The 55,204-nt window shown below is 59.4% G+C and carries 57 protein-coding genes and 4 tRNA genes (1 of these 61 cut by a window edge); 49 read left to right on the forward strand and 12 right to left on the reverse strand.

Going from position 1 to position 55,204, the window contains the following annotated elements; genetic code table 11:
- Position 1: 1 nt before the first annotated feature.
- From AC1RJ3_RS26800 to AC1RJ3_RS26815, 4 genes are all read left to right on the forward strand, one after another.
- A tRNA-Glu gene (locus AC1RJ3_RS26800) sits at positions 2–77 on the forward strand.
- A gap of 2 nt (positions 78–79) precedes the next feature.
- Positions 80–155 (forward strand) — tRNA-Gly (locus tag AC1RJ3_RS26805).
- A 104-nt stretch (positions 156–259) separates the two neighbouring features.
- Positions 260–335: transfer RNA gene (locus AC1RJ3_RS26810), tRNA-Glu, on the forward strand.
- 2 nt (positions 336–337) lie between these two features.
- A tRNA-Gly gene (locus AC1RJ3_RS26815) sits at positions 338–413 on the forward strand.
- A 59-nt stretch (positions 414–472) separates the two neighbouring features.
- Here the strand turns inward: AC1RJ3_RS26815 and AC1RJ3_RS26820 are convergent.
- Complete coding sequence (locus AC1RJ3_RS26820; protein ID WP_493081449.1) at positions 473–1,339, reverse strand: helix-turn-helix transcriptional regulator; 867 nt, start codon at positions 1,337–1,339, stop codon at positions 473–475.
- A gap of 432 nt (positions 1,340–1,771) precedes the next feature.
- Between AC1RJ3_RS26820 and AC1RJ3_RS26825 the strand changes: the two genes are divergently transcribed.
- From AC1RJ3_RS26825 to AC1RJ3_RS26880, 12 genes are all read left to right on the forward strand, one after another.
- Positions 1,772–1,963, forward strand: coding sequence for a Flp family type IVb pilin (locus AC1RJ3_RS26825; protein WP_347927598.1), 192 nt, complete (start codon positions 1,772–1,774; stop codon positions 1,961–1,963).
- Positions 1,964–2,122: 159 nt separating this feature from the next.
- Complete coding sequence (locus tag AC1RJ3_RS26830) at positions 2,123–2,317, forward strand: Flp family type IVb pilin (protein WP_347927596.1); 195 nt, start codon at positions 2,123–2,125, stop codon at positions 2,315–2,317.
- A gap of 26 nt (positions 2,318–2,343) precedes the next feature.
- Positions 2,344–2,874 carry an A24 family peptidase gene (locus tag AC1RJ3_RS26835; protein ID WP_347927595.1) on the forward strand — a complete coding sequence of 177 codons (531 nt, stop codon included), beginning with the start codon at positions 2,344–2,346 and terminating at the stop codon, positions 2,872–2,874.
- 2 nt (positions 2,875–2,876) lie between these two features.
- Positions 2,877–4,208 (forward strand): DUF8689 domain-containing protein, encoded by a 1,332-nt coding sequence (locus tag AC1RJ3_RS26840; protein WP_347927593.1) that lies wholly within the window; start codon positions 2,877–2,879, stop codon positions 4,206–4,208.
- Positions 4,209–4,223: 15 nt separating this feature from the next.
- The gene (cpaB, locus tag AC1RJ3_RS26845; protein ID WP_054593385.1) at positions 4,224–5,045 is read left to right on the forward strand and encodes a Flp pilus assembly protein CpaB; all 822 of its coding nucleotides are present in this window, start codon (positions 4,224–4,226) and stop codon (positions 5,043–5,045) included.
- 67 nt (positions 5,046–5,112) lie between these two features.
- On the forward strand, positions 5,113–6,459 hold the full coding sequence (locus AC1RJ3_RS26850) for a pilus assembly protein TadG-related protein (RefSeq protein WP_103317743.1): 1,347 nt from the start codon (positions 5,113–5,115) through the stop codon (positions 6,457–6,459).
- An 8-nt stretch (positions 6,460–6,467) separates the two neighbouring features.
- Positions 6,468–6,947 (forward strand): TadE/TadG family type IV pilus assembly protein, encoded by a 480-nt coding sequence (locus tag AC1RJ3_RS26855; RefSeq protein ID WP_493081452.1) that lies wholly within the window; start codon positions 6,468–6,470, stop codon positions 6,945–6,947.
- Positions 6,947–7,441 carry a TadE/TadG family type IV pilus assembly protein gene (locus AC1RJ3_RS26860; protein ID WP_493081454.1) on the forward strand — a complete coding sequence of 165 codons (495 nt, stop codon included), beginning with the start codon at positions 6,947–6,949 and terminating at the stop codon, positions 7,439–7,441. Before AC1RJ3_RS26855 ends, AC1RJ3_RS26860 begins: the two co-directional genes overlap by 1 nt.
- Positions 7,435–8,655 carry an AAA family ATPase gene (locus tag AC1RJ3_RS26865; RefSeq protein ID WP_493081456.1) on the forward strand — a complete coding sequence of 407 codons (1,221 nt, stop codon included), beginning with the start codon at positions 7,435–7,437 and terminating at the stop codon, positions 8,653–8,655. Before AC1RJ3_RS26860 ends, AC1RJ3_RS26865 begins: the two co-directional genes overlap by 7 nt.
- A gap of 3 nt (positions 8,656–8,658) precedes the next feature.
- Positions 8,659–10,101 carry a TadA family conjugal transfer-associated ATPase gene (locus AC1RJ3_RS26870; protein WP_493081458.1) on the forward strand — a complete coding sequence of 481 codons (1,443 nt, stop codon included), beginning with the start codon at positions 8,659–8,661 and terminating at the stop codon, positions 10,099–10,101.
- Positions 10,098–11,084, forward strand: coding sequence for a type II secretion system F family protein (locus AC1RJ3_RS26875; RefSeq protein ID WP_493081460.1), 987 nt, complete (start codon positions 10,098–10,100; stop codon positions 11,082–11,084). Before AC1RJ3_RS26870 ends, AC1RJ3_RS26875 begins: the two co-directional genes overlap by 4 nt.
- A 29-nt stretch (positions 11,085–11,113) precedes the next feature.
- Positions 11,114–12,076 (forward strand): type II secretion system F family protein, encoded by a 963-nt coding sequence (locus AC1RJ3_RS26880; RefSeq protein WP_493081462.1) that lies wholly within the window; start codon positions 11,114–11,116, stop codon positions 12,074–12,076.
- Positions 12,077–12,271: 195 nt separating this feature from the next.
- Here AC1RJ3_RS26880 and AC1RJ3_RS26885 read toward each other — a convergent pair whose 3' ends face one another.
- The 3 genes from AC1RJ3_RS26885 to AC1RJ3_RS26895 are packed head-to-tail and all read right to left on the reverse strand — an operon-like array spanning position 12,272 to position 14,551.
- Entirely contained in the window at positions 12,272–12,544 is a 273-nt protein-coding gene (locus tag AC1RJ3_RS26885) for a DUF3613 domain-containing protein (RefSeq protein ID WP_054593378.1), read from the reverse strand.
- Between the two features lie 19 nt (positions 12,545–12,563).
- Entirely contained in the window at positions 12,564–13,274 is a 711-nt protein-coding gene (locus AC1RJ3_RS26890; protein ID WP_347927580.1) for a tetratricopeptide repeat protein, read from the reverse strand.
- 35 nt (positions 13,275–13,309) lie between these two features.
- Positions 13,310–14,551 (reverse strand): type II and III secretion system protein family protein, encoded by a 1,242-nt coding sequence (locus AC1RJ3_RS26895; RefSeq protein ID WP_054593376.1) that lies wholly within the window; start codon positions 14,549–14,551, stop codon positions 13,310–13,312.
- Between the two features lie 975 nt (positions 14,552–15,526).
- Between AC1RJ3_RS26895 and AC1RJ3_RS26900 the strand changes: the two genes are divergently transcribed.
- The 4 genes from AC1RJ3_RS26900 to AC1RJ3_RS26915 all read left to right on the forward strand — a co-directional run bounded on the left by AC1RJ3_RS26900 (position 15,527) and on the right by AC1RJ3_RS26915 (position 18,667).
- Entirely contained in the window at positions 15,527–16,306 is a 780-nt protein-coding gene (locus AC1RJ3_RS26900) for a transporter substrate-binding domain-containing protein (RefSeq protein WP_054593375.1), read from the forward strand.
- A 57-nt stretch (positions 16,307–16,363) separates the two neighbouring features.
- The gene (locus tag AC1RJ3_RS26905; RefSeq protein WP_054593374.1) at positions 16,364–17,092 is read left to right on the forward strand and encodes an ABC transporter permease; all 729 of its coding nucleotides are present in this window, start codon (positions 16,364–16,366) and stop codon (positions 17,090–17,092) included.
- Entirely contained in the window at positions 17,089–17,799 is a 711-nt protein-coding gene (locus tag AC1RJ3_RS26910; RefSeq protein WP_054593373.1) for an ABC transporter permease, read from the forward strand. The genes AC1RJ3_RS26905 and AC1RJ3_RS26910 overlap by 4 nt, the downstream gene beginning before the upstream one ends.
- A 103-nt stretch (positions 17,800–17,902) precedes the next feature.
- Positions 17,903–18,667, forward strand: coding sequence for an ABC transporter ATP-binding protein (locus tag AC1RJ3_RS26915; RefSeq protein WP_019689330.1), 765 nt, complete (start codon positions 17,903–17,905; stop codon positions 18,665–18,667).
- Positions 18,668–18,855: 188 nt separating this feature from the next.
- Here AC1RJ3_RS26915 and AC1RJ3_RS26920 read toward each other — a convergent pair whose 3' ends face one another.
- Together AC1RJ3_RS26920 and AC1RJ3_RS26925 are read right to left on the reverse strand one after the other, a co-directional pair.
- On the reverse strand, positions 18,856–19,233 hold the full coding sequence (locus AC1RJ3_RS26920; RefSeq protein WP_347927577.1) for a DUF6124 family protein: 378 nt from the start codon (positions 19,231–19,233) through the stop codon (positions 18,856–18,858).
- Between the two features lie 95 nt (positions 19,234–19,328).
- Entirely contained in the window at positions 19,329–19,955 is a 627-nt protein-coding gene (locus AC1RJ3_RS26925) for an alanyl-tRNA editing protein (RefSeq protein WP_493081466.1), read from the reverse strand.
- 90 nt (positions 19,956–20,045) lie between these two features.
- On the opposite strand from AC1RJ3_RS26925, the gene AC1RJ3_RS26930 reads away from it, so the two are divergent.
- A complete protein-coding gene (locus AC1RJ3_RS26930) occupies positions 20,046–21,044 on the forward strand; it encodes a LysR family transcriptional regulator (RefSeq protein WP_493081468.1) in 999 nt (332 codons plus the stop codon).
- Between the two features lie 98 nt (positions 21,045–21,142).
- Here the strand turns inward: AC1RJ3_RS26930 and AC1RJ3_RS26935 are convergent, their stop codons facing one another.
- Both AC1RJ3_RS26935 and AC1RJ3_RS26940 read right to left on the reverse strand, forming a co-directional pair.
- The gene (locus AC1RJ3_RS26935; RefSeq protein ID WP_054593369.1) at positions 21,143–21,541 is read right to left on the reverse strand and encodes a PA2817 family protein; all 399 of its coding nucleotides are present in this window, start codon (positions 21,539–21,541) and stop codon (positions 21,143–21,145) included.
- A gap of 95 nt (positions 21,542–21,636) precedes the next feature.
- Positions 21,637–24,084, reverse strand: a complete 2,448-nt coding sequence (locus tag AC1RJ3_RS26940) for an acyl-CoA dehydrogenase (protein WP_054593368.1) — start codon at positions 24,082–24,084, stop codon at positions 21,637–21,639.
- A 249-nt stretch (positions 24,085–24,333) separates the two neighbouring features.
- Between AC1RJ3_RS26940 and AC1RJ3_RS26945 the strand changes: the two genes are divergently transcribed.
- The 4 genes from AC1RJ3_RS26945 (at position 24,334) to AC1RJ3_RS26960 (ending at position 27,504) form a co-directional block, all read left to right on the forward strand.
- Complete coding sequence (locus AC1RJ3_RS26945; RefSeq protein ID WP_347927569.1) at positions 24,334–24,993, forward strand: transglutaminase-like domain-containing protein; 660 nt, start codon at positions 24,334–24,336, stop codon at positions 24,991–24,993.
- A 45-nt stretch (positions 24,994–25,038) separates the two neighbouring features.
- Positions 25,039–25,662, forward strand: coding sequence for a glutathione S-transferase family protein (locus AC1RJ3_RS26950; RefSeq protein ID WP_493081471.1), 624 nt, complete (start codon positions 25,039–25,041; stop codon positions 25,660–25,662).
- Positions 25,663–25,795: 133 nt separating this feature from the next.
- Positions 25,796–26,728 (forward strand): ABC transporter ATP-binding protein, encoded by a 933-nt coding sequence (locus AC1RJ3_RS26955; RefSeq protein ID WP_054593365.1) that lies wholly within the window; start codon positions 25,796–25,798, stop codon positions 26,726–26,728.
- The gene (locus AC1RJ3_RS26960) at positions 26,725–27,504 is read left to right on the forward strand and encodes an ABC transporter permease (RefSeq protein WP_019689336.1); all 780 of its coding nucleotides are present in this window, start codon (positions 26,725–26,727) and stop codon (positions 27,502–27,504) included. The genes AC1RJ3_RS26955 and AC1RJ3_RS26960 overlap by 4 nt, the downstream gene beginning before the upstream one ends.
- A gap of 327 nt (positions 27,505–27,831) precedes the next feature.
- On the opposite strand, the gene AC1RJ3_RS26965 is transcribed toward AC1RJ3_RS26960, so the two are convergent.
- Positions 27,832–28,206: a DUF6124 family protein gene (locus AC1RJ3_RS26965; protein ID WP_145015513.1), complete on the reverse strand. Its 375-nt coding sequence runs from the start codon at positions 28,204–28,206 to the stop codon at positions 27,832–27,834.
- 494 nt (positions 28,207–28,700) lie between these two features.
- Complete coding sequence (locus AC1RJ3_RS26970; protein ID WP_347927564.1) at positions 28,701–29,216, reverse strand: DUF2062 domain-containing protein; 516 nt, start codon at positions 29,214–29,216, stop codon at positions 28,701–28,703.
- Between the two features lie 135 nt (positions 29,217–29,351).
- Here AC1RJ3_RS26970 and AC1RJ3_RS26975 point away from each other — a divergent pair, with 135 nt between their 5' ends.
- From AC1RJ3_RS26975 to AC1RJ3_RS27025, 11 genes are all read left to right on the forward strand, one after another.
- On the forward strand, positions 29,352–31,586 hold the full coding sequence (locus AC1RJ3_RS26975; protein ID WP_493081474.1) for a DNA internalization-related competence protein ComEC/Rec2: 2,235 nt from the start codon (positions 29,352–29,354) through the stop codon (positions 31,584–31,586).
- 110 nt (positions 31,587–31,696) lie between these two features.
- Positions 31,697–32,332, forward strand: a complete 636-nt coding sequence (locus tag AC1RJ3_RS26980; RefSeq protein WP_019689340.1) for a MotA/TolQ/ExbB proton channel family protein — start codon at positions 31,697–31,699, stop codon at positions 32,330–32,332.
- Complete coding sequence (locus AC1RJ3_RS26985; RefSeq protein WP_019689341.1) at positions 32,329–32,757, forward strand: ExbD/TolR family protein; 429 nt, start codon at positions 32,329–32,331, stop codon at positions 32,755–32,757. Before AC1RJ3_RS26980 ends, AC1RJ3_RS26985 begins: the two co-directional genes overlap by 4 nt.
- Entirely contained in the window at positions 32,757–33,767 is a 1,011-nt protein-coding gene (gene lpxK / locus AC1RJ3_RS26990; RefSeq protein WP_019689342.1) for a tetraacyldisaccharide 4'-kinase, read from the forward strand. Before AC1RJ3_RS26985 ends, lpxK begins: the two co-directional genes overlap by 1 nt.
- 24 nt (positions 33,768–33,791) lie before the next feature.
- The gene (locus tag AC1RJ3_RS26995) at positions 33,792–33,977 is read left to right on the forward strand and encodes a Trm112 family protein (protein ID WP_019689343.1); all 186 of its coding nucleotides are present in this window, start codon (positions 33,792–33,794) and stop codon (positions 33,975–33,977) included.
- Positions 33,974–34,738 carry a 3-deoxy-manno-octulosonate cytidylyltransferase gene (kdsB, locus tag AC1RJ3_RS27000; protein ID WP_493081478.1) on the forward strand — a complete coding sequence of 255 codons (765 nt, stop codon included), beginning with the start codon at positions 33,974–33,976 and terminating at the stop codon, positions 34,736–34,738. The genes AC1RJ3_RS26995 and kdsB overlap by 4 nt, the downstream gene beginning before the upstream one ends.
- Entirely contained in the window at positions 34,738–35,202 is a 465-nt protein-coding gene (locus AC1RJ3_RS27005; protein WP_019689345.1) for a low molecular weight protein-tyrosine-phosphatase, read from the forward strand. Before kdsB ends, AC1RJ3_RS27005 begins: the two co-directional genes overlap by 1 nt.
- Positions 35,199–36,218, forward strand: a complete 1,020-nt coding sequence (gene murB, locus AC1RJ3_RS27010; RefSeq protein WP_493081480.1) for a UDP-N-acetylmuramate dehydrogenase — start codon at positions 35,199–35,201, stop codon at positions 36,216–36,218. The genes AC1RJ3_RS27005 and murB overlap by 4 nt, the downstream gene beginning before the upstream one ends.
- A gap of 136 nt (positions 36,219–36,354) precedes the next feature.
- Positions 36,355–36,825, forward strand: a complete 471-nt coding sequence (locus AC1RJ3_RS27015) for a (2Fe-2S)-binding protein (RefSeq protein ID WP_054593356.1) — start codon at positions 36,355–36,357, stop codon at positions 36,823–36,825.
- Complete coding sequence (locus tag AC1RJ3_RS27020) at positions 36,822–39,137, forward strand: xanthine dehydrogenase family protein molybdopterin-binding subunit (protein ID WP_493081482.1); 2,316 nt, start codon at positions 36,822–36,824, stop codon at positions 39,135–39,137. Before AC1RJ3_RS27015 ends, AC1RJ3_RS27020 begins: the two co-directional genes overlap by 4 nt.
- Positions 39,137–39,742 (forward strand): nucleotidyltransferase family protein, encoded by a 606-nt coding sequence (locus AC1RJ3_RS27025; RefSeq protein WP_493081484.1) that lies wholly within the window; start codon positions 39,137–39,139, stop codon positions 39,740–39,742. Before AC1RJ3_RS27020 ends, AC1RJ3_RS27025 begins: the two co-directional genes overlap by 1 nt.
- Before the next feature lie 198 nt (positions 39,743–39,940).
- Here AC1RJ3_RS27025 and rne read toward each other — a convergent pair whose 3' ends face one another.
- On the reverse strand, positions 39,941–43,129 hold the full coding sequence (rne, locus tag AC1RJ3_RS27030; RefSeq protein WP_493081486.1) for a ribonuclease E: 3,189 nt from the start codon (positions 43,127–43,129) through the stop codon (positions 39,941–39,943).
- A gap of 740 nt (positions 43,130–43,869) precedes the next feature.
- Between rne and rluC the strand changes: the two genes are divergently transcribed.
- Genes rluC through AC1RJ3_RS27045 form a run of 3 tightly spaced genes read left to right on the forward strand, consistent with a single transcriptional unit; the run spans position 43,870 to position 46,492 of the window.
- Positions 43,870–44,829 (forward strand): 23S rRNA pseudouridine(955/2504/2580) synthase RluC, encoded by a 960-nt coding sequence (gene rluC, locus AC1RJ3_RS27035; protein ID WP_054593352.1) that lies wholly within the window; start codon positions 43,870–43,872, stop codon positions 44,827–44,829.
- Complete coding sequence (locus AC1RJ3_RS27040; RefSeq protein ID WP_054593351.1) at positions 44,819–45,481, forward strand: HAD-IA family hydrolase; 663 nt, start codon at positions 44,819–44,821, stop codon at positions 45,479–45,481. The genes rluC and AC1RJ3_RS27040 overlap by 11 nt, the downstream gene beginning before the upstream one ends.
- Positions 45,482–45,502: 21 nt before the next feature.
- Positions 45,503–46,492 carry a S49 family peptidase gene (locus tag AC1RJ3_RS27045; RefSeq protein WP_347927549.1) on the forward strand — a complete coding sequence of 330 codons (990 nt, stop codon included), beginning with the start codon at positions 45,503–45,505 and terminating at the stop codon, positions 46,490–46,492.
- A gap of 60 nt (positions 46,493–46,552) precedes the next feature.
- Here AC1RJ3_RS27045 and AC1RJ3_RS27050 read toward each other — a convergent pair whose 3' ends face one another.
- A complete protein-coding gene (locus AC1RJ3_RS27050; protein WP_493081489.1) occupies positions 46,553–47,131 on the reverse strand; it encodes a Maf family protein in 579 nt (192 codons plus the stop codon).
- Positions 47,132–47,236: 105 nt separating this feature from the next.
- Here AC1RJ3_RS27050 and AC1RJ3_RS27055 point away from each other — a divergent pair, with 105 nt between their 5' ends.
- From AC1RJ3_RS27055 to tmk, 10 genes are all read left to right on the forward strand, one after another.
- The gene (locus AC1RJ3_RS27055) at positions 47,237–47,764 is read left to right on the forward strand and encodes a YceD family protein (RefSeq protein WP_008152342.1); all 528 of its coding nucleotides are present in this window, start codon (positions 47,237–47,239) and stop codon (positions 47,762–47,764) included.
- Positions 47,765–47,777: 13 nt separating this feature from the next.
- A complete protein-coding gene (gene rpmF / locus AC1RJ3_RS27060; RefSeq protein ID WP_003179396.1) occupies positions 47,778–47,960 on the forward strand; it encodes a 50S ribosomal protein L32 in 183 nt (60 codons plus the stop codon).
- A gap of 3 nt (positions 47,961–47,963) precedes the next feature.
- Positions 47,964–48,974 carry a phosphate acyltransferase PlsX gene (gene plsX, locus AC1RJ3_RS27065; RefSeq protein ID WP_081013687.1) on the forward strand — a complete coding sequence of 337 codons (1,011 nt, stop codon included), beginning with the start codon at positions 47,964–47,966 and terminating at the stop codon, positions 48,972–48,974.
- Positions 48,975–49,100: 126 nt separating this feature from the next.
- A complete protein-coding gene (fabD, locus tag AC1RJ3_RS27070; protein WP_054593347.1) occupies positions 49,101–50,039 on the forward strand; it encodes an ACP S-malonyltransferase in 939 nt (312 codons plus the stop codon).
- Positions 50,040–50,056: 17 nt separating this feature from the next.
- Entirely contained in the window at positions 50,057–50,797 is a 741-nt protein-coding gene (gene fabG / locus AC1RJ3_RS27075) for a 3-oxoacyl-ACP reductase FabG (protein WP_493081492.1), read from the forward strand.
- 197 nt (positions 50,798–50,994) lie between these two features.
- Positions 50,995–51,231, forward strand: a complete 237-nt coding sequence (gene acpP, locus AC1RJ3_RS27080; RefSeq protein WP_003175607.1) for an acyl carrier protein — start codon at positions 50,995–50,997, stop codon at positions 51,229–51,231.
- Between the two features lie 110 nt (positions 51,232–51,341).
- On the forward strand, positions 51,342–52,586 hold the full coding sequence (gene fabF / locus AC1RJ3_RS27085; protein ID WP_493081494.1) for a beta-ketoacyl-ACP synthase II: 1,245 nt from the start codon (positions 51,342–51,344) through the stop codon (positions 52,584–52,586).
- Positions 52,586–53,401 carry an aminodeoxychorismate lyase gene (gene pabC / locus AC1RJ3_RS27090; protein ID WP_493081562.1) on the forward strand — a complete coding sequence of 272 codons (816 nt, stop codon included), beginning with the start codon at positions 52,586–52,588 and terminating at the stop codon, positions 53,399–53,401. The genes fabF and pabC overlap by 1 nt, the downstream gene beginning before the upstream one ends.
- Positions 53,402–53,404: 3 nt before the next feature.
- Positions 53,405–54,595, forward strand: coding sequence for an endolytic transglycosylase MltG (gene mltG / locus AC1RJ3_RS27095; protein WP_054593343.1), 1,191 nt, complete (start codon positions 53,405–53,407; stop codon positions 54,593–54,595).
- A 19-nt stretch (positions 54,596–54,614) separates the two neighbouring features.
- Positions 54,615–55,204, forward strand: the 5' portion of a protein-coding gene (gene tmk / locus AC1RJ3_RS27100; protein ID WP_054593342.1) for a dTMP kinase. Its footprint extends 43 nt past the window's final position; the window shows 590 of its 633 coding nt (coding positions 1–590); the start codon lies at positions 54,615–54,617; its stop codon lies beyond the right edge, outside the window.

The raw sequence follows: 55,204 nt of genomic DNA on the forward strand, positions 1-55,204 counted from the left end.
TGTCCCCTTCGTCTAGTGGCCTAGGACACCGCCCTTTCACGGCGGTAACAGGGGTTCGAGTCCCCTAGGGGACGCCAATGCGGGAATAGCTCAGTTGGTAGAGCACGACCTTGCCAAGGTCGGGGTCGCGAGTTCGAGTCTCGTTTCCCGCTCCAATTTTAAATGGCTTTGCTTTCGGGCAGGGCTGAGTGAAACCAGAACCAAGTCTTCGGATGCGGGTCTGGACACCGAAACACACACCATGTGTTCCGGGTAGCGTGTCCCCTTCGTCTAGTGGCCTAGGACACCGCCCTTTCACGGCGGTAACAGGGGTTCGAGTCCCCTAGGGGACGCCATTGCGGGAATAGCTCAGTTGGTAGAGCACGACCTTGCCAAGGTCGGGGTCGCGAGTTCGAGTCTCGTTTCCCGCTCCATATTTAACGAAAACGCCGCTCATTGAGCGGCGTTTTTGTGTGCGCGTTATAAAAATATCTCAGCCTCCCAGGCTATGGATCAGGTTATCCAGCACTTCAGCGGTTGTTTCATCCAGCTCTGCAACCACCGACGCTCTAAGCTGCTGGTGCGCCAAGCGATATTCGCTGGGTGTGCAGTTGGCGAAATGCTTGAAGGCACGAGCGAAGTAGGAAGGGTCCTTGAAACCGGCTTCATAGCCGATGCTGGTGATAGGCATCTGGCTGTTGCCGAGCAATTCCTTCGCAAAACTCATGCGTTTGTTCAGGATGTAATCCATGAAGCCGAGTCCGTAGGCTTCCTTGAACAGGCGGCTGAAGCGAAAGGTGGTCATGCCGCAGCGTTTGGCCACATCCCGCTGATCGATGTTGTCCCGAAAGTGCTGATCGATGTACAGCAGCACATTGCTCAACGCCTGGTGTTTTTGGTGTTCCGGCGTCATCCGGATACTGCCCGGAAGGGTCGGGGAGTGGTCGATCTGCATCGTCTTGCGTTGGTCGCGAACATTGCGGCGTAGCTCGTGCAACTGAACGACAGCCGTCAGGTAGCGATTCTTTTCGGCGGCGGAAAGGGGCAGCACCATGTATTCCCAGACACACGAACGCATCGCCCATACGGCCAGCTCTTCTGAGTGCTGCACGGTGAACATGGTGATCGGAATGGCCGGTGCGGTGCGTTTTATCTCCAGCAGCATCCTCAGGCCGGGTGTGTCGGGGCGATCAAAATGGATGCAGATCATATCGGCCTGCATCCCGCTGGAAAATGCCGAGCTTTTCGCCAGTTTGCAGTCGCAGGCGTGCTCGAACTGCGCCATGAGTTCCGGGGTGGACCGATCGTGGGTCCGATCGAACCAGAGTAGTGATGGTTTCCTGATCACGTTTGACGTCATGTGTTTAGCTCTGGCTTCTGAGGTTCTTCGTGCCTCTATCCGCTGAGTAGTATTGTCAATGTGATATCGCTTTGCAGACTAAATCCTGATAAGAAAACCCGAATTTAGTTCTATGCGCTCTATGGTTTGCCTGTCAGTCAGTGTCGGGCGGTTATTTATTGGCGTGTTGGTGGCGGATTTGCGATCAACCGTTCGTCGCTTGTGAATCAAGGGTAATGGCCTTTGCCCGCCGTTCCTTGTTTAGAGCCTTTCCTTTCCCTTCTTTTTCTTCTGCGGACACCCACTACCCGCTAGTTGGCGGTGCCCGCAAAAAAGTCCTAGCGATGCGCAAAATCCTCCTAACCCCCTTGGGGATGCCCTGACTAAGGTAGCTACAAGCAGTGCAAAAGGTGCTGCTCCCCGGAAGAACAACATTCGAGTGAGGTGGGCAAAATGACTCTGCAAACTATCAAGGCTTCGGTACTGAAGTTCGCCAAAGATGAAGACGGTCTGACCATTGTGGAATACGCAGTGGCCGGTGGGCTGATTACGGTGGCTGTCGCCGCAATGTTCGTGAAGCTTGGGGGCGCGGTGAATACCCAAATTACAGCGCTGTGCGCTGCGGTCAAAGGTGGTGCCTGCTAATAGTAGGCAATTCCCGTTGGGTGACATGGCGATGCCCATGGAGCAGGCGGTTGCTTCTATCTTGCTGATGAGGCTGCCGGATAACTTTCTTGATGGGCTTCGCGTTGTCTCTACCAAAGTATGTTCTGAGCGGTTTGGCCGCTGGAGTGGGAGAGCAAAATGACTCTGCAAACAATAAGAACTTCGGTACACAAGTTCGCCAAAGATGAAGATGGCCTGACCATTGTGGAATACGCGGTGGCGGGCGGGTTGATTACAGTCGCTGTTGCTGTCGCGTTCACACTGCTTGGCGGCAACGTGAATGCCAAGATCACGACACTATGCCAAATCGTTAATAACAACACAGCATGCTGACGATTACCCCTGGTAGGGAGAAGCCCATGTCCACGGAAATGCTGGTTTCGACTGTTTTGCTGATAGGACTGCTGGGCGTGGCGGTGGTGAGCGATCTGCTCCGCCACCGCATTCCCAACCTGTTGATCCTGTTAGGTCTTGCACTGGGATTGGCCGGTCAGATTTATTCAGGGGGAGTCAGCGGATTGGGAGGCGGCCTGTTGGGCATCCTGATCTGTTTTGCACTGTTTCTGCCCATGTATGCCTCGGGTGGCATGGCCGCCGGTGACGTCAAGTTGATGGCCATGGTCGGCAGTTTTCTACCGTTCCATTACGCGTTGTGGGCTGCTTTATTCAGCCTGATCGCCGGTGGCGTGTGCGGTTTCCTGATAGTGCTGGTTCGCGGTCAATTATTACAGACCCTGGGGCGCTATTGGCTGATTTTGAGGGCGCAGTCTTATCTGGCGCCGACTTCAGACGAGGTGGCCAGCAAGCCTTTCCCTTATTCGATTGCCATTTTGCTTGGCACTTTAAACGCCGTTTACTGGCAACTCTTTGCCAGTGGGTTGGGAGGTTAGTCATGCACGTCATTGCCGAGAGTGATGCCTGCCACAATGAGCGAGAAGCGGTGCAGCGTCTGGCTCCCCAACCTTGCACTATCAGCGAGACGGGGCTGACGGACAGTTTTCTCGGCGAGTTGGTGTGCAAGCATTTGTACGACGCCGGTGTGCTGGACATGTCGCGGCTGGTAGAACGCCTGGCACTGACCGGCGCTGTAATGGAGGAGATCCTGGCGTTTCTGCGCAAAGATGGTCGTGTCGAAGTGCTTGGGCAGATGGGCGCGCAATCGGGAGGTGGCTCGCTACGCTATGGCTTGACTGACCGTGGACGCAGTGCCGCCCGCGATGCCCTGTCGCGTAGCGGTTATATCGGCGCGGCACCGTTCCCGGTGAGTGCCTACCGTTCCCTGCTAAAGCTGCAGACCATTCACCATGGACGCATCGGTGCGCACGATATGCGCACGGCACTTAATGGTGTGGTGCTCACGGAGGGGATGCTCGATCAACTGGGCGTGGCGCTGAACTCCGGGCGAGCGATCATGATTTATGGCCCTGCCGGGACTGGCAAGACCTATGTCAGCAGTCGGCTGATTCGCCTGTTCGCCGAGGCCATCTGGGTACCCCATGCCATTGCGATCAATGAGTCGGTGATCGAGATCTATGACCCGCAGGTACACCAGCGGCTGGATGATGGCAGTCCACAGAACAATCTGATGCTCAACGAAGGGATCGACCGTCGGCTGCTGTGCTGCAAACGCCCGATCGTCATTACCGGCGGTGAGTTGAGCATGGAACAGCTGGACATCCGGTATGACCCCTTTACCCGTCAGTACCAGGCCGCCTTGCAGCTCAAGGCCAGCAATGGCCTGTTCATCATCGACGACATGGGGCGCCAGCGCATGCCGCCCGCCGAGCTGCTGAATCGCTGGATCGTCCCGATGGAAGAGAAACGCGACTTCCTCAACCTGGGCGGCGGGCGGCATTGCGAGTTGCCGTTCGATCTGATTCTGGTGTTTTCCACCAACCTCAATCCCCTGGAGTTGGCCGATGAGGCCTTCCTCCGCCGGATTGGCTACAAGCTGCAATTCGGTTACCTGAAGCCCGAAGAGTACGAACGGATCTGGCAGCAGGAGTCCGAGCGTCTGGGCATTCGTCATGACCCGCTGCTGGTGCGCTTTGCACTACAGAAACTTTACGCCATCGAAGGCATGCCGTTGGTGCCTTGCCATCCCCGCGATCTCCTGAACATGGCGCTCGATCGCCAGCGTTACCTGGGCGGTTCCGGGCCACTGTCGCCGCAGGAGCTTGAATGGGCGTGGAGCAACTACTTCGTCCAGCTCGACTTTCTTTGAGTAGGAGATACAGACATGAGCTCTCGTACTGCAACGCTGATTGGTATTTCGTTGGTCATGGGCCTCGGCGCCGCATGGATGGCCAACTCCTGGTTGAGCGCACGGCTCAATGCAAGCCCCGATGATCATCTTCGAAGCGTGGTAGTCGCCACGGTCGAGATTCCGTTCGGGCAGATGGTCGAGGCCCAGCAGGTCACGACCGTGCGCATGCCCATGGATACGATCCCGGACGATGCTTTCGACTCCAGCGACAAGGCGGTGGGCAAGATCGCCACGTTCGACATCCTGCGCGGCGACATCGTGCGGGGGGCGCGCCTCAGTGAACACTTGGGTGGCAGCACCCTGGCCTCTTTGATTGCTCCCGACAAACGCGCCATTTCGGTACGGGTGGATGATGTGGTCGGGGTCGGCGGGTTCCTGTTGCCGGGTAACCGGGTCGATGTGCTGGCAACCAAGCAAACCAACGGCAGTAACAACAACGCCGTGTCGCGGACCATCCTCGAAAACTTGCGTGTGTTGGCGGTGGATCAGACCGCAGGCACCGACAAGACGCAGCCAGTGGTGGTGCGTGCCGTGACACTGGAAATGACCACCACCGAGGCGGAAGCCCTGGTCACCGCGCAGACCGAAGGGAAGTTGCAACTGGCCCTGCGCAACCCGCTGAACCTCACGAAAAAACCGACCCCCGCACCTGTAGCACCTGCTGCGCCTGTTACGCAGACCATTGCCATGGCCACCGAAACGGCGCCAAGACGCGTGGTACACCGTAGCAGCGGTAATGGCGGGGCTGTCACCGTTATTCGTGGCATCGAATCCCATGTCGTCAATGTGCGCTGACAAGGCGCAATGGGTAGCAGGGTAGTGGCGGAGCCGATTCGGGTCCGTATCGGCAAATGAGGGCTTGATCATGAATTCTCGAATTCAACGGCCGTTTCCGGTAACGCCAAGGCGCCAGCGGGGATCGGTGACCGTACTGATGGTGATCGCGTTGGCGGCGATTACCATGATGGCGGCATTGGCGCTGGATGGCAGCCACATGCTGCTGAACAAGACCCGCCTGCAAAATGCGGTGGACGCCGCCGCCCTGAGTGGCGCAAAAACCCTGAGTCAGGTCACCGGCGGTACCAGTATTGCCAGTACAACGCGCACTGCCGCACTGAATACGCTGACGCTCAATGCGAATGCCACCGGCAACACCGAGCTGGCAACGGCCATCGCCAGCAGCACGGGCACTTTCGCGGTGGTGGAACTGGCCAACAACGTTTACGGACCGTTCTCCTACCCAGGGCCGGCGGATGCCACTTACGTTCGGGTGACGGTGCCGAGCTATCGCCTGACCGGGTTTTTCTGGAGTTTCGTCCAGTCGTTGGGCACTGCCGGCCTGGGCAACAAGGCGGTGGCGGCGATGGCCACTGCCGGCCCCAGCCCCACCAGCCCCTGCGATCTCGCGCCATTGATGGTCTGTGGTGACCCGACTCAATACAACCCGAGCGCCGGGGTGTTCTGGGGCTACCACTTTGGCGATTTGCAGGATTTGAAATCGGGCGCCGGAAATACGTCCCCGATTGGCCCAGGCAACTTTCAACTGCTCGATTTTGGTTCGGGTGGCAGCACGATCAGGCAGGATCTGGCCGGAGGCGGCTCGGTGTGCCGCAGCGTCGGGCAAAATGTCACGACCCAACCGGGCAACCAGGTCGGCCCGGTGTCCCAAGGTTTGAACACCCGCTTCGGCCAGTACAGTGGAGGGCTCAGAGCCGCGGATTATCCGCCAGACCTGATCGTTAGCTACAACTCGCCGCAGATCACCTGGAACAGCTCAAGCACGCCGCCACGGGCGGAGTACCAGGGCCAGCCCGTCACATCGAACAATGGCAATCTTTCCGCCGGCGGTACGGCGCTCCTGGACTACAACGACTGGCTGGCGAGTTCCGCCGGGTGTGTTGCCGGCTCGGGCAGTGGCTGCCAGAGCGGTGGGGTCTTTGAGCGACGGATGCTGAAAATCGTGATTGGCGACTGCAGCGGGAAAAACAATGGCGCCACTTCGATTCCAGTCCTGGGTTTTGGCTGCTATTTCGTGGTGCAGCCGGCCGGCGTCGGTGGGACTGTAGCGCAGATCTTCGGGCAGTTCGTGCAGGAGTGTACAGGCGACAACGTGCCCGGCCCCAATCCTTCAGGTGATGCCGGCCCACGGATCATTCAGCTCTACAAAACCTATATCAATGGCAGCGGCACTCCGAGCACTGACTCGTAGGGGGCGTCATGAGACTTCACGCGTTGAAACAACCGCAGGGCCAGCAAGGCATGGCGTTGGTGGAATTCACCATCGTCCTGCCGTTGATGCTGCTGCTGTTGCTGGCCCTTGGCGAGTTTGGCCGCATGCTCTTTCAATACAACACCCTGTTACAGGCCAGCCGTGATGCCGGCCGTTACGTCGCCAGCCAGGCGTGGAACTCGACGCTCGGCACAGTCGCGCTAAGCAGCACGCTGCAGACCCAGACGAAAAACGTCGCGGTCTATGGCGTGCCTGCCAACACCGGGACGCCTGTGGTGTCAGGGTTGACGACCGGTAACGTCGCGGTCTCCGCCGTGGGCACCGACCATGTGCAGGTCACCATCACCTATACCTTCTGCCCGGTGATAGGAGCAGGCAATTGTACCGGCTCAATTACCGGGCTTTTTGCCAATACGATTGCGCTGAGTATTCCACTGGTCGCCACAACCGTCATGAGGGTGCTGTGATGAATCGCAAACACATGCGCGGCGTCTATGTGGTGGAGTTCGCCTTCGTCGGCTTGCTGGTGTTCGTCCTGTTGTTCGGCGTGCTGGAAATGGGCCGCCTGTACTTCACGGTCAATACCCTCGATGAGTCCGTGCGGCGCGGCGCGCGCCTGGCGGCGGTGTGCAATATCAGCGATCCGATTGTGTTGCAGCGGGCGATCTTCAATCCTGCAGGCAATACAGGTACGAGTCAGCTGATCACCAATCTGAGTACCACCAACCTGACGCTGACCTATCTGGACACAAACGGTGCGGTGGTGAGCAACCCCAGCGACACCACCAGCGCCACTGGATTCCGTGCCATCCGTTATGTCCAGGTGAGCCTGCCAGGCTACGTTTTCAATCTGTTTATTCCCGGGTTTGGCGTGCCCATTACGTTGCCCACCTTCAGGGCGACCTTGCCACGCGAAGCTCTTGGGCATCATTCCGAATCAGGGGAGGTCACTCCATGCTGAATATCAAGGAAACTCCACTAAGCACTGCGACCGGCAAACCAGGGCTGCGATTGCTGATCAGTAGCCGTGACGCCACGGCGTTGCGTGATCTGCAAAGCGTTTGCCAACGCATGCCCAGCCTGGAGGTGAGCACGCGTCTGGTGAGTAATGGGCATGTCGACCCTCTCTATGGTCTGGAGCGGATGCCCGATCTGTTGTTGGTGCGTGTCAGCCATCTGTGGCGTGAGGAGCTGGCGGCACTGTTACAGCGTCCGGCCCATGAGCGTCCGCCGCTGTTGGTGTGTGGCCTGTTGAACGAGCAGGACGCCATGCGCCTGGCGATGCAGGCCGGCGCCCGTGATGTCCTGCCGGAACCGATAGCCGAGACAGAACTGGTTTCAGCCTTGAGTCGTCTGGTCACAGAGGTCCGGGTCAACAGTGGGGTAGAAGGGAAGCTGATTGCCGTGATGGGTGCCAAGGGCGGCTCCGGCAGTACCTTGCTGGCCTGTAACCTGGCTCACCAGCTTAGCGTCAAGGGCGGCAATACCCTGCTTTTGGACATGGACCTGCAATTTGGCAGCGTGACGCATTACCTCGATGTGGCGCAGTCGCACAGCCACCTGGAGGTGTTGCAGCAGGTCGAAGACATGGACAGCGTTGCGCTACGCGGTTTTTGCAGCCACTTCAGCCCGACCTTGCATGTGCTGGGTGGGCGGGCCGGTGAGTTGTGTCTGCCGCAGGATGCCCAGCCCGAGCAACTCGATGCCCTGTTGCAGTTGGCCCGCGCCAGTTATGACTGGGTGGTGGTCGATCTGCCACGGCAAATCGACCACCTCACAGGCTCCGTGCTGGAGCAGGCAGACCGGGTATACGTCGTGGTGCAGCAGAGTGTCAGCCATCTGCGCGATGCCAGCTCGCTGACGCGGATTCTTCGCGAAGACCTGGGCGTGCGCGGGGATCAATTGCAGGTGGTGGTCAACCGCTATGACAAGGCGGCAGCGATCAGCCTCAAGGATATCGGCGAGGCGCTACGCTGCGCGAACCTGTTGAAATTACCCAACGACTTCAACCTGGTCAGCCAGAGTCAGAACTCTGGCGTGCCGTTGGGGGTGCAAGCACCGCGGGCTCCGATCAGCGTCGCCGTACGGCAGATGTCCGAGGCGTTGGTCGGTAAGCAGATGACCGGGAACAAAGGCTTGTTCAAACGTGCCTTCAACCGTTTTTTCGGGGGATAACCCATGATCAGCGACTTTCGTAACCGCTTGCGCAAACAGTCCGGTAAACCCGCCGCATCGTCGCTTGGGCAACCGGGTGACGACTTGCTGGACCCGGCAGAGGAGTTGATGGCGTGGGAACGTTCGGTTCCGGACGTTATTTACGAAACCCGAAGCCAGGTCACCCCGGTGGAGGCCGAGTGGCGGGAGAAAATCTACCAGCAGTTGCTCAAGGTCATGGACCTGTCCTTGCTCGATTCCCTTGAGCAGGCCGAGGCCACGCGGCAAATTCGCGAGATTTGCCAGCGCTTGCTGGATGAGCATTCAGCTCCCGTGAGTTCGGTCAGCCGTCAGTTGATCATCAAGCAGATCACCGATGAGGTGCTGGGCCTTGGCCCACTGGAGCCGTTACTGGCGGATCACACCGTGTCTGACATTCTGGTCAACGGCTCTGCCTCGGTGTATGTCGAACGCTTTGGCAAGCTGCAGAGGACCGATGTGCGTTTTCGTGACGATCAGCATTTGCTGAACATCATCGACCGCATCGTTTCCAGTCTGGGGCGGCGCATCGATGAGTCCTCGCCGTTGGTGGACGCCCGGCTCAAGGACGGTTCTCGGGTCAACGCAATTATTCCACCGCTGGCCATCGACGGGCCGAGCGTGTCGATCCGTCGTTTTGCGGTGGACCTGCTCAATACCGATAGCCTGATCCAGGTCGGTACCTTGACCCCGGCCATTGCTTTGCTGCTCAAGGCGATTGTTCGTGGACGTTTGAACGTATTGATCTCCGGCGGTACCGGCAGCGGCAAGACCACCATGCTCAATGTGCTGTCCAGTTTCATTCCGCAAAATGAACGAATCGTCACCATTGAAGACTCGGCCGAACTGCAACTGCAGCAGCCTCATGTGGTGCGTCTGGAAACCCGTCCTTCGAACATCGAGGGGCGTGGAGAGGTGAGCCAGCGCGAATTGGTGCGCAACAGTTTGCGGATGCGCCCCGACCGCATTGTGATCGGCGAAGTCCGTGGCGCTGAAGCGCTGGACATGCTAACGGCGATGAACACCGGCCACGACGGTTCGTTGACCACGATCCACGCCAATACCGCGCGCGATGCATTGGGGCGAATCGAGAACATGGTGTCGATGACCGGTGCGACTTTCCCGATCAAGGCCATGCGTCAGCAGATCGCCTCGGCCATTGACGTGGTGATCCAGCTGGAACGTCAGGAGGACGGCAAGCGGCGTCTGGTCAGCGTGCAGGAAATCAACGGCATGGAAGGCGAGATCATCACCATGACCGAGATTTTCTCGTTTGCACGCAGCGGCATTGGCGAACACGGTGAAGTGCTCGGCGATTATCGGCCCAGCGGCATGATCCCGGCCTTTCGCGACGTGTTGGCCAAACGTGGCATCGAGTTGCCACTGAACTTGTTCAGGCCTGAATGGATGGAGGCACGGCAGCCATGAACCATATATCCGGTGAATTCATTCTGGTCTTTCTCGGTATGGTGTTTATCGCCGTCTTCCTCCTGTCCCAGGGGGTGGTGGTGCCGGTGTTCGGTGAGGCGGGCAAGATGCGCAAGCGCATTCGCGGTCGCCTGCATGTGCTGGAGAAAGCCAACAACCTGCCCAACATGCAGACCGTGCTGCGGCAGAAATACCTGACACGCTTGTCGCCACTGGAAGCCTGGCTTGAGCAACTGCCGTTTATGGCGAGCCTGACACAGCTGATCGAGCAATCCGGGCATGAATATCGGGCCTATCGGGTGCTGTTTCTCGGGATCGCCATGGGAGTTGGTGCAGTAGCCCTGGTCTTCTTGTTCTCGTCACTCTGGTGGATGGCGTTGGCGGTGGCCTTTGCGGTGGCTTGGCTGCCGCTGCTGAAAATCCTCCGTGACCGCAACAAACGCTTTGCCGAGTTTGAGGAGGGCTTGCCGGATGCGCTGGATGCCATGTGCCGGGCCTTGCGCGCCGGGCATCCGTTCAACGAAACCCTGCGGCTGGTCGCCGAGGAGCACAAGGGGCCGGTGGCACATGAATTCGGCCTGACCTTCGCCGATATCAACTATGGCAATGATGTGCGCCGAGCCATGCTCGGCCTGTTGGAACGCATGCCGAGCATGACGGTGATGATGCTGGTGACGTCGATCCTCATCCATCGCGAAACCGGCGGCAATCTGACCGAGGTGCTCGAACGTTTGAGTCGCTTGATCCGGGGGCGCTTCCGCTTTCAGCGCAAGATCAAGACGCTGTCAGCCGAAGGGCGAATGTCCGCCTGGGTGCTGGTTTCAATTCCCTTCGTGCTGGCGGCGGCGATCCTGATCACGACTCCCAGCTACCTGCCTGTGCTGACCAATGATCCACTCGGCCACAAGCTGATCATCGGGGCTTTCTGCGCGATGTTGGTCGGGATTGTCTGGATCCGCAAAATAATCCGGATTCAGGTTTAAGCGGTATTCGCTACGAGGAGGTGCAGGTCATGGACTATTTGCTCGGGTTGTTGGGTCGGGTGACGGGTAATGAGGCGCTGGCGCGCCTGTTGTTCGTCAGTGCGATAGGGGTGAGTACGGTGCTTGCGGTCGTCACCGTGATATTACTGGTGTTGGGGCTTCAGGACCCGATGCAACGTCGCCTTGCGCTGATCAAGCGGGGGCATTACGGGAGTGCAGGGGGGCCAGACGCGCCGGGTAATCTGCAACTGTTGCTGGAGCGGGTCGGCCAGCGTTTTGGCTCTGCCGAAACGGCTAAGGCGTCCGAAACCCAGCTGTTGTTGATGCACGCGGGGTACCGCTCGTCTTCAGCAGTGCAGATGTACTGGGCGGTGCGCTTGTTGTTACCGCTGATATTGGTCGGCATTTCGCTACTGGTGTTGCCACTGATTCCTCGTGTTTCTTTGCCCCTGGGCCTATTGCTGGTGCTCATGGCAGCCGCTGTCGGTTGGCTGTTGCCAGCAATGTATGTCGGCAAGCGCAAACAGCTGCGTCAGGCCCGGCTGCGTGTCGCGTTTCCGGATGCCCTGGATCTGATGGTGGTCTGCGTGGAATCGGGGCTGGCCTTGCCTACGACCATCGAGCGGGTGGCTGAAGAGATGGCGGTCAGTCAGGTCGAACTGGCGGAGGAACTGGCGTTGGTCAATGCGCAAATCCGTGCCGGCATCACCAGTACCGAGGCGCTCAAGCAACTGGCCGTGCGTACCGGGCTGGAAGATGTGCAAGGGTTGGTCAGCCTGTTGGGGCAGAGCATCCGCTTCGGTACCAGCGTAGCCGATACCCTGCGCATCTATGCCGATGAGTTTCGCGACCGGCGTACGCAGGCAGCCGAAGAAATGGGGGCGAAGATTGGTACCAAGCTGATATTCCCACTGATCTTCTGTCTGTGGCCGAGCTTCTTCCTGGTCGCTATTGGACCGGCGTTGATCGGGGTGCTCAAAGCGTTCGGGTGAGATAAGCGAGGGGGGCTGCCAAGCAGGATGGCGGCTCCTGTCGGAGCAGAGGGTGGAGCAAATATAAAGTGGATCAGGCCCGGCGCCTGATCCACTTTTATCCTTTTATTCGTTTAACCACGCACGTTCTTGGCCCCGACGTTCTTGCCAGGTAACGCTGGACTACGCCAGAGGCTGATCGCCCACTGACGTGGCTCATTTGCCGCCGTTGCTCATGCTACCCGCTGCCTTCTGGTCAAAATGTTCAGGAATCGGGTGGGTGAAGCTATCCAGCCAACGTTGCATGGAAAGGTCACGTTCGGTGGCCGAAACGCTCTGCAGTCGAGGGGACGCCACTACGCCGCGAATCTGTAGTTGCATCCATTGTTCCGTGCCTTGTTGCGGCACCGAAGAGGGCCCAGGCTCAATAGCCCAGGCGGTCGTGGACAGGCAAGCCATGCACACTATCAACAGCCTCTTGGTATTCATTTGCGACTCCTCGTCTTGTCTACTTGATCGCATTGGCTGAGGCATTGACTACCTCTGTCATGCCTTTACCCTCGGTAGCCACCACTTTTTTGGCCGGGGCCTTGAGTCTTTCCGCGCGAGCTTGAGCATCCGAGACTTGCTTGGGGCTCAGGCTGGCGCGGTTTGCGAGTTCGGCAGCCTGCTTCCAGTTGTCCTGATAGATCAGCAGCGTCACCAAATTGAGTGCCGCCAGCGAGTCCGACGGCTTGAGTTCCATGGCGGTCATAAACTGAAAGCGTGCCTCATTGGGCCGACGCTGGTTGAGGTAGACGACCCCCAGGTCATTGCGGATTTTGTCGTCGGTAGGGGCCATCCTCATCGCACGTTCCAGGTGATCGACCGCGGCCGCATTATCATTTCTGGCCACGGCTATCTGGCCCAGACCATGCTCGCCTTCAGCGGCCAGGCATGTACCGAGCAGACTCTTGTACAACGGTTCGGCCTCGTTACGGCCCAGCAGGCGCAGTACTCGAGCCTTGCGCAGGCGAACCTGCGGCAGGTCATCAGGCAGCCCTTCCAGATTCGCCAAGCTGGCGTACAAACGGCTATCGTTGGTCATGTCGTCGGCCAGGTTCAGCGACAACTGCTGATCGGAGCTTGGGCTCGAGCAACTACTCGGTCGCGAAGACAGGCCATTGGTGGCACACCCTGCGAGCATCACCGTCGCCGCTATTGCTATGACCGCTTTCATTGAGTGTCCTCTGGTTACAACACCTTGAACCAGGCTCATTGCGAGAGCCCCATGCGGCTGTCGAAGTCACCGTTGTCGAGGAAGTACATGCGGTAGAAGTTCGGGTCGTAATTGCGCAGTTGCTCACCTGGCAATGACGGCAGTTTTGCGTTGACTGCCAACGGTTGAACCAGGTGCGGGGTGACGATCATCAGCAGCTCGCGCTCTTCACGGTTGATGCTGTTATTGCGAAAGAACGCGCCGAGAATCGGGATATCGCCCAGTCCTGGAAACTTGTTCACCTGGGAGCTGTTGCTGGTGCTGATCAGGCCGCTGATGACGAAGCTTTCGCCATCGGCCAGGGAAATGCTGGTATCGGTACGGCGCACGGTAAATGCCGGGACCACGGTGCCGGCGATCTGTATGGCCTTGGTGAAGTCCAGCTCGCTGACCTCGGGTGCCACCTTCAGGGCAATGCGTCCTTTGTCGATGATGGTCGGGGTCAGGGTCAGGCGGACACCGAATTCCTTGTACTCGATGGAGATGTTGTCGCTGCCTGAGCTGGGCACCGGGATCGGCACTTCACCACCGGCCAGGAAGCTCGCACTTTGTCCGCTGAGTGCTACAAGGCTCGGCCGCGCCAGGGTATAGGCAAAGCCACTGCCTTCCAGCGCATTGATCATCCCCAGCACATTGCCGCCGCCAAAGCCGATATTGAACGTGTCGTTATTGAGCGGGATGTTTGGCGCCAGATTACCAATGTGGCCGGGGGTTACGGTCACCCCGGGTACAGAGCCCGGCGAGCCGAACAGAAAATTGCCGCTCTTGCCGAAGATCGACGTGCTGGCCTCTTTCAACTTGGTGCGGCTGACTTCGACGAAGCGAATATCGGTCTGCACCTGGCTCGGCAACAGCGGGTCTGCAGAAGGCACCGTCGACACGCTGGTCAGCGCTGCGGTGGCCCTGCCTTTGACGAACACCATGCTTTGGCGCGGCGTGGGCGAGCAGGCGGTCCAGACCATCAGGCTGGTGGCGCCGGGCGCTACACCCGTGAGGATGAAGGAGTTGCTGCTGCTGGTTTGCACGTCGGCAACCTTCGGGTCGCCCACTGCCAGTTGCTTGATCGGGACTGGCATGCGCAACTCATCCTGAAGCCCTTGGCCGACCTCGAACACGGCGGGCAGACTGGCCAGTTGCGAGCAATTGTTCGCCGCGGCCTGAGCCGCATCCACACCAAGGCCCATCCACAACAGGCCATGGATAATTCGTTTGAAAGCGGGCACGGTACGATAGCTCATTAAGTGCATCCTCGCTGAATAGGCCATCTGCGGGCTAACCTGGTTACCCTGGATCGCATTAAGGCGCCCGGGCCGGCCCTCCACTTCACCAGACCACTAACCATTAGTGGTCCTGGCAATATTGCTGGGTGCTGCGCGCTAGCAGGTGCAATACACGGGTCTGACTGACCTGCGAGCGACCTGCGCTAAAACTGTCGTTAGTGATCCAGATACCTGGGCTCGGGACACTCGAGGTTTTTTGCCAACCTTGTTTGGTTCGCACAGGCTACCGACCGGAGCGATATGCACGGGCTCGACAGCAACAGTGGCTATAAACAGGGCTGTCAGCCGACGTGGTTCCCCCAAAAAACAACTGGCAATCAGGCCACAAAGCAGAAAAACGCCAGCCAGGATCATAGTGAGGTATCTCCTTCTGCCAATTCGCTATCTGATCGCTGAACAAAACGTGGACAACTCGAAACCGTATGATTTGCTCTTTGCTTGAAGGTAGTTCAACCGAGGCAAAGCGCCATTGTTTAGAAGAAAAACTTCTGTGCAAATGTGGGGGCGTTGCTGTTTTTCGAGTTGTGCTCTCACCCGCGAGTTGGCCCCATGACGGGGTATTTCCACACGCAATGTGCCCTTTCAAATTGTTACCGGGTGCACCAATACGACGCAAAAACGTGGCTCCGGTAACATTCACGAAAGCGGCTCGGCCACCCTCAAGATTTTTTTGATCATTGCCAAAGGCCCGTTCCAGACGCCTTCCTGTTGCTTAAAAAGTTTTCTTCAGCTGCCGTTCAGCGAGTTGGCTGGTTGATTGCATATGCTTGTATGTACAAGTAAGTGTGTGTGCATAAGAGGCACCCGAAGGTGCTGATGCACAAGATGGCTTTAAAGCACGTACTTGAGGTTCAGGTTTACAGCGTCACACGCATTCCAGTAGCAGCACCCATGCGCCACAAGCGCCCGTAGTGGTTTTAGGAATTGATAATAATGAAAAGAACATTGCTGACCCTTTCTGCTTTGACACTGTGCATGGCCGCAGGCGTAGCCACCGCCAAAGAGTACAAAGAGCTGCGTTTTGGCGTTGATCCTTCCTACGCTCCGTTCGAGTCCAAAGCGGCCGACGGCAGCCTGGTGGGCTTCGACATCGATCTGGGTAACGCGATCTGCGCCGAGCTGAAGGTCAAGTGCAAATGGGTCGAGAGCGATTTCGACGGCACGATTCCAGGCCTCAAGGCCAACAAATTCGACGGCGTAATCTCTTCCATGACCGTGACCCCGGCCCGTGAGAAAGTCATCGACTTCTCCAGCGAGCTGTTCTCCGGCCCGACTGCTCTGGTCTACAAGAAAGGCTCCAGCGTTTCTGACGTAGCCTCGCTCAAGGGTAAAAAAGTCGGCTACGAGCAAGGCACCATCCAGGAAGCCTACGCCAAGGCCGTACTGGACAAAGCCGGAGTAGAAACCAAGGCCTACGCCAACCAGGATCAGGTTTACGCGGACTTGATGTCCGGTCGCCTCGACGCCACGATCCAGGACATGCTGCAAGCCAAGCTGAGCTTTTTGAAGTCGCCGCAAGGGGCTGATTACGAGGTCAGCCAGCCGATCGACAGCGAGTTGTTGCCCGCTAAAACAGCGGTGGGTATCGCCAAAGGCAACACCGAGCTCAAGGCCCTTCTCGATAAAGGCATCAAGGCGATCCACGATGACGGCACCTACGACTCGATCCAGAAGAAACACTTCGGTGATTTGAGTCTCTACAGCGGCAAGTAAGGCCCCGGTGCCCGTCCTCGGGACGGGCGCTTTTTTATCGCGATAGGTTCCTGAATTATGTTCGAAGCACTTTTGCAGACACTCGGGCTCTCCGGATTCAGCTTGAAGGGGTTCGGCCCTCTGTTGCTGGAAGGCTCCTGGATGACCGTCAAGCTATCGATACTGTCGCTGCTGTTGAGCGTTCTGCTCGGCCTGATCGGCGCCAGTGCCAAACTGTCCAGCGTCAAACTGTTGCGGATTCCGGCCCAGCTCTACACCACGCTGATTCGCGGCGTGCCGGACCTGGTGCTGATGCTGCTGATTTTCTACAGCCTGCAAACCTGGTTGACCAGTTTCACCGAGGCGCTGGGCTGGGAATACATCGAGATCAATCCATTCGCCGCCGGGATCATCACCCTGGGTTTCATCTACGGCGCGTACTTCACCGAGACCTTTCGCGGCGCGATCCTAGCTGTGCCCCGCGGACAGATGGAAGCCGCCACGGCCTATGGCTTGAGCCGTGCCCAGCGCTTTCGCTTCGTGGTGTTCCCGCAAATGATGCGCTTCGCCCTGCCGGGCATCGGCAATAACTGGATGGTGATCCTCAAGGCCACCGCGCTGGTGTCGATCATCGGCCTGGCGGACCTGGTCAAGGCTGCTCAGGACGCCGGTAAAAGCTCCTATCAACTGTTCTTTTTTCTGGTGTTGGCGGCGCTGATCTATCTGGTGATCACCAGCGCATCGAACTATGTCCTGCGCTGGCTCGAACGGCATTACGCGGCAGGTTCCCGGGAGGCTGTACGATGATCGAATTACTGCAGGACTACTGGAAGCCCTTCCTCTATAGCGACGGTTACCACATCACTGGCCTGGCCATGACGTTGTGGCTGCTCAGCGCCTCGATCTTCATCGGTTTCCTGGTGTCGGTTCCACTGTCGATTGCCCGGGTTTCCAACAAACTTTACGTACGCTGGCCGGTGCAGTTCTACACCTACCTGTTTCGCGGTACGCCGCTGTATATCCAGTTGCTGATTTGCTACACCGGGATCTACAGCCTGGCCGCGGTCCGTGCGCAGCCGCTGCTCGATGCGTTCTTTCGCGATGCGATGAACTGCACCATCCTGGCCTTTGCCCTGAACACCTGCGCCTACACCACGGAGATTTTCGCCGGAGCGATTCGCAGCATGAACCACGGTGAAGTCGAAGCCGCCAAGGCCTACGGTCTGACGGGCTGGAAGTTGTATGCCTACGTGATCATGCCGTCGGCCCTGCGTCGCTCGTTGCCGTACTACAGCAACGAAGTGATCCTGATGCTGCACTCGACCACCGTGGCCTTCACCGCCACCGTCCCGGACATTTTGAAAGTGGCGCGGGATGCCAACTCGGCGACCTTCCTGACCTTTCAGTCGTTCGGCATTACCGCGCTGATCTACCTGTTGGTGACCTTTGCGCTGGTCGGACTGTTCCGCATTGCCGAACGTCGCTGGCTGGCTTTTCTGGGCCCGGCTCACTAGGACTTAGCGCTCTGTACGGCCACTCATCAGGCCACGGGCTTTGTCGCCGCTTGCGACGGTTACGCAGCGGCGACCCATTTTCCCTTAGAGGATGCTTGCGCACATGTACAAATTGACTGTTGAAGAACTACACAAGAGCTACGGTAGCCACGAAGTGCTCAAGGGCGTTTCCCTGAAAGCCAAAACCGGTGACGTGATCAGCCTGATCGGCGCCAGCGGCTCGGGCAAAAGCACCTTTCTGCGCTGCATCAACTTTCTCGAAACGCCCAACGACGGCGCGATGAGCCTGGACGGCAAGCAGATCCGGATGGTCAAGGATCACCATGGCATGCACGTGGCTGACGATGCCGAGCTGCAACGACTGCGCACCCGGCTGGCGATGGTGTTCCAGCACTTCAACCTGTGGGGCCACATGACCGTGCTGGAAAACATCACCATGGCCCCGCGCCGGGTGTTGGGTGTCAGCAAGAAAGACGCCGAAGATCGCGCCCGGCGTTATCTGGACAAGGTCGGCCTGCCGGCCCGCGTGGCGGATCAGTACCCGGCGTTCCTCTCGGGCGGTCAGCAGCAGCGGGTAGCGATTGCCCGCGCACTGGCGATGGAGCCGGAAGTCATGCTGTTCGACGAACCGACCTCGGCGCTGGACCCGGAACTGGTGGGCGAAGTGCTCAAAGTGATCCAGGGCCTGGCCGAAGAAGGCCGGACCATGATCATGGTGACCCACGAAATGAGCTTTGCCCGCAAAGTCTCGAACCAGGTGCTGTTCCTGCATCAGGGGCGGGTTGAGGAAGAGGGCGCGCCTGAAGACGTGCTGGGTAACCCGAAGAGCGAACGCCTGAAGCAGTTCCTCAGCGGCAACCTCAAGTAACGCCCTCCGCCCTTGTAGGAGCAAGGCTTGCCCGCGATGGGCACAATGCGGTCCACCAGATAAACCGCATTATCGTTCATCGCGGGCAAGCCATGCTCCTACAGAGGGGACGCCTCTGAGCAGGCACGATTCACATCGACAGAATCAAGCGCCCGTCGAAGAGGGCCAGGACCATCCCTCATTTAGCGTTATTTGATTAATGGAACTTCAAGCATGCCTTCGGGTAAGTCCAGATTGTCTAGCGCTCGATTGATCAACAACTCGCCCAGCACCGCCAGTTGCTGAATGGCCAACGCTACGTTGCGGCGCGAACCTTCCAGTTCCCCGGCAAGGTCGGTGGTCATGACGTTCAGGGAGGCGAGGGTTTCACTGGCATGACAGAGCAGAGATTCGGTGTCGATATTCGGGACGATGGTGAAGATGTGGCTGATTGGGGCGGGGCGGTCTGGATTACGTGGACGGGCGCTGACAAGGCGTGGAGTGCTTTTGGAACACGTGGACAGATCGACGGTGTCGGTTGGTGGAGCATCTGGGGATTCTGGAGAGTGCGAGGTGGTTTTTTTCATGTGTCAGGTCCATCCATAGAAAGTCATTGGGCCTGCGAGTGCAGGCGCCTGGCATCAGGCGATGTTGTGCAGTGGGCGCAGCATCGCCGAATGATTCAGCCCACCTCGTAGCGGACCGAAAGCGTGCCCTTCTTCTGCGAAAGGGCTGCGATAGTGACTGTGCCTAATTCCTGCAGGCGCCTTACATGGGTACCGCCGCAGCCGTAGGCGGGCAGTTCACCGAAGCCGATTTCACGCGAACCTTCGCGCAGCGTAGTCAGGCGTGGCAGATCGGTAGCGATCCACTGGGCGAGGGCTTGCTGGATCGTTTCGGCTTCCAGTTCCTGGGACGTTTCACCGGGTGTGAAGGTGACCTTGCCTTCGCCCGGCCAATGATGGGCCTTGATTGGTGTCCAGCCCTTGGTTTCGAGGAAGTGCCCGATCAAATGGCCGGCCGAATGCAGGCGGGTATTAAGTTGACGGCGTTGTTCGTCGACCTTGATTGAGGTCATGCCCGGGCCTACCGGTCGGTCGACGTAGTGCACGATACGATCCTGCTCTTGCACGACCCGCGTGACCTGGCTTTCGCCGATCCAGCCGGTATCACACGGCTGGCCACCGCCCTGGGGATGAAACAGGGTAGCGCGCAGCACCACGGCGAACTCGTTCTCGGAGGGCGTGCAATCCAGGACTTCCACATTGGCGCTGAGATCATCGCTATGGAAAAAGAGGCGATACGTCATATTCCATGCCCTTATTAAAGTTTCTATTTTTATTATATGAAGGCTGGAATTGCGTGATAATCCGTTCAAAGATCAAAGGACTGTTGCGCTGTGAGCATAAATCTACCGCTGCCGTTGCTGGGTGAAATGGCGATTTTCGTCAAGGTTGTCGAGACCGGTAGCTTCTCGGAAGCTGCTCGACAGCTGGGCTCGTCGCCTTCGGCAGTGAGTCGCAGCATCTCGCGCCTGGAGAAGGCGCTGGCCACGCGGTTGTTGCAGCGGACCACACGCAAGTTGCGTTTGAGCGACGGTGGCGAAGAGGTGTTCAAGCGCTGTCAGGAAATGGTCAGCGCCGCTCGGTCAGTGATGGAGATCAGTGGCCAGTTCACCCATGAAGCTGAAGGGCTGGTGCGGGTCAGCGTACCGAAGGCGGTGGGGCGATTCGTGGTCCATCCGCATATGCCGGAATTTCTGCGTCGTTATCCCAAAGTCGATGTAGAGCTGCTGCTTGAGGATCGTCAGGTCGATTTGATCGACGATCATGTCGACCTGGCGATCCGCATTACGGATCGCCCACCGGCCGGCCTGGTCGGCCGGCAATTATTGACCATCGATCATTTACTCTGCGCGACCCCGCAATACCTGGCTGAACACGGAACCCCGACTCATCCCCATGACTTGCTCAATCACAGCTGTATCTATCTGGGCGAAACACCGAGCGATGCACGCTGGAAGTTCAAGAAAGGTACCAAAGCAGTGACCGTCGGTGTCCGTGGCCGGTACGCCGCTAATCACACTGGCGTGCGGCTGGAGGCAGTTCTGCAGCATATCGGCATTGGCAGCTTGCCGTACTTCACGGCGCGTCATGCGCTTGAACAAGGGTTGATTGTGCAAGTCCTGCCGGACTGGACCTTTCTGGCGTCCTATCATGGCGGCGCCTGGTTGCTGCATTCACCGACGCGCTATTTGCCGCCCAAACTTCGAGTGTTTATCGATTACCTGGTGGAGTGTCTGGAGAAAGAGCCGACGCTGGGCAAACCGGGAAAATTGAGTGGTCCGGGCAAGGTCGCGGCGGCGTATGAGTTGCCGGAGAGCGATGGATTACTCTGAAGGCCCTTTCGCGAGCAAGCCACCGAGTCATTCGGCAATGCCACAAAAAAAGGCCCGCATGTTTAACCATGCGGGCCTTTTGTATTTCTGATCCGGGATCAGTGCTTGCTGTCCTGGTTCGACAGGGCCAGCAGTTGTTTTTCCTGATTCCAGTCGAACGGTTCGTCGTTCTGTTCGGCTTCGTAACGACGTTCTTCCAGTGCCTGATACAGGGCGATTTCATCATCAGGCATGTAATGCAGGCAGTCGCCGGCGAAATACCACAACAGGTCGCGAGGGACCAGGTGGGCAATTTGCGGATAACGGGTGATGACCTGACAAATAATGTCCTGGCCCAGGTATTGGCTTTCGATCGGATCGATTGGCAGCGACGCACGCAGTTCGTCGAAGCGTTCCAGGAACAAGGCATGACTTTCGTCTGGAACCTGCTCGGCTTCACCGACAGCGACCAGGATACTGCGCAGGAGGTCGAGCTGGACGAGAATTTGGTCGAGCATAACGGGAGTCCTCTAGATCAAAAGCAAAACGGGCGCCGGAGTATATAGCTCCAGCGCCCGCTTTTCATCATTGACCCGCCGGATGAGCCACCGCGTTAGCGGGTCTTGCCCTGCGCCAGTTCAAGTTGCTCCTTGGAAAAGTCATCGACGTCGATCACTTTGCGCCGCGCGGCTTCGGCCTCATGCAAGGTATGTGCTTCTGCGGCTTGCAGCACGCCGGCCTCCAGGGCGGCGTCGATGACGTGCTCCCCGGCACCCGGTTTGAACTGCCCGCTCTTGAGCGCAAAGTGCATTTTTTTCTGCAGCGGTTGGGCGGCGCTCAGCAAGTTGCAGGCATGTTGCAGGGCACCAACCGGGTCATCGACTGATTGTGGCCGGTAACATCCCCCCAGCAACTCTTCGAGCGTCGGATCGCCTTTGGCACGGCCAATGACCGCTGCCACTTCGGCACCGAGTTTGTCCGACGGCCCTTTGTGACGGCGACCGAACGGGAACACGATGACTCGCATCAGGCAACCCAGGACCTTGCTCGGGAAGTTGCTCAGCAGTTCATCCAGCGCCCGTTCCGACTGGCCGAGACTTTCTTCCATGGCCCAGGTAAACAGCGGCGCCATGTGTTCGGGGGAATCGAGGTCGTGGTAACGCTTGAGGGCGGCGGAGGCCAGGTACAAGTTGCTCAGCACATCGCCGAGTCGGGCCGACAGGCGTTCGCGACGCTTCAGTTCACCGCCCAGCAGCATCATGCTCAGGTCAGCGAGCAGGGCGAATGCCGCTGCCTGACGGTTGAGGGCGCGGAAGTAGCCCTGGCTGAGTTTGTCTCCAGGTACCTGTTCGAAATGCCCGAAGCCGAGGTTCAGTACCAACGTGCTGGCGGCGTTGCTCACGGCGAAACCGATGTGCTTGAGCAGCAGGCCGTCGAACTCCTTCAGTGCCTGGTCCTTGTCTTCACGGCCGGCGAGGGCCATTTCCTTGAGCACGAACGGATGGCAACGGATCGCGCCTTGACCAAAGATCATCAGGTTGCGCGAAAGGATGTTCGCGCCTTCCACCGTGATGAAGATCGGCGCGCCTTGCCAACTGCGCCCGAGGTAGTTGTTGGGGCCCATGATGATCGCCTTGCCACCGTGCACATCCATGGCGTGGCTGATGCATTCGCGACCGCGTTCGGTGAGGTGATACTTGAGAATCGCCGAGAGCACTGAAGGTTTCTCGCCGAGATCCACCGCGTTGGCGGTGAGCATCCGCGCGGCGTCCATCATCCAGGCGTTGCCGCCGATACGTGCCAGCGCTTCCTGAATCCCTTCGAAGGCCGACAGCGGCACGTTGAATTGCTCGCGAACCTGAGCGTATTGGCCGGTCACCAGACTGGTGAACTTGGCCGCCCCGGTGCCGACTGCCGGCAGCGAAATGGAACGCCCGACCGACAGGCAATTCATCAGCATCATCCAGCCTTTGCCGAGCATCTCCTGGCCGCCGATGAGGAAGTCCAACGGCACGAATACGTCCTTGCCGGAGTTCGGACCGTTCATGAACGCGGCGCCGAGGGGCAGGTGGCGTCGACCGATGTCCACACCGGCGGTGTCGGTCGGGATCAACGCGAGGCTGATGCCAAGGTCTTCCTCGTCACCCAGCAGATGATCCGGGTCATAGGCCTTGAACGCCAGGCCGAGCAGGGTGGCGACCGGGCCGAGGGTGATGTAGCGTTTTTCCCAGTTCAGCCGCAGACCCAGGACTTCCTGGCCTTCCCATTCACCTTTGCAGATCACCCCGGTGTCAGGCATAGCGCCCGCATCGGAGCCGGCCAGCGGGCCGGTCAACGCGAAACACGGGATGTCGTCGCCACGCGCCAGGCGGGGCAGGTAATGGTTGCGTTGTTCATCGGTGCCGTAATGCAGCAACAGTTCGGCCGGGCCGAGGGAGTTGGGCACCATCACGGTCGATGCCAGGTCGCCGCTGCGGGTGGCCAGTTTCATCGCCACTTGCGAGTGGGCGTAGGCGGAAAATCCCTTGCCGCCGAACTCCTTCGGGATGATCAGGGCAAAAAAACCATTCTGCTTGATGTGCGCCCAAGCCTCGGCCGGCAGGTCCATCGCCTGGCCGATCTGCCAGTCGCTGACCATGGCGCAGAGCTCCTCGGTCGGGCCATCGATGAACGCCTGTTCTTCTTCGCTCAACTGCGCTTTGGGATAGGACAGCAGTTTGTTCCAGTCCGGACGCCCGCTGAACAGCTCGCCATCCCACCAGACGGTGCCGGCATCGATGGCGTCGCGTTCGGTTTGCGACATTGGCGGTAGGGTTTTCTGGAACCAGTTGAACAATGGGGCACTGAAATATTTGCGCCGCAGGTCGGGCAGCAGCAGTGGCGCCGCGACGACGGCCAGCACGATCCAGAAAATCAGCAGCAGCCAGCCTCGAGCGTGGCTGAAGATTCCCATCGCCAGCAGATAGACCGCCACGATACCCAGGGCGGGCAGGGGCGCGATGCGGCGGTGAGCCAGCCAGGCAATCCCGACCACCAGAACCAGTATCCACAACAACAGCATATTCAATCCTCCGTGAAGCCAGGGTCAAAACCACCTTCAGAGCTTAGACGGCATCTGCAAAACGGGGTGGTCAGAGCGATGTGTTTGAAATCGTGGGAAACAGCGGTGAATTTCGTGAGTGATAGCGCTGGCGGACGCTGTAAAAAAGCTCCGCTGAGCGTGCGACAAGCTCTCGTATTTGGCCGAAACGTCGTTATCTCTGTGCTGGGTCTGCCGATAGACTCATGGCTTCTCCAGGAGATTGTTCTCATGCACGAGTACCTGAGCCCCGGCCGCTTCATCGATAGTGACCACCCAGCGGTGGTGGAGTTCGCTGAACGGCACCGCGGCAACAGCCGTGATCCGGTCGAGCAGGCGGTGAGCCTGTATTACGCCGTGCGTGAAGCGGTGCGCTACAACCCCTACACCTTCAGCCGTGATCCCGCGACCTTGCGTGGCAGTTATGCGCTGGCCACCGGTGAAAGCTACTGCGTGCCCAAAGCCACGTTGCTGGCCGGTTGCGCGCGGCACTGCGGGATTGCCGCGCGGATTGGTCTCGCGGATGTACGCAATCACCTGTCGACCCCGCGCTTGATCGAGTTGCTCAAGAGTGACGTGTTCGCCATGCACGGTTACACCGAGTTGTATTTGCAGGGCCGCTGGGTCAAGGCCACACCGGCGTTCAACCAGAAACTCTGTGAGCTGTTCGATGTACCGGCGCTGGAGTTCGACGGGATCAATGACAGCGTCTTCCACCCGTTCAATCGCCAGGGGCTGCAATCGATGGAGTATCTGGTCGATCACGGCCAGTTCGCCGATGTCCCCGAAGCATTCTTCTTCGAGTACCTGGAAAAACTCTACCCGCATTTGTTCGGTGAGCAGTCGCCAGCCCTGTTGGGCGACATGCAGAGCGATTTGAGTCGCGGCTGATCCGGGGCGTAGACTGCCCCGGCATTCATCCATTGAGGAGCGGTCATGCTGAAGATCTGGGGTCGGAAAAATTCGTCGAATGTCAGAAAGGCACTGTGGTGCGCCGAAGAACTCGGGCTGACCTACGAAACGCAGGATGCGGGCGGGGCTTTTGGTGTGGTCGACACACCGGAATATCGCGCGATGAACCCCAATGGCCGCATTCCGGTGATTGAAGACGACGGTTTTGTGCTGTGGGAATCCAACGCTATCGTGCGTTACCTGGCTGCCCGTCACGCAGCGGGTTCGAACTGGTTCCCGGCCGATGTGCAGGCCCGGGCGAGCGCGGAAAAGTGGATGGACTGGACCACTTCGTCGTTTGCCGAACCTTTCCGCCAGGTGTTCTGGGGCGTATTGCGCACCCAGGCCGATCAGCAGGATTGGGTCGCGATCAATGCGGCGCAGAAAACCTGCGAGCAATTGCTGTCGATGGTTGATCAGGCATTGGCGCAGAAACCGTATTTGTCCGGCGACGAGATCGGCGCGGGCGATATTCCGTTGGGCAGCTTTATCTATGCCTGGTTCGAGATGCCCATCGAGCGAGCGCCAATGCCTCATCTGCAAGCCTGGTATGCGCGACTGAAGCAACGTCCGGCTTATCAAAAAGCTGTCATGACCGCGTTGACTTAATACTGACTATCAACACACTTGACTGTACTTGTGCGGCGTCGCCAAGCACCATTGCGTTCATGCGCCGCGGTTGCATGGCTCGCCGCCCGCTCTTATTTATTCCTGACTTCCCTTCTTGGTGCGTAAATCCGATATGAGTTCTGCTCTGTCCATCCGGCAGCTAACCAAAACCTACGGCAACGGTTTCCAGGCCTTGAGTGGTATCGATCTGGATGTCGCCGAAGGTGACTTTTTCGCCTTGCTCGGCCCCAACGGTGCCGGCAAATCCACGACCATCGGCATCCTCTCGACCCTGGTGAACAAGACCAGCGGAACGGTGAATATCTTTGGCCACGACCTGGACCGCGACCCGGCGGGGCTCAAGCGCTGCATCGGCGTGGTGCCGCAGGAATTCAACTTTAACCAGTTTGAAAAGACCTTCGACATAGTCGTGACCCAGGCCGGTTACTACGGTATCCCGCCAAAAATCGCCAAGGAACGCGCTGAGCAATACCTGACTCAGCTCGGCCTGTGGGACAAGCGCGATGTGCCGTCACGCTCACTGTCGGGCGGCATGAAGCGTCGACTGATGATTGCGCGTGCGCTGGTGCATGAACCGCGCCTGCTGATCCTCGACGAACCGACTGCCGGCGTGGACATCGAACTGCGTCGCTCGATGTGGACTTTCCTCACCGAGCTGAACCAGAAAGGCATCACCATCATCCTCACCACGCATTACCTGGAAGAGGCTGAGCAGCTGTGCCGCAACATCGGCATCATCGACCACGGCACCATCGTCGAAAACACCAGCATGCGTAACCTGCTCAGCCAGCTGCATGTCGAGACGTTCCTGCTGGACCTGAAGAACGACATGACGGTGGCGCCGCAGTTGATCGGCTATCCGACTCGCCTGGTCGACAGCCACACCCTGGAAGTCCAGGTCGACAAGGCAGTCGGTATTACCGCGTTGTTCGGTCAGTTGGCCATGCAGAACATCGAAGTGCTGAGCCTGCGCAACAAAACCAATCGCCTTGAGGAGTTGTTCGTGTCTCTGGTGGAGAAAAATCTGGCGAAGGTGGCCGTATGAGTTCCGAACTGAAGCCCAACCTCGTTGCGCTCAATACCATTGTTTACCGTGAGGTCCGGCGTTTTACCCGGATCTGGCCGCAGACCCTGCTGCCGCCAGCCATCACCATGGTTCTGTACTTTGTGATCTTCGGTAATCTGATTGGCCGGCAAATCGGTGATATGGGTGGCTTCACCTATATGGAATACATCGTGCCGGGCTTGATCATGATGTCGGTGATCACCAACGCCTACGGCAACGTGGTCTCGAGCTTCTTCGGCAGCAAATTCCAGCGTTCCATCGAAGAACTGATGGTTTCACCGGTTTCGCCGCACACCATTCTGATCGGCTACACCGTGGGCGGAGTGCTGCGTGGCCTGGCGGTGGGGGTGATCGTGACGCTGCTTTCGCTGTTCTTCACTCACCTGCAAGTGCACCATTTGGGGATTACCCTGCTGGTGGTGCTGCTGACGGCAACGATCTTTTCGCTACTGGGTTTCATCAACGCGGTTTTTGCACGCAACTTCGACGATATTTCGATTATCCCGACGTTCGTGCTGACGCCGTTGACCTACCTGGGCGGGGTGTTTTATTCGATCAGCCTGCTGCCACCGTTCTGGCAGACCGTGTCGCTGGCCAACCCGGTGCTGCACATGGTCAACGCTTTCCGTTACGGCATCCTCGGCGTTTCGGACATCAAGATCAGCATCGCCATTACCTTCATGCTGGTGGCAACCGTGGTGCTGTACATCGGTTGCGCGCGGTTGCTGGTCAGCGGACGCGGGATGCGCACCTAACCTGCGGCAAACTCGATCCTTGTGGGAGCGAGCTTGCCAGCACTGCAAAAGATGGGTACTACACAAAAAACGGCCTCCCAAGTGGATAATGCTGTTCACTTAAGCCGATGTTTCAGGCACATCCGCAGTTGTGGCGAGGGAGCTTGCTCCCGCTGGGGCGCGAAGCGGCCCTGAATTGGGCCTGCTGCGCAGTCCAGCGGGAGCAAGCTCCCTCGCCACAGATACTTCTCAGGCCTCCAGACTTCCTTAAGTGAACAGCGTTGCTCCCGGGTGGAGGCCTTTTTTTATTGATCGTTCCCACGCGGGAACGATCAGCGTGTTGGCGTGCTACTGCGGTGAGTCCGGTGGATCGAGGTGATCCAGCGCCCGATTCACCGCCAACTCGGCCAGAGAAATCATCTGTTGAATCGCCAGTGCGGTATTGCGTTTGGGGCCTTCAAGTTCAAACGCCAAATCGCTGGCCATGACATTGACCGAGGCGAGGGTTTCGCAGGCGTGGGCCAGCAGGGTTTCGCTGTCGACGTCGGGGGCAATGACGAAAATACAGCCGGGACGTCGGTCGGCTAACAACTGCTTGGTCTCGGGTAGCACCAGGTAATGATCGAGCGCACGGTGCGCGGCGGCGTGGAGTTCTTTTGAATCGAGGGAGGCGTAGGGAGAAACGGGGTCGGTTTCGGGCGGATTTGGAGTTGGTTTGAACATGGTAAAGCTCCTTGGAAGTGGAGCCGCTATCTGTCGCTGCTAAACGACGGGTGGCAGCTGTACGCGGGTTAGCAGACCGGACCAAGGAGCATCCCGGCGCACCGAAGTGCCCCACGCACAGCCGCCATAATGCAGAACAACTAGCGCTAGAAAAGTGCTGGCTGATCGAGAGGCGGTACTGGCGTGCCTTGGTCCGAGCTGCTAAACCCGACCGCTGAATTGTCAGCGGTACGGAAACAATAGAGGCCACGACCAAAGCGCACAAGCCGGCGGATTCTGGCGCAGGTGTAGTCCGTGACGCAAGGCACTGTAGCCTCCGATGGGCACAGCGTAGGCAAGCTTAAACACCCTTCGTAGCAGCTGCCGAGCCCGCGAGGCTGCGTTCGAGGACAGAGTCCTCGCCAATCCTGCCCACGCGGTTTACCTGACAGAACGTGTTGCATGATTTTACGACCGCTGCGCGGCCGAACGCAGCCTCGCGGGCTCGACAGCTGCTACATCCGGCTCTGCCTGCGCCGCGTCCATTGCCGACCGACCCACCAGCGCCAGTAGGTCATGGTCAGGCAGTAGGCCAACGCGCCGAGCACCAGGCCAGTCACCACCGAGCCCAGTAGAAACGGTTGCCAAAGAGTCGACAGCTCACCGCTGATCCATTCCCAGGTCAGCTCATCCGGCAGGCTGCGGGCGGGGACATCCATCAGCCAGGCGCCGGTCTGATAGGTGCAGTAAAACACCACGGGCATGGTGATCGGGTTGGTCAGCCAGACCAGACTCACGGCGATCGGAATATTGCCGCGCAGCCAAATGGCGAGCATTGCCGCCACCAGCATTTGCAACGGAATCGGTAGAAATGCGGCGAACACGCCAATGGCCATGGCGCGCGCAACCGAATGCCGATTGAGGTGCCAGAGGTTCGGGTCGTGCAGCAGCGTGCCGAGAAAGCGTAAGGATTTGTGTTCCCGGATGCTGGTCGGGTCTGGCATGTAACGTTTGAATAAGCGCCGGGGCATAAGGCTTCTCGGTCGGTTCAAGCGGCAAGTATGCCCGGATTCTACGGAGCGCCCGTTCAGACTTTGTGACAATTAATAAATGCGGACTGTGGCAACTCGGCTAATCCAAGAGAGGGGACTCTCAAGGACAGGCTAATGCGCACAGGGATGTTGGCGCTCGCGTTGGGTCTGTTGGCCTTGCGTTTTTTACCGGTGTTGCCACCGGTCTGGTTACTGCTGTTGCTGCCCGTACTGGCATTGATGCTGTTGCCATTTCGCACGTACCCACTGGCGTTTTTTCTGTTCGGTTTCAGCTGGGCGTGTGCCAGTGCGCACTGGGCCTTGGCGGATCGTTTGGCGCCGGACCTCGACGGGCAAACCCGCTGGGTCGAAGGACGAGTCGTCGGCTTGCCGCAGAACGCGCAAGGCGTGGTGCGTTTCGAGTTGGCCGATAGCGAATCGCGGCGCACACGCTTGCCGGGTTTAATGCGATTGGCCTGGTACGACGGTCCGACGGTCAACAGCGGCGAGCGCTGGCGACTGGCGGTGAAATTGAAGCGCCCCACAGGCCTGCTCAATCCGCAGGGCTTTGATTACGACGCTTGGCTGTTGGCACAACGCATCGGCGCGACGGGAAGCGTCAAGGACGGGCAGTTGCTCCGGCCTGCACAAGGGGCCTGGCGTGATGCTGTTCGCCAGCGTTTGCTGGCGGTCGATGCACAAGGGCGAGAGGGGGCGTTGGCGGCGCTGGTGCTGGGCGACGGATCCGGGCTAAGCAGCGAAGACTGGCGCGCGTTGCAAGACACCGGCACCGTGCATTTGCTGGTGATCTCCGGGCAGCACATCGGTTTGCTGGCCGGAATGGTTTATCTGCTGATTGCCGGATTGGCGCGTTATGGATTGTGGTCGCAGAGATTGCCTTGGCTGCCGTGGGCCTGCGGCATGGCATTCGCGGCGGCGCTCGGCTATGGGCTGTTGGCCGGTTTCGAGGTGCCGGTGCGCCGAGCCTGCGTGATGATCGGTCTGGTGCTGTTATGGCGCCTGCGGTTTCGTCATCTGGGTGCCTGGTGGCCTTTGCTGCTGGCGTTGAATACGGTGTTGTTGCTTGAGCCGTTGGCCAGTTTGCAGGCGGGGTTCTGGTTGTCATTTGCAGCGGTGGCGGTGCTGATTTTTACCTTCGGCGGCCGCCTGGGCGCCTGGCGCTGGTGGCAAACCTGGACGCGGGCGCAATGGCTGATCGCGATTGGCTTGTGTCCGTTGCTGCTGATACTCGGTTTGCCCATCAGTCTCAGTGGCCCGTTGACCAATCTGCTGGCCGTGCCGTGGATCAGCCTGGTGGTGTTGCCCCCGGCTTTGCTCGGGACGTTGCTGTTGCCGCTGCCTTATATCGGCGAGGGGCTGTTGTGGCTGGCCGGCGGCTTGCTTGACGTGCTGTTCAACGGTCTGGCATTGGTGGCCGGGCGGATACCGGCATGGGTTGCCCCGGTGATTCCCCTTTGGGTCTGGGGGATAAGTGCTTCGGGCGCTTTTCTGCTGTTGTTACCCAAAGGCCTGCCCATGCGGTTGTTGGGCTGGCCGATGCTGCTGTTGATGGTGCTCCCGCCACTCAGATCCGTACCTGACGGCATGGCTGAAATCTGGCAACTGGACGTCGGCCAGGGGCTGGCCATCGTCGTCCGCACGCGTCATCACACGTTGCTCTATGACGCCGGTCCGCGTTTCGGTGATTTCGATCTGGGCGAGCGGGTGGTGTTGCCGTCGTTGCGCAAGCTCGGTGTGCGCAAGCTGGAGGTGATGTTGATCAGTCATGCCGATGCCGATCACGCCGGTGGCGCGCGCTCGGTCGCACGCGGATTGCCGGTGGCGCAGGTGCTCAGCGGTGATCCCGAAGCCCTGCCGGCCGAGTTGTACGCGCAGGCCTGCGAGAGCGGTCAGCGCTGGGAGTGGGACGGTGTGGGTTTTGCGCTCTGGCAATGGTCCGGGGCGAGTGAGAGCAACCAGAAGTCCTGCGTCCTGCAGATCGAAGCCAACGGCGAGCGTCTGTTGTTGACTGGCGACATCGACGCCTGGGCCGAGCAGGCGTTGCTGGAAAGTCCGCTGGCGGTCGCGACCGACTGGCTACAAGCGCCGCATCACGGCAGTCGCAGCTCATCGTCGATGGCCTTTCTCACCGCGTTGGCACCCAAGGCTGTGTTGATTTCTCGTGGGCACGACAATTCGTTCGGTCATCCGCATCCGCAAGTGCTGGCGCGTTATCGCAAGCTGGGTATGCAGGTTTATGACAGCGCCGAGCAGGGCGCCTTGCGTTTGCGTCTGGGGGCGTTCGAGGCGCCCGAGTCACTGCGCCAGCAACCACGTTTCTGGCGTGCACCGCCGTTGGTCAGCCAATAACCACCGGTCATCAGCGCGGCGCGCCATGCGACACACGGTCTGTGGCGTGTCGGGTCTCTCTGTCGAGTCTGTATGTTAAAGTGGCGGACTTTTTCGAGGGGACTGTCACTGTGTGGGAATTGGTCAAATCCGGCGGCTGGATGATGCTGCCGATCATTCTGAGTTCCATCGCGGCAATGGCGATCGTTGCCGAGCGTCTCTGGACCTTGCGGGCCAGCCGTGTGACCCCGGAGCATTTGCTCGGGCAGGTCTGGGTCTGGATCAAGGACAAGCAACTCAACAAGGAAAAACTCAAGGAACTGCGCGCCAACTCACCGTTGGGCGAGATCCTCGCCGCGGGCCTGGCCAACTCCAAGCATGGTCGCGAGATCATGAAAGAGTGCATCGAAGAGGCCGCTGCCCGAGTGATCCACGAGCTGGAGCGCTACATCAACGCGCTGGGCACCATCGCCGCCATGGCGCCGTTGCTCGGCCTGCTCGGCACGGTGTTGGGCATGATCGATATCTTCAGTTCGTTCATGAGCACCGGCATGACCACCAACGCAGCGGTGCTGGCCGGCGGTATTTCCAAAGCCTTGATCACCACGGCTTCAGGCCTGATCGTCGGTATCCCGTCGGTGTTCTTCCACCGGTTCCTGCAACGGCGCATCGATGAACTCGTCGTGGGCATGGAGCAGGAAGCCATCAAGCTGGTTGAAGTGGTGCAGGGCGACCGTGACGTCGATCTGGCTGAGGGCAAAGCGTGAAATTCCGCCGTAAGCAACGGGAGAACGTGGACATCAACCTCGTGTCGCTGATCGACGTGGTGTTTGTCCTGCTGCTGTTCTTCGTCGTGACCACCACCTTTACCCGGGAAACCCAGCTGCGCGTCGACCTGCCGGAAGCTGTCAGCGGGTCACCTGCCGAAGACCAGCAGGCCAAGCAACTGGACATCGCCATCAGCGCCGACGGCGTGTTTTCGGTCAACAACCAATTGTTGCCGAAGAACGATCTGGCCAGCCTGATCGACGCCTTGAAGAAGGAGTCGAATGGCGACACCAATTCGCCGCTGTCGATCAGCGCCGATGGCAAAACCCAGCATCAGGCCGTCGTCACGGCGATGGATGCCGCGGGCAAGCTGGGTTTCACCCACTTGCGCATGACCACCGTTGAGGCGGCGCCGGCACCCTGATGGCCATGTCCGATCGCTTGCTCGCCGCCTGGTACGCCGGTCATCCGGCGCTGAAACTGTTGCAGCCACTGGAGTGGCTGTACCGGCGCGTGGTCACGGCCAAGCGCGAACGGTTTCTGGCCGGCCAGGGCGAGATCTACCAGCCACCGGTGCCGCTGATCGTGGTTGGCAACATTACGGTGGGCGGTACCGGCAAGACGCCGTTGATCCTGTGGATGATCGAACACTGCCAGCGCAGCGGCTTGCGGGTTGGTGTGGTCAGTCGCGGTTATGGCGCCAAACCGCCGCAATTGCCCTGGCGGGTCGACGCCGGGCAGAGCGCGGCCATCGCAGGCGACGAACCGTTGTTGATCGTCCAGCGCACCGGCGTGCCATTGATGATTGACCCAGATCGCAGTCGCGCCGTGCAGGCACTGCTGGCCGCTGAGCCGCTGGATCTGATTCTGTCTGACGATGGCATGCAACATTACCGTCTGGCACGCGATCTTGAGTTGGTGTTGATCGATGCCGCACGCGGACTGGGCAATAAGCGCTGCCTGCCGGCTGGCCCTCTGCGTGAGCCGGTCGAACGCCTGCAAAGCGTCGATGCGCTGCTCTACAACGGTGCCACGGCAGATCGCGACGACGGCTTTGCCTTCCAGCTGCGACCGACCGCGCTGGTCAACCTGCTGACGGGCGAACGGCGCTCGCTTGAGCATTTCCCTGCTGGCCAGGCCTTGCACGCGGTGGCCGGAATCGGTAATCCGCAACGTTTCTTCAACACCCTTGAAACGCTACACTGGCAGCCTGTTCCACATGCTTTTGCCGACCACGCCGAATACAGCGCGGCGGCCTTGAATTTCACACCGTCGCTACCGTTGGTGATGACCGAGAAGGATGCGGTGAAATGCCGAACCTTCGCGGCCGCTGACTGGTGGTATCTGACGGTCGATGCTGCGCCATCGCCGGCCTTCGTGGCCTGGTTCGACACGCAGTTGATGCGGCTGTTGCCCGCACGGCTTTTGCCTTAAAACGCTTTTATCCAGGGAATGCTCATGGACACCAAATTGCTCGACATCCTCGCTTGCCCGATCTGCAAAGGTCCGCTCAAGCTCAGCGCCGATAAAACCGAGCTGATCAGCAAAGGCGCCGGTCTGGCCTATCCGATTCGTGATGGCATTCCGGTGATGCTCGAAAGCGAAGCGCGCACCCTGACGGCAGAAGAGCGTCTGGATAAATGAGCACTGCCTTCACCGTTGTGATTCCGTCGCGTTTTGCTTCCACCCGTCTGCCGGGCAAGCCTCTGCAAATGATTGCCGGCAAGCCGATGATCCAGCACGTTTGGGAACAAGCGAGCAAAAGCAGTGCGCAGCGGGTGGTGGTCGCCACGGACGATGTGCGCATAGTCGAGGCCTGCAAGGCCTTTGGCGCTGAAGTGGTGATGACTCGCGAGGACCACAACTCCGGCACCGATCGTCTGGCTGAAGTCGCTGCCCAACTGGGCCTGGCGCCGGACGCTATCGTGGTCAACGTACAGGGCGATGAACCGTTGATTCCGCCGAGTGTGATCGATCAGGTTGCGGCCAACCTGGCGGCTCATACCGAAGCGCGCATGGCGACTCTGGCCGAGCCGATCGAAGACGTTGAAACCCTGTTCAACCCCAACGTGGTCAAGGTCGTCAGCGATCTGAATGGCCTGGCGCTGACGTTCAGCCGCGCCACCTTGCCGTGGGCGCGTGACGACTTCGCCAAGAGCCGCGAGCAATTGCCGGCTGGCGTTCCTTACCGTCGGCACATTGGCATCTATGCCTATCGCGCCGGTTTCCTGCATGACTTCGTCAGCTGGGGCCCATGCTGGCTGGAAAACACCGAGAGTCTGGAGCAGCTGCGTGCGCTCTGGCACGGTGTGCGGATTCACGTTGCCGATGCACTGATTGCGCCGCCACCGGGTGTCGACACGGCGGAAGACCTCGAGCGCGTTCGTCGCCTGCTGGAGGCCTGATGCGGGTTCTGTTCGTCTGCTTGGGCAACATCTGCCGTTCACCCACGGCCGAAGGTGTGCTGCGACACAAACTGCGTGATGCCGGTTTGGCCGATCAGGTCGAAGTGGCTTCTGCGGGCACCGGCGACTGGCACGTCGGCAAGGCGCCGGACAAGCGCAGCCAGGCCGCCGCGTTGCGCCGTGGTTATGACCTGTCCGCGCAACGTGCCCAACAGGTCACGCGCGCCGACTTTTCCAGCTATGACCTGATCCTCGCCATGGACCACAGCAACCTGCGCAACCTCAAGGCGTTGCAACCGGCCAAGGGCAGGGCGGAGCTGGATTTGTTCCTGCGTCGCTATGAGTCGAGCGTGGATGAAGTGCCGGATCCTTATTACGACGGCGATCAAGGCTTCGAGCAGGTGCTGGACCTGATCGAGCGCGCCAGCGATTTGCTGGTGATTGAATTGAAGGGACGCTTATGACTTTGCACCTGCAATCGCAGGTTTCGCTGAAGCCGTACAACAGTTTTGGCGTGGACGTGCGCGCGCAATGGTTCGCCGAAGCCCACAGTGATGCCGATGTGCGCGAGGCGCTGGTGTATTCGGCCGCGCACGCTGTGCCGCTGCTGGTGATTGGCGGTGGCAGCAACCTGTTGTTGACCGCAGACATTGCCGCGCTGGTGCTGCGCATGGCCACCCGTGGCATTCGGGTGTTGAGCGACAACGGCAGTCAGGTGGTGATCGAAGCCGAGGCCGGTGAAAGCTGGCACCCGTTTGTGCAATGGACACTGGCGCAGGGCCTGTCGGGCCTTGAGAATCTCAGCCTGATCCCTGGCACCGTCGGTGCTGCGCCGATGCAGAACATCGGGGCCTACGGGGTCGAGATCAAGGATGTGTTCGCCGGTCTGACCGCGCTGGACCGCCAGACCGGCGAGCTGCGCGATTTCACGCTGGCCGAGTGCAACTTTGCCTACCGTGACAGCCTGTTCAAGCAGCAAGTCGGTCGCTGGTTGATCCTGCGAGTACGTTTTGCCCTGAACCGCGTCGAGCATTTGCGTCTGGAATACGGCCCGGTTCGTCAGCGCCTGACCGAGCAAGGCATCGATCATCCCACCGCGACCGATGTCAGCCAGGCGATTTGCAGCATTCGCAATGAGAAGCTCCCTGACCCGGCGGTGCTCGGTAATGCCGGCAGCTTTTTCAAGAACCCGCTGGTATCGGCAGCTCTGGCGGCACAAATTCGCCTTGAGCATCCGGGCCTGGTTGGTTATCCACAAGCGGATGGCCGGGTGAAACTGGCGGCTGGCTGGTTGATCGAGCAGGCGGGCTGGAAAGGCTTTCGTGACGGCGACGCCGGCGTGCATCGCTTGCAGTCGCTGGTGCTGGTCAACTACGGCACGGCCACCGGGCTTGAGTTGCTTAACCTGGCACAGCGGATCCAGAGAGACATCGCCGAGCGCTTCAATGTCGAGCTGGAGATGGAGCCGAATCAGTATTGAGCTACGCTTGATCGCTGAATCCAGAGCCCTGCACACCTTCCTTGGTTGCAGGGCTTTTTTGTTAATGCTGAGTTAACTTAGCCTGCTAACGATGCAATCATTTGCTCCATAACTCTACCTATATGCGGGCGTGCCCATGATTACCCTGAAGCTCAATGGTCAAGATCATCAACTCGACGTCACCGAGGACATGCCGCTGCTCTGGGCAATCCGCGATGTGGCCGGTTACAGCGGCACCAAATTCGGTTGCGGCATGGGCCTGTGTGGCGCTTGCACGATTCATATCGACGGCGCCCCGGCGCGCAGTTGCATCACGCCTATCGGTTCGGTGATCGGGCAGGACGTCAGCACCATCGACAACTTGCACAGCGATCCGGTTGGCCAGGTCGTCCAGCAAGCCTGGCTCGACACGGCAGTCGCCCAGTGCGGTTTTTGCCAGGGCGGACAGATCATGTCGGCCACGGCGTTGCTCAAGACCAATCCCAATCCCAGCGATGAACAGATCGAACAGGCGATGGTCGGCAATATTTGCCGCTGCGGCACGTACAACCGCATCAAGACCGCGATCCGCCAGGCCTCCACTCATCTGCAGGAGCGCAAGGCATGAGCCAGCTACCGAATGATTTCGCCCTGAGTAATCTCAGCCGTCGTGGTTTTCTCAAAGGCGTGAGTGCGACCGGTGCGCTGGTGCTGGCGGCCAGTTGGGGCTGGCAGGACGCGTTCGCCGAAGAGAAGAAATTCGGTGCCGCCGGTATGCCCAACGGCTGGATCGATGATCCCAAGGTCTACGTGAGCATTACCGCCGACGGCAGCGTGACGGTGGTCTGCAACCGCTCGGAAATGGGCCAGGGTGTGCGCACCAGCTTGAGCATGGTGGTCGCCGATGAACTGGACGCCGATTGGGCAATGGTCAAAGTCCGGCAGGCGCCGGGAGATGAGGTGCGCTTCGGCAACCAGGATACCGACGGTTCGCGCAGCATGCGCCATTGGTACGAGCCGATGCGCCGTTGCGGTGCTGCTGCGCGAACCATGCTGGAACAAGCGGCGGCCGATCAGTGGAAAGTCCCGGTTGGCGAATGCCGCGCGCAATTGCACAAAGTTATCCACCAGCCCTCCGGGCGTGAACTCGGTTACGGTGCGCTCGCCGTCGCTGCGGGTGCGTTGGCCGTGCCGGCTCGTGAAAGCCTGCGGCTCAAGCAGCCGTCGGAATTCCGTTATATCGGCAAGGAAGGGACTAAGGCTATCGATGGTGCGGACATCGTTAATGGTCGTGCGGTCTACGGTGCCGACGTGCACTTTGACGGCATGCTCTTCGCCACTGTGGCGCGGCCAGCGGTTTATGGCGGCAAGGTCAAGTCCTTCGATGCCAGCGCGGCGCTGAAGGTCCCGGGCGTGGTCAAGGTCATCCAGATTGAAAGTCGCCCATTGCCCTCGGAATTCCAGCCGTTGGGCGGGGTGGCGGTGATTGCCAACAATACCTGGGCGGCGATCAAGGGTCGTGAGGCGTTGAAGATCGAGTGGGATGACGGTGCCAATGCCGGTTACGACTCGATTGCCTATCGCAAGGAGCTGGAAGCCGCAGCCCTGAAGCCGGGCAAAGTGGTGCGCAGTACCGGCAATATCGAGGAGGCCATGAACAGCGCCGACAGTAGTCTGGAGGCGGCCTACTACTTGCCGCATCTGGCACAGTCGCCGATGGAGCCGATGGTTGCCGTTGCGCGTTTCAAGGATGGCCACTGCGAAGCCTGGGCGCCGAGTCAGGCGCCGCAAGTGACCCGCGAGCGCATTGCCGAGCGTTTGGGTATCCCATTCGACAAGGTCACAGTCAATGTCACCTTGTTGGGCGGTGGTTTCGGTCGCAAGTCCAAGCCGGACTTCATTCTTGAAGCGGCAATCCTGGCCAAGGAGTTTCCCGGCAAGGCTGTGCGGGTGCAATGGACCCGTGAAGACGACATCCACTGTTCGTACTTCCATACCGTCTCGGCGGAATACCTCAAGGCCAGCCTGAACAAGGACGGTATGCCGTCCGGCTGGTTGCACCGCACCGTGGCGCCCAGCATCACCGCGTTGTTCGCACCTGGCATGAATCACGAAGCGGCCTTCGAGTTGGGCATGGGCTTTACCAACATGGCCTACGCGATTCCCAATGTGCGCCTGGAAAACCCTGACGCGGCGGCGCATACCCGGGTTGGTTGGTATCGCTCGGTGTCGAACATTCCTCACGGTTTCGCGATTCAGAGCTTTGTCGATGAGTTGGCACACAAGGCCGGACAAGACCCGCTGAAGTACCAGATCAAGCTCTTGGGGCCGGACCGTCAGATCGATCCGCGAACCCTGAGCGAAGAGTGGAACTACGGCGAATCCCCTGAGCGTTATCCGATCGATACGGCGCGCTTGCGTGGCGTTCTGGAATCGGCGGCCAAGGGTGCCGGCTGGGGGCGCAAATTGCCCAAGGGTCGTGGTTTGGGCCTGGCGGTGCATTACAGCTTCGTCACCTATGTGGCGGCGGTCATCGAGGTTGAAGTCAAGGATGACGGTACGCTGATCGTGCACAAGGCCGACATCGCGGTCGATTGTGGTCCGCAGATCAACCCGGAACGGATTCGCTCGCAGTTCGAAGGCGCCTGCGTGATGGGCCTGGGTAACGCGGTGCTGGGCGAAATCAGCTTCAAGGACGGCAAGGTCCAGCAGGACAACTTCCATATGTACGAAGTGGCGCGCATGTCCCTGGCGCCGAAAGAGGTGGCGGTGCATTTGGTCACGCCACCCGGCAATGTGCCGCTGGGCGGTGTCGGTGAACCGGGCGTGCCGCCCATCGCTCCGGCGCTGTGCAATGCGATCTTCGCTGCCACCGGCAAGCGTATTCGCAGCTTGCCAGTTCGCTACCAGTTGCAAGGCTGGCAGCAGACCAAAGCCTGATGCGCAGCGTTGAACAGGGTATGAAGCTGGGCGCGATCATTCTTGCGGCGGGGCAGGGCAGTCGTTATCGACTAGTGGCGGGTGCCGACCAGGACAAGTTGCTGGCGATGTGCGAAGGGCGCGACGGCATTGTGCGACCGGTGATCGAGCAGGTGCTGCGCAATCTGCCGAAGGGCGTGGACACCCGGTTGTTGGTGACGACGCCGGATCGTCCAGAGGTTGCACGGCTGGCCCGGGCTTATGGTTGCCAGGTGCTGTTGCTGGCATCGGCGGGCATGGGCGACAGCATTGCGGCGGCGGTCGCTGCGTGCCCGGTGCTGGATGGCTGGCTGGTGGTGTTGGGCGATATGCCGTTTATCTTGCCGTCGAGTATTGAGCGGATTGTCGAGGGGGTTGCACTCGATACGATCAGTGTGCCGGTGCAGGGTGGCGAGTTTGGGCATCCGGTAGGATTTGGGCGTTCGTTGGGTGCCGCGTTGATGGCGTTGTCCGGCGACCGTGGGGCCAAGCCGCTGTTTGCCTCGGTGAAAGTGGTTGAGGTGACGGTGGAGGATCCGGGCGTGTTGTGGGATGTGGATGTGCCTGAGGCGTTGATCTTTCAGTAGGTGTCGCCTGACAGATTGCCATCGAGGGTAAGCCTTGCTCCTACAAGTCATGTGTCCTTCGCATCATCACAGGTCGACATAAAACTGTAGGAGCAAGGCTTGCCCGCGATGAACGATAACGCGGTAGGCCTGCTTCACCGCAGGCATAAAAAAGCCCCGCCTGGGTTACCAGGCGGGGCTTTTTAGTGGCTGATGGAATCAGGCGAGCGGTTTAGGCTCGTGTTCTTTTTCCAGGGCCTCAGGTTTGTGCTCTACCACTTCTTCGACGGAACGCAGGTTTTCGTCGATGGTTGGGGCAGCAGGCTCGGCAGTCACTTCGGCGGCCGGGGCAGGGGCTGCCTCGACGACTTCAGCAACAACCGGAGCAGGCTCGACAGCAGCAACCGGTGCAGCAGCGGCAGCCAGTTCGGCTTCCTTCTGCAGGCGCTCGGCTTCACGCTTGCGGCGACGCACTTCACGTGGGTCGTTTGGCGCGCGGCCGCTTGGCGTCAGGGCGCTGACCGGGGCGGCTTCGACAACCGGTGCAGCCACTTCGGCGACAACCGGAGCTTCAACCACTGGAGCAGGCTCGGCAACAACAGCCGGGGCTTCAGCGACTGGCGCTGGAGCTTCGACAGCTGCGGTTTCTGCAACCCAGTTGAACGCAGTTTGCTCTTCGCGAACCTCAGGCGCTTTTTCAGCGACCGGGGCTTCAACCACAGGCTCTGCAACGACTACTGGCTGTTCGACAACTACGGCTGGTTCAACAGCCGCGTGAACTTCAGGCTGTGCTTCACGAACTGGAGCTACTTCAACGGCAGGAGCGACTGGCACTTCGACCGGGGTGGTGGCTTCCACGACTGGCGCTTCAACCTGAGCCACTTTCTGAACAGCTTCTTCAGTCACGGCAGTAGTCGCGCGTTCAGCTTGCTGATGAGCCTGAGCTTCAGCAGGAGCGCTGATCACAGTGCTGGCAACAGCGGCGGTAACGGCCAGGCCGGCAGCCAGTTCGGCGCTTGTTGGCTCTTCGCTGGTTTCGGACTCTTCCGAGCCTTCGATCACGTTGCCGTTGGCATCGCGTTGACGCTCGCGACGGTTGCTGCGACGACGCTGACCACGGGAACGGCGGCGTGGACGATCGCCTTCGGCGTTGTCCTGGCCATCTTCCTGCAGTTGCTCTTCGCTGGTTGGCAGCTCTTCTTCAGCAACGGCGGCAGCGGCTTGTTCGGCACGTGGTTGACGTTCTTCACGCGGTGGGCGTGGAGCGCGCTCTTCACGTGGCTGACGAGCCGGACGCTCTTCAGCAACAGCCGTTACAGCGGCGGCAGCGGCTGGCGCGGCATCCAGAGGTTCACGCAGTTCACGAACCGGGCGCTCTTCACGCTCGCCACGTGGTTTGCGGTCTTCACGAGGGGCGCGTGGTGCGCGCTCTTCACGCGGTGGACGCGGTGCGCGTTCTTCGCGAGCGACTGCTGGAGTCTCTTCACGGGCTTCGCGTGGTTGACGCTCTTCACGAGGCTCGCGCGGTGCGCGTTCTTCACGAGGGGCGCGCTCTTCGCGTGGCTTGCGTTCTTCATCGCGGCGACCGTTACGGTTGCGGCTCTGCTGACGACCGTTACGACGCTCTTCGTTGCGTGCCGGACGCTCGGCGGCTGGTTTTTCAACCACAACCGGAGCAGCAGGCTCTTCCTTGGTGGCGAACAGGCTCACCAGCGATTTCACCAGGCCTTTGAACAGGCTTGGCTCTGGCGCTGCGACCGGAGCGGCAACCGGGGCAGCAACGACTTCGGTCGGAACCGGAGCGTTGGCGCGGGCTGGAGCGGTTTTCACGGCGGCTTCCTGGCGAACCAGGGTGCGGGTGGCGGCGGCCGGTTGAACTTCTTCCACTTCAGCAGCGGCAGCAGCGATTTCGTAGCTGGACTGGTTGATGTGGGCTTCCGGGCTGTCATCGCGCAGACGCTGAACTTCGAAGTGCGGCGTTTCGAGGTGATCGTTCGGCAGGATGACGATGCGGGCGCGGGTGCGCAGTTCGATCTTGGTGATCGAGTTGCGTTTTTCGTTCAGCAGGAACGCAGCAACCGGGATCGGCACTTGTGCACGAACTTCGGCAGTGCGGTCTTTCAGGGCTTCTTCTTCGATCAGGCGCAGGATCGCCAGCGACAGCGATTCAACGTCACGGATGATGCCGGTGCCGTTGCAGCGAGGGCAGACGATGCCGCTGCTTTCGCCCAGCGATGGGCGCAGGCGCTGACGGGACATTTCCAGCAGGCCGAAGCGCGAGATGCGACCGACTTGCACGCGAGCGCGGTCGGCTTCCAGGCATTCGCGGACTTTCTCTTCCACGGCGCGCTGGTTCTTGGCAGGGGTCATGTCGATGAAGTCGATGACGATCAGGCCGCCGATGTCGCGCAGGCGCAACTGACGGGCGATTTCTTCGGCAGCTTCAAGGTTGGTCTGCAGGGCGGTTTCTTCGATGTCGCTGCCTTTGGTGGCACGCGCCGAGTTGATGTCGATGGACACCAGGGCTTCGGTCGGATCGATAACGATGGAGCCGCCGGAAGGCAGTTCAACGACGCGCTGGAAAGCGGTCTCGATCTGGCTTTCGATCTGGAAACGGTTGAACAGCGGAACGCTGTCTTCGTACAGCTTGATCTTGCTGGCGTACTGCGGCATCACCTGGCGGATGAAGGTCAGGGCTTCGTCCTGGGCTTCAACGCTGTCGATCAGCACTTCGCCGATGTCCTGGCGCAGATAGTCGCGGATCGCACGGATGATCACGTTGCTTTCCTGATAGATCAGGAATGGCGCGGAACGATCCAGCGAGGCTTCTTTGATGGCGGTCCACAGTTGCAGCAGGTAGTCGAGGTCCCACTGCATTTCTTCGCTGCTGCGGCCAAGACCGGCAGTGCGCACGATCAGACCCATGTCAGCCGGGGCAACCAGGCCGTTCAGGGCTTCACGCAGTTCGTTGCGCTCTTCACCTTCGATGCGACGGGAGATACCGCCGGCACGCGGGTTGTTTGGCATCAATACCAGGTAACGACCGGCCAGGCTGATGAAGGTGGTGAGGGCGGCGCCCTTGTTGCCACGTTCTTCTTTTTCGACCTGAACGATGACTTCCTGGCCTTCGCTCAGGACGTCCTTGATGTTGACGCGGCCTTCAGGGGCTTTCTTGAAGTATTCGCGGGAGATTTCTTTGAGGGGCAGGAAGCCGTGGCGCTCAGAGCCGAAATCGACAAAGGCAGCCTCAAGGCTTGGTTCGATGCGAGTAATCCGGCCTTTATAGATGTTGGCCTTCTTCTGCTCGCGTGCACCGGACTCGATGTCCAGGTCGTAGAGGCGCTGGCCATCTACCAGTGCAACACGCAACTCTTCGGGTTGAGTTGCGTTAATCAGCATTCTTTTCATGTAGTACCGTCGGTTTCCGGGCTGCCGGAAACGGCGTTCGGCACACACGACTTCTCACGGTCGGTGTCAGGTGCGTCAGGAGTGGTTGGCCACTCCAGTGTCTAGCGAGGTTCGACCAATTGGGCCGGAGTCGCGACGTACGCGTCCTGCTTGCTGTGGCTACTTAAGCACTCAGTCAGGAGGAGGAATCAACCGGCGACTGTGGACGAGATGAAGCGTCTAAATATAAGCCTAGTGCTACACAGTCCGACGGTTGTGCATCTCCACCCTACACGTATCCCTGATAATTCGGGTGCTGCCGCGCGCAGAATCCGCAGCGGGTTGGCATTTACCGTGTTCTCCAATGGGGAGTTCACGCTCATGGCTACACAAGACTGGGTGTCAGCTGTTTTGCTGGTACTCAGCTTGTAACAGGCGTTGTTTCCGAAGCACTCGCTCAAGGGCTGGTTCGGGACTGACTGCACTTTGTGAACTGGCCGTAAATATCGGCGCATCAGACGAGTGGTTACTCTGTTGCTGCGCTCGCTTCAGGCCTCATGTCACCTGCGCTTGTTACAATCACAAACCTTCCAATCGTTGCGAAAGCCCCGTAGGACGGCCTCGCGTCCTGATGAATTGCGTTGGTCAGGGCCGGCAATTTGCCGTTTGTCCTCTGTCCAGGCCGCTTTTGGCGGCGTTCGCGACTATAGCAGCAATGATTAAGTGCTTCAATTCCATAAAAAATTGTTATCATTCGCGGCATGACGACTACTGCCCCCTCGACCCCAAGCGTACAACTGCTGGAGGTCTCGCCGGAATATGCCGGCCAACGTATTGATAACTTCCTTCTTGCTCGGCTCAAAGGCGTGCCCAAGACCTTGATTTACCGCATTTTGCGTAAAGGCGAAGTGCGTGTGAACAAAGGTCGGATCAAGCCCGAATACAAGCTGCAGGCGGGCGACATCGTGCGCGTGCCGCCGGTGCGTGTGCCGGAGCGCGACGAGCCTGTGCCATTGGCGCAAGGGTTGTTGCAGCGACTCGAAGCCTCGATTGTCTTCGAAGACAAGGCGCTGATCGTGATCAACAAGCCTTGCGGCATCGCTGTTCACGGCGGCAGCGGCTTGAATTACGGCGTGATCGAAGCCTTTCGTCAGTTGCGTCCGGATTGCAAGGAGCTTGAGCTGGTTCACCGTCTCGATCGTGACACCTCCGGCCTGCTGATGATCGCCAAAAAACGCAGCATGCTGCGTCACTTGCACACGGCATTGCGCGGCGATGGCGTCGATAAGCGCTATATGGCGCTGGTCCGCGGTAACTGGGCTGCCTCGATCAAGCAAGTCCGTGCGCCGCTGGGCAAGAGCAATCTGCGCTCCGGCGAACGCATGGTCGAGGTCGACGAGGAGGAGGGCAAGGAGTCCGTGACCGTGTTCAAGGTCCTGCGTCGCTTTGGCGACTTTGCCACCCTGATCGAAGCCAAACCGATCACCGGCCGGACTCACCAGATTCGCGTCCACACCTTGCACGCCGGGCACTGCATCGCTGGCGACACCAAGTACGGCGATGACGACTTCAGCAAAGAGATTCGCGATCTGGGCGGCAAGCGCCTGTTTCTCCATGCCTATATGCTGACTGTGTCGCTGCCTGATGGTGGTGAGCTCAAGCTTCAGGCGCCGGTGGATGAAATGTGGGCCAAGACCGTGGAGCGCCTGAGTGCACCCTGATTACAAGTTGCTGATTTTCGATTGGGACGGCACGTTGGCCGACTCCATTGGTCGGATTGTCGAGGCGATGCATGTGGCGTCGCAGCGATCCGGTTTTCAGTTACGTGATGATCTTGCTGTCAAAGGCATCATCGGCCTGGGGCTGCCCGAAGCAATTCGCACGCTGTATCCGGAAATTGGCGATGACGAGCTGGTGGCATTCCGTCAGCACTATGCGGATCACTACATCGCCTCGGAGGCCGTGCCTTCGCCGTTGTTTGACGGTGTTGTCGAGTCGCTTGAGGCGTTTCGTGCCGAGGGTTATCACCTGGCGGTGGCTACCGGCAAAGCGCGTCGCGGGCTGGATCGGGTGTTGAAATCCCACGGCTGGGAGGATTATTTCGATATCACTCGCGCCGCCGATGAAACCGCCAGCAAGCCGCATCCGCTGATGCTCGAACAGATTCTCGCCCATTGCGACGTCCGCCCTGAGCAGGCGTTGATGGTGGGGGATTCGTCGTTCGATCTGCAGATGGCGCGCAACGCCGGGATGGATTCGGTTGCCGTCAGCTATGGTGCTCAATCGATGGAAGCCTTGCGCGTGTTCGAACCGCGCCTGGCCATTGATCATTTTTCGCAATTGCACGCCTGGCTGGGTCAGCGGGCCAATTAAGTTTTTGTTGGGGTGGATGGAATGACCGACGAATGGAAGGCGCCAGCCAAGGCCAGTGCCGAAGATGGCGAAGACAAGAGCTGGAAGCTGCTTGAGAAAACCCTGCTTGCGGGAGTGCAGGAGCAGCGTCGCTCGCGGCGTTGGGGGATTTTTTTCAAGCTGCTGACCTTTGTTTATCTGCTCATCGCGTTGATCCTCTTTACTCCGCTGATGGATATCGAAAAAAGCGCGACTCGCGGGTCGAGCTACACGGCGTTGATCGAAATAACCGGGATGATTGCCGACAAGGAATCGGCCAGTGCCGACAACATTGTCGGCGGTTTGCGCGCCGCGTTCGAAGATCCGAAGGTCAAGGGCATCGTGCTGCGAATCAACAGTCCGGGCGGCAGTCCGGTGCAGTCGGGTTATGTCTACGATGAGATTGGTCGTCTGCGTGCCCTGCATCCGGCGATCAAGGTGTATGCAGTGATTTCCGATCTGGGGGCTTCGGGGGCGTACTACATCGCCAGTGCGGCGGACCAGATCTACGCCGACAAGGCGAGCCTGGTGGGTTCGATTGGCGTGACGGCGGCCGGTTACGGGTTTGTCGGGACCATGGAAAAACTTGGTGTCGAGCGTCGGACCTATACGTCCGGCGAGCATAAGTCGTTCCTCGATCCGTTCCAGCCGGAAAAGCCGGATGAGATCAAGTTCTGGCAGGGTGTGCTGGATACCACTCACCAGCAGTTTATCGCCAGTGTCAAAAAGGGGCGCGGCGACCGCTTGAAAGACAAAGAGCATCCGGAGTTGTTCTCCGGACTGGTCTGGTCGGGCGAGCAGGCGCTGCCATTGGGCTTGATCGATGGTTTGGGCAGTGCCAGTTCGGTGGCGCGTGACGTAATCGGCGAGAAAGAGCTGGTCGACTTCACGATTCAAGAGTCGGCGTTCGACCGCTTCTCGAAAAAACTCGGCGCCAGCGTGGCTGAGCAGTTGGCGATGTGGATGGGCTTTCATGGGCCGGCATTGCGCTGATCGTCGCGCAATATAAAAAAACCGGCCTGCGAGGCCGGTTTTTTTTGAAAGGTCGTAGCCTCAGGGAATCTGCACGCCTTCAGCCAGCAGCATGTCCACCAGGCGAATCAGCGGCAGGCCGACCAGGCTCGTGGCGTCGGGGCCTTCGGTGCTTTGAAACAGGCTCACACCCAATCCTTCGGCCTTGAAGCTGCCAGCGCAGTCGTAGGGCTGTTCGGCGCGCAGGTAGCGTTCAATGCGTGCCTGATCCAGTGTGCGCATGTGTACGGTGAAGGGGATGCAGTCGAGCTGGCAATGGCCGGTCTGGCTGTTGAGCACCGCCAGGCCGGTCAGGAAGGTCACGCTGGCGCCGCTGGCGGCCAATAATTGATCGCGAGCCTTCTCGAACGTGTGGGGTTTGCCAATAATCCGTCCGTCGAGCACGGCGACCTGGTCCGAGCCGATAATCAAATGGGCGGGATGACTGCCGGCCAGCGCCTGGGCTTTTTCGCGGGCCAGGCGTTTCACCAGTTCGATGGCTGGCTCTTCCGGTTGATGGCTTTCGTCGATATCCGGTGAGCTGCAGGTAAATGGCAGTTGCAAGCGGGTCAGCAATTCGCGGCGATAGACCGAGCTTGAAGCAAGTAATAAAGGCAGCATACGGCTCTCCAAAAGTCAGTCGCAAATTCTAGCGGGGCTTCCAAGTGACGGACAGGACTGAATTTCCTTTGACATGGCTGGGGGCATCCCTATAATGCTGCGCCTATGTTGAATGACCCGATTCCACCTCACGTTGACCCGCGCAAATTGGCTGATCGTGGCACCACCCTTCAAGGTGAAATGCTGCTGGCCGATTTGGAGAGACTCTGCGACCCGCTTTCCGACACTGTCGGTACGGTGCAGGCTAAATTCGTTTTTGAACGAGATGAACGTAAATCTGTGGTTATCCACAGCTTTATCGACACCGAAGTCAAAATGGTTTGCCAGCGTTGTCTTGAGCTGGTCACCCTGCCGATTCACAGCGAATGCAGTTATGCTGTGGTGAAGGAGGGTGCGAATACCCAGTCGTTGCCGAAAGGTTATGACGTGCTGGAACTGGGCGAAGATCCTTTGGATCTGCAGTCACTGATCGAGGAGGAGCTTCTGCTCGCCTTGCCCATTGTGCCTGCTCATCATCCGGAAGAATGCCAGCAGCCGGCGGGTCTCGATGAGCCCGAACCGAGCGAGGACGAGGTAACGCGGTCCAACCCGTTCAGTGTATTGGCGCAGTTAAAGCGTGACCCAAACGTTTAGGAGTTAATCAATTATGGCTGTTCAGCAGAACAAAAAATCCCGCTCCGCCCGTGACATGCGTCGTTCGCACGATGCTCTCGAGGCAAGCACCCTGTCCGTAGAAAAGACCACTGGTGAAGTTCACCTGCGTCACCACGTATCGCCAGAAGGCGTATACCGTGGCCGTAAAGTGATCGACAAGGGCGCTGACGAGTAATCCTTGTCCGCTCAAGTCATCGCGATTGACGCAATGGGCGGGGACTTCGGTCCCCGCAGCATTGTTCAGGCCAGCCTTGCTTGTCTGTCTGCTACGCCCTCGCTGCACCTGACCCTCGTCGGTCAACCCTCCCTTTTAGAAGAATTGATCGCCAGCCAGTCGGCTGTGGATCGCGCGCGCCTGACGATTGTGCCGGCCAGCGATGTGATTGGCATGGATGAAAAGCCTTCCCAGGCCCTGCGTGGCAAGCCGGACTCCTCGATGCGGGTTGCGCTTGAGTTGTTGCGTGATGGCAAGGTTCAGGCCTGTGTCAGTGCCGGCAATACCGGTGCGCTGATGGCGTTGTCGCGTTATGTGCTCAAGACCTTGCCGGGTATCGATAGACCGGCCATGGTGGCGGCGATCCCGACGCAACGTGGTTATTGCCAGTTGCTCGATCTGGGGGCGAATGTCGATTGCAGTGCCGAGCACCTGTTCCAGTTCGCGGTGATGGGCTCGGTGGCGGCTGAAACCTTGGGCATTGCTCGGCCGAAGGTCGCATTGCTGAACATCGGCACGGAAGACATCAAGGGCAATCAACAGGTCAAGCTGGCGGCGACGCTGCTGCAAAACGCTCGCGGGCTGAATTACATCGGCTTCGTCGAAGGTGATGGCTTGTACCGTGGCGAGGCTGACGTGGTGGTTTGCGACGGTTTTGTCGGCAATATCCTGCTCAAATCCAGCGAAGGGCTGGCGACCATGATCGCCGGGCGGATCGAGGCGTTGTTCAAGCAAAACCTGGCATCGAGAATGGTCGGGGCTCTGGCGTTGCCGCTGATGAAGCGTCTACAGGCTGATCTGGCGCCTGCGCGACATAATGGCGCAAGCTTCCTCGGTTTGCAGGGGATCGTCGTTAAAAGTCACGGTTCGGCCGGTGTACAGGGCTTCCAGAGTGCCATTCAGCGCGCCTTGATCGAGATTCAGGAGAACCTCCCGCAGCGGCTTCACGGTCGCCTCGAGGATTTGTTGCTTTAGGCATTTTCGCTCGACAATGCTTAAATGTGACCGCTCAGTTCAATTAGCCATCCAACTGTCAGTTTCTTGCGTCCAGCAGTACAGGACGTCAATTCTCCGACGACAAGATCATTAGGGGCTTGTTACATGTCTGCTTCCCTCGCATTCGTCTTTCCAGGACAGGGTTCGCAGTCCCTCGGCATGCTGGCCGAGTTGGGCGCGCAACATCCGTTGATCCTCGAAACTTTCAAAGAAGCTTCCGATGCCCTGGGTTACGACCTGTGGGCACTGACCCAGCAAGGGCCGGAAGAGCAGCTCAATCAAACCGACAAAACCCAACCGGCGATTCTCACCGCTTCGATTGCCTTGTGGCGTCTGTGGCTGGCTGAGGGCGGCGCACGTCCGGCTTACGTTGCCGGTCATAGCCTGGGTGAGTACAGCGCGCTGGTCGCGGCCGGTAGCCTGAGTCTGGGTGACGCCGTGAAGTTGGTAGAGCGTCGCGGTCAGCTGATGCAAGAAGCGGTGCCGGCCGGGCAGGGCGGTATGGCTGCCATTCTCGGTCTGGACGACGCTGATGTGCTGGCTGCCTGTGCCGAAGCGGCGCAAGGCGAAGTCGTCAGTGCGGTCAACTTCAACTCGCCGGGCCAGGTGGTAATCGCCGGTGCCAAGGCGGCTGTCGAACGCGCCATTGAAGGCTGCAAGGCGCGTGGTGCCAAGCGCGCCATGCCGCTGCCGGTCAGCGTACCGTCGCACTGTGAGCTGATGCGCCCGGCTGCCGAGCGCTTTGCCGAGTCGATCGCTGCGATCAACTGGCAGGCTCCGCAAATCCCGTTGGTGCAGAACGTCAGCGCTGATGTGGCGCCGGATCTGGAAACGCTTACGCGCGATCTGCTCGAGCAGCTTTACAAGCCGGTTCGCTGGGTTGAGTCGGTCCAGGCGCTGGCCGCCAAAGGCGCTACTCAACTGGTTGAATGCGGTCCGGGCAAAGTCCTGGCTGGCCTGAACAAGCGCTGCGCCGAAGGCGTGTCGACCTCTAACCTGAACACCCCGGATGCTTTCGCTGCTGCTCGTGCAGCGTTGGCCTGAACTTAGGAGAAGCCTGCATGAGTCTGCAAGGTAAAGTTGCACTGGTTACCGGCGCGAGCCGTGGTATTGGCCAGGCTATCGCACTGGAACTGGGTCGTCAGGGCGCTATCGTGGTGGGTACTGCGACTTCTGCTTCGGGCGCTGAGCGCATCGCGGCAACCCTGAAAGAAAACGGCATTCAAGGCACTGGCCTTGAGCTCAATGTCACCAGCGACGAGTCCGTAGCGGCCGTGCTGGCGAGCATTCAGGAGCAATTCGGTGCGCCGGCGATTCTGGTGAATAATGCCGGTATCACCCGCGATAACCTGATGATGCGCATGAAAGATGACGAGTGGCATGACGTTATCGACACCAACCTGAACAGTCTGTTTCGCCTGTCCAAGGGTGTTTTGCGTGGCATGACCAAGGCGCGTTGGGGACGAATTATCAGTATTGGTTCGGTTGTGGGTGCCATGGGCAACGCAGGCCAAGTAAACTATGCAGCCGCCAAGGCAGGTCTGGAAGGTTTCAGCCGCGCTCTGGCGCGTGAAGTAGGTTCGCGCTCGATTACGGTCAACTCGGTGGCCCCTGGGTTCATCGATACCGATATGACCCGCGAACTGCCAGAAGCGCAGCGTGAAGCCTTGCAGGCGCAAATTCCGCTGGGCCGTCTGGGGCAAGCTCAAGAGATCGCGTCCGTGGTCGCTTTTCTTGCGTCGGGCGGTGCGGCTTACGTTACTGGGGCTACAATCCCGGTGAACGGCGGGATGTACATGTAATTCAAATGTGACGGATTGCTTCAAAAAAATGTCATACGAGCTGTCTAAAATCCGTTATAAAGCTGCAATCTATTTATAGGCAGAGGGTCGTCAGGGTTTGAGGAGTGAAGCTTTCAGTTGAAAAACTGAAAAGCCTTTCTATACACTTACCCACTGGCCAGCTGCCTGAATTTGTCCATTAGGAGTGAAAACAAGGTATGAGCACCATCGAAGAGCGCGTCAAGAAAATCGTTGCTGAGCAACTGGGCGTTAAAGAAGAAGAAGTTGTGAACACTGCTTCCTTCGTTGAAGACCTGGGTGCCGACTCCCTTGACACCGTTGAGCTGGTGATGGCTCTGGAAGAGGAATTCGAGACCGAAATTCCTGACGAAGAAGCTGAGAAGATCACTACTGTACAAGCTGCCATCGACTACGTTACTAGCCATCAGGCGTAATAGTTTGTAGCCGTTGTTAGCTGTCATGGAAAAACCGCACTGCCATCACGGCGTGCGGTTTTTTCCTTTAGGCCTGATGCAAAGTCGTCATTTGAAAAAAGGAGAGTGCTGTGTCGCGTAGACGCGTCGTAGTCACCGGTATGGGTATGTTGTCGCCACTGGGCACGGATGTGCCGAGCAGCTGGCAGGGTATTCTGGCTGGCCGCAGTGGCATTGGTCTGATCGAACACACCGACCTTTCTGCCTATTCCACCCATTTTGGCGGCTCGGTAAAGGGCTTCAATGTCGAGGAATACCTGTCGGCCAAGGAAGCTCGAAAACTCGACCTGTTCATTCAATACGGTCTGGCAGCAGGGTTTCAGGCAGTGCGTAACGCTGGCCTGGAAGTCACCGACGCCAATCGTGAACGTATCGGCGTGGCCATGGGCTCGGGTATTGGTGGTCTGACCAATATCGAAGAAACCAGCCGCACGCTGCATGATTCGGGGCCACGGCGGATTTCTCCGTTTTTCGTGCCGGGCTCGATCATCAATATGATTTCCGGTTTCCTGTCCATCCATCTGGGTACGCAGGGGCCTAACTACGCCATTTCGACAGCCTGTACCACCGGTACGCACTGTATCGGTATGGCGGCGCGCAACATTGCCTACGGCGAAGCCGACGTGATGATCGCTGGTGGTGCCGAGATGGCCGCTTGCGGTCTTGGCATGGGTGGCTTTGGTGCTGCTCGTGCGTTGTCGACCCGCAATGACGAGCCGACCCGCGCCAGCCGTCCATGGGATAAGGGCCGTGATGGCTTCGTGTTGTCCGACGGTGCCGGTGCGTTGGTGCTTGAAGAGCTGGAGCACGCCAAGGCGCGTGGTGCGACCATTTACGCCGAGCTGATCGGCTTTGGCATGAGTGGCGATGCGTACCACATGACCTCGCCGCCGGCCGATGGCGCAGGCGCTGCACGTTGCATTGTCAATGCACTGCGTGACGCCAAGCTGAGCGTCGACCAGGTCCAGTACATCAACGCCCATGGTACGTCGACCTCGGCCGGCGACCTCGCCGAAGTCTGCGCGATCAAGTCGGTGTTTGGCGATCACGCCTACAAGCTGGCGGTCAGCTCGACCAAGTCCATGACCGGTCACCTGCTGGGTGCGGCGGGCGCGGTTGAAGCGATTTTCAGTGTGCTGGCAATCAACGGCCAGGTGGCGCCACCGACCATCAACCTCGATGAACCGGATGAAGGTTGCGACCTCGACTTCGTGCCACACGCGGCGCGTGATACGAAGATCGATGTGGTGCTCTCCAACTCGTTCGGTTTTGGCGGTACCAATGGCTCGCTGGTGTTCCGTCGGTTCGCTGAATGATGGAAAGCTGGGTCGACGGTCAGCCGGCTGACGCACTGTCGCTTAAAGACCGCGGCCTGGCGTACGGCGATGGTCTGTTCGAGACCATCGCCGTCAAGGGTGGGCAGCCATTGTTGCTGGATCGACATTTGAGTCGTCTGGCCGATGGCTGCTCGCGCTTGGCGATTAACGCGGATCATGCATTGATTCGCGGCGAGCTACTGACCTACGCCGCCGCCCTTGGCGAAGGTGTGCTCAAGCTGATGCTGACCCGTGGCGACAGTCAGCGCGGTTACGCAGCCGATCCATCGGTGTCGCCGCGGCGTATTCTTCTAGGCAATCCTCCTGCGGCTTATCCTGCCGTGCACGCGCAGCAAGGTATTCGGCTGTTTCCCTGCGCTACCCGACTTTCCGAGCAGCCGCTACTGGCCGGCCTCAAGCACCTCAATCGTCTCGAACAAGTCATTGCCCGTTCCGAATGGCAGGACGGCGAGCACGCCGAAGGCTTGATGCTGGATCTTCAGGGACGGGTGATCGAGGGTGTTTTCAGTAATCTGTTCCTGGTGCGTGATGGCGCGTTGTTGACGGCTGATCTGAGTCGTTGTGGCGTCGCCGGAGTGATGCGCGCCGAACTCTTGTCCCAGGCCGAAAGGCTGGGGATTGTCACGCATGTCACTGACATCAGTCTTGATCAACTGCAACAGGCTGATGAAGTTTTCGTCTGCAACAGCGTGTACGGCATCTGGCCGGTACGCGCTTATGCTGCACTGAGCTGGCCGGTTGGGCCGCTCACCCGTAAACTGCAAGGCATTGCCCGCGCGCTACTGGATGCTTGATTCGTGAGACGTAAATTCTTGCTGCTGCTGGAAACCGGACTGGTTCTGGCAGGGCTACTGCTGGGCGCTTCGGCCTGGAAGATCAACTCGGCGCTGGAGCAGCCACTCAAGATTACTCAGGAAGAGTTACTGGATGTACCGAACGGCGCGACACCGTCCGGGACCTTCAATCGCCTCGAAACCGATGGCGTGCTTCAGGACGCCTTTTGGCTGCGCCTGTACTGGCGCTTGAACCTTGCTGCGCAGCCGCTGCACAGCGGTGAATACCGCATGCTCCCGGGGATGAATGCACAGGGCTTGATCGGTCTTTGGCAGCGCGGTGAAGTGGTTCAGTACAGCCTGACGCTGGTCGAGGGCTGGAACTTCCATCAGGTCCGTGCGGCGCTGGCAAAAAATGACAAACTCCAACAAACCCTTGCGGGGCTGAGCGACAGCGATGTGATGGACAAGCTTGGTCACGCCGGAGTGTTTCCGGAGGGCCGGTTTTTCCCGGACACCTATCGTTTTGTGCGGGGCATGACCGATGCCGAGCTGCTGGAAAAAGCGTACGAGCGCCTCGACGACGTCCTCGCAAAAGAGTGGAACAAGCGCTCCCCTGACGCACCCTATACCGAACCCTATCAGGCGCTGATCATGGCCTCGCTGGTCGAGAAGGAAACCGGTGTGCCGCAAGAGCGAGGGCAGATTGCCGGAGTGTTCGTGCGGCGCATGCAGATCGGCATGTTGTTGCAAACCGATCCGACGGTGATCTATGGCCTGGGTGATCGTTACAACGGCAAATTGACCCGCGCCCACCTGAAAGAACCGACGCCCTACAATACTTATATGATCGCTGGGTTGCCGCCGACGCCGATTGCCATGGTCGGTCGTGAAGCGATTCATGCGGCGCTGAATCCGGTGTCCGGCACCAGTTTATATTTCGTGGCGCGCGGTGACGGCAGTCATGTTTTCTCCGACGACCTGGATGCCCACAACAGTGCTGTGCGCGAGTTCCAGATCAAACGGCGTGCCGATTACCGTTCCAGCCCGGCGCCGGCCAACGGGGCCGTAGCGCCTGATGCGCAGACAGCGACTCCTTCAGCGTCGCCTGACACGGCACCAGAGGCGGCACCGCAACTGCCGTCATCGCAACCGGCTCCGGCTCCAGCTGCTACTCCGGCACCGAGTGCCGATGAGCCGCAAAGCTCGCAATGACTCTGACTAAGGACTGCCCGTGACTGGCTTGTTTATTACCCTGGAAGGCCCGGAAGGCGCGGGCAAGAGCACCAATCGTGAATACCTGGCCGAGCGTCTGCGCGCCGAGGGTATCGAAGTCGTGTTGACTCGCGAGCCTGGTGGCACACCGCTGGCCGAGCGAATCCGCGACGTGCTGCTGGCTCCGGTCGATGAGGTCATGAATCCCGATACCGAGCTGTTGCTGGTGTTCGCGGCGCGCGCGCAGCATCTGTCCGAGGTCATTCGTCCGGCGCTGGCGCGAGGCGCGGTGGTCTTGTGCGACCGCTTTACCGATTCGACTTACGCCTATCAGGGCGGTGGTCGCGGATTGTCGCTTGAGCGTATCGCGACCCTGGAAACCTTCGTTCAAGGCGATCTGCGCCCGGACCTGACGCTGGTGTTCGACTTGCCGATTGAAATCGGCATGGCGCGTGCCAGCGCTCGCGGTCGGCTGGACCGGTTCGAGCTTGAGGGGCGAGTGTTTTTCGAGGCGGTGCGCAGCGCGTTCTTGAAGCGTGCCGAGGCTGATCCGGCGCGTTACCTGCTGGTGGACGCCTCGCAGCCGTTGGCGCAGGTTCAGCAGTCGCT

The organism is Pseudomonas sp. GW822-FHT04C11 (assembly GCF_058800905.1).

Bases quoted from the DNA above. Each gene is read 5' to 3' on its own strand.
- AC1RJ3_RS26885 (WP_054593378.1), bottom strand. From the start codon at position 12,544: ATGAATACCAAGAGGCTGTTGATAGTGTGCATGGCTTGCCTGTCCACG.
- AC1RJ3_RS26875 (WP_493081460.1), top strand. From the start codon at position 10,098: ATGAACCATATATCCGGTGAATTCATTCTGGTCTTTCTCGGTATGGTG.
- AC1RJ3_RS27055 (WP_008152342.1), top strand. From the start codon at position 47,237: ATGTTGAATGACCCGATTCCACCTCACGTTGACCCGCGCAAATTGGCT.
- AC1RJ3_RS26920 (WP_347927577.1), bottom strand. From the start codon at position 19,233: ATGAAAAAAACCACCTCGCACTCTCCAGAATCCCCAGATGCTCCACCA.
- AC1RJ3_RS26960 (WP_019689336.1), top strand. From the start codon at position 26,725: ATGAGTTCCGAACTGAAGCCCAACCTCGTTGCGCTCAATACCATTGTT.
- AC1RJ3_RS26910 (WP_054593373.1), top strand. From the start codon at position 17,089: ATGATCGAATTACTGCAGGACTACTGGAAGCCCTTCCTCTATAGCGAC.
- AC1RJ3_RS27045 (WP_347927549.1), top strand. From the start codon at position 45,503: ATGACCGACGAATGGAAGGCGCCAGCCAAGGCCAGTGCCGAAGATGGC.
- AC1RJ3_RS26835 (WP_347927595.1), top strand. From the start codon at position 2,344: ATGTCCACGGAAATGCTGGTTTCGACTGTTTTGCTGATAGGACTGCTG.
- AC1RJ3_RS26955 (WP_054593365.1), top strand. From the start codon at position 25,796: ATGAGTTCTGCTCTGTCCATCCGGCAGCTAACCAAAACCTACGGCAAC.
- AC1RJ3_RS26915 (WP_019689330.1), top strand. From the start codon at position 17,903: ATGTACAAATTGACTGTTGAAGAACTACACAAGAGCTACGGTAGCCAC.
- AC1RJ3_RS26880 (WP_493081462.1), top strand. From the start codon at position 11,114: ATGGACTATTTGCTCGGGTTGTTGGGTCGGGTGACGGGTAATGAGGCG.
- AC1RJ3_RS26830 (WP_347927596.1), top strand. From the start codon at position 2,123: ATGACTCTGCAAACAATAAGAACTTCGGTACACAAGTTCGCCAAAGAT.
- AC1RJ3_RS26940 (WP_054593368.1), bottom strand. From the start codon at position 24,084: ATGCTGTTGTTGTGGATACTGGTTCTGGTGGTCGGGATTGCCTGGCTG.
- AC1RJ3_RS26975 (WP_493081474.1), top strand. From the start codon at position 29,352: ATGCGCACAGGGATGTTGGCGCTCGCGTTGGGTCTGTTGGCCTTGCGT.
- AC1RJ3_RS26895 (WP_054593376.1), bottom strand. From the start codon at position 14,551: ATGAGCTATCGTACCGTGCCCGCTTTCAAACGAATTATCCATGGCCTG.
- cpaB (WP_054593385.1), top strand. From the start codon at position 4,224: ATGAGCTCTCGTACTGCAACGCTGATTGGTATTTCGTTGGTCATGGGC.
- AC1RJ3_RS26825 (WP_347927598.1), top strand. From the start codon at position 1,772: ATGACTCTGCAAACTATCAAGGCTTCGGTACTGAAGTTCGCCAAAGAT.
- AC1RJ3_RS26970 (WP_347927564.1), bottom strand. From the start codon at position 29,216: ATGCCCCGGCGCTTATTCAAACGTTACATGCCAGACCCGACCAGCATC.
- AC1RJ3_RS26945 (WP_347927569.1), top strand. From the start codon at position 24,334: ATGCACGAGTACCTGAGCCCCGGCCGCTTCATCGATAGTGACCACCCA.
- AC1RJ3_RS27015 (WP_054593356.1), top strand. From the start codon at position 36,355: ATGATTACCCTGAAGCTCAATGGTCAAGATCATCAACTCGACGTCACC.
- AC1RJ3_RS27020 (WP_493081482.1), top strand. From the start codon at position 36,822: ATGAGCCAGCTACCGAATGATTTCGCCCTGAGTAATCTCAGCCGTCGT.
- AC1RJ3_RS26995 (WP_019689343.1), top strand. From the start codon at position 33,792: ATGGACACCAAATTGCTCGACATCCTCGCTTGCCCGATCTGCAAAGGT.
- AC1RJ3_RS26905 (WP_054593374.1), top strand. From the start codon at position 16,364: ATGTTCGAAGCACTTTTGCAGACACTCGGGCTCTCCGGATTCAGCTTG.
- kdsB (WP_493081478.1), top strand. From the start codon at position 33,974: ATGAGCACTGCCTTCACCGTTGTGATTCCGTCGCGTTTTGCTTCCACC.
- AC1RJ3_RS26900 (WP_054593375.1), top strand. From the start codon at position 15,527: ATGAAAAGAACATTGCTGACCCTTTCTGCTTTGACACTGTGCATGGCC.
- rne (WP_493081486.1), bottom strand. From the start codon at position 43,129: ATGAAAAGAATGCTGATTAACGCAACTCAACCCGAAGAGTTGCGTGTT.
- acpP (WP_003175607.1), top strand. From the start codon at position 50,995: ATGAGCACCATCGAAGAGCGCGTCAAGAAAATCGTTGCTGAGCAACTG.
- AC1RJ3_RS26950 (WP_493081471.1), top strand. From the start codon at position 25,039: ATGCTGAAGATCTGGGGTCGGAAAAATTCGTCGAATGTCAGAAAGGCA.
- AC1RJ3_RS26855 (WP_493081452.1), top strand. From the start codon at position 6,468: ATGAGACTTCACGCGTTGAAACAACCGCAGGGCCAGCAAGGCATGGCG.
- AC1RJ3_RS27025 (WP_493081484.1), top strand. From the start codon at position 39,137: ATGCGCAGCGTTGAACAGGGTATGAAGCTGGGCGCGATCATTCTTGCG.
- AC1RJ3_RS27005 (WP_019689345.1), top strand. From the start codon at position 34,738: ATGCGGGTTCTGTTCGTCTGCTTGGGCAACATCTGCCGTTCACCCACG.
- AC1RJ3_RS26890 (WP_347927580.1), bottom strand. From the start codon at position 13,274: ATGAAAGCGGTCATAGCAATAGCGGCGACGGTGATGCTCGCAGGGTGT.
- pabC (WP_493081562.1), top strand. From the start codon at position 52,586: ATGGAAAGCTGGGTCGACGGTCAGCCGGCTGACGCACTGTCGCTTAAA.
- rpmF (WP_003179396.1), top strand. From the start codon at position 47,778: ATGGCTGTTCAGCAGAACAAAAAATCCCGCTCCGCCCGTGACATGCGT.
- fabD (WP_054593347.1), top strand. From the start codon at position 49,101: ATGTCTGCTTCCCTCGCATTCGTCTTTCCAGGACAGGGTTCGCAGTCC.
- AC1RJ3_RS26860 (WP_493081454.1), top strand. From the start codon at position 6,947: ATGAATCGCAAACACATGCGCGGCGTCTATGTGGTGGAGTTCGCCTTC.
- rluC (WP_054593352.1), top strand. From the start codon at position 43,870: ATGACGACTACTGCCCCCTCGACCCCAAGCGTACAACTGCTGGAGGTC.
- AC1RJ3_RS26935 (WP_054593369.1), bottom strand. From the start codon at position 21,541: ATGCTCGACCAAATTCTCGTCCAGCTCGACCTCCTGCGCAGTATCCTG.
- lpxK (WP_019689342.1), top strand. From the start codon at position 32,757: ATGGCCATGTCCGATCGCTTGCTCGCCGCCTGGTACGCCGGTCATCCG.
- AC1RJ3_RS26925 (WP_493081466.1), bottom strand. From the start codon at position 19,955: ATGACGTATCGCCTCTTTTTCCATAGCGATGATCTCAGCGCCAATGTG.
- AC1RJ3_RS26840 (WP_347927593.1), top strand. From the start codon at position 2,877: ATGCACGTCATTGCCGAGAGTGATGCCTGCCACAATGAGCGAGAAGCG.
- AC1RJ3_RS26865 (WP_493081456.1), top strand. From the start codon at position 7,435: ATGCTGAATATCAAGGAAACTCCACTAAGCACTGCGACCGGCAAACCA.
- murB (WP_493081480.1), top strand. From the start codon at position 35,199: ATGACTTTGCACCTGCAATCGCAGGTTTCGCTGAAGCCGTACAACAGT.
- AC1RJ3_RS27050 (WP_493081489.1), bottom strand. From the start codon at position 47,131: ATGCTGCCTTTATTACTTGCTTCAAGCTCGGTCTATCGCCGCGAATTG.
- AC1RJ3_RS26965 (WP_145015513.1), bottom strand. From the start codon at position 28,206: ATGTTCAAACCAACTCCAAATCCGCCCGAAACCGACCCCGTTTCTCCC.
- fabG (WP_493081492.1), top strand. From the start codon at position 50,057: ATGAGTCTGCAAGGTAAAGTTGCACTGGTTACCGGCGCGAGCCGTGGT.
- AC1RJ3_RS26820 (WP_493081449.1), bottom strand. From the start codon at position 1,339: ATGACGTCAAACGTGATCAGGAAACCATCACTACTCTGGTTCGATCGG.
- AC1RJ3_RS26870 (WP_493081458.1), top strand. From the start codon at position 8,659: ATGATCAGCGACTTTCGTAACCGCTTGCGCAAACAGTCCGGTAAACCC.